At 37.5% G+C, this 57,671-nt stretch carries 53 protein-coding genes; 10 read left to right on the top strand and 43 right to left on the bottom strand.

The window, feature by feature from the left end; translation table 11 throughout:
* The first annotated feature begins 483 nt into the window (after positions 1–483).
* Positions 484–927: an RNA-binding protein gene (locus tag H4J76_RS09350; protein ID WP_070375587.1), complete on the top strand. Its 444-nt coding sequence runs from the start codon at positions 484–486 to the stop codon at positions 925–927.
* 60 nt (positions 928–987) lie between these two features.
* Here H4J76_RS09350 and H4J76_RS09355 read toward each other — a convergent pair whose 3' ends face one another.
* Positions 988–2,256, bottom strand: a complete 1,269-nt coding sequence (locus H4J76_RS09355; RefSeq protein ID WP_182230487.1) for a DUF5610 domain-containing protein — start codon at positions 2,254–2,256, stop codon at positions 988–990.
* Positions 2,257–2,503: 247 nt separating this feature from the next.
* Between H4J76_RS09355 and trmA the strand changes: the two genes are divergently transcribed.
* On the top strand, positions 2,504–3,601 hold the full coding sequence (trmA, locus tag H4J76_RS09360) for a tRNA (uridine(54)-C5)-methyltransferase TrmA (RefSeq protein WP_182230488.1): 1,098 nt from the start codon (positions 2,504–2,506) through the stop codon (positions 3,599–3,601).
* Between the two features lie 5 nt (positions 3,602–3,606).
* On the opposite strand, the gene fabR is transcribed toward trmA, so the two are convergent.
* Complete coding sequence (fabR, locus tag H4J76_RS09365) at positions 3,607–4,224, bottom strand: HTH-type transcriptional repressor FabR (RefSeq protein ID WP_070375583.1); 618 nt, start codon at positions 4,222–4,224, stop codon at positions 3,607–3,609.
* Positions 4,225–4,453: 229 nt separating this feature from the next.
* Between fabR and H4J76_RS09370 the strand changes: the two genes are divergently transcribed.
* The 3 genes from H4J76_RS09370 (at position 4,454) to H4J76_RS09380 (ending at position 7,658) form a co-directional block, all read left to right on the top strand.
* Positions 4,454–5,572, top strand: coding sequence for a fatty acid desaturase (locus tag H4J76_RS09370; protein ID WP_182221259.1), 1,119 nt, complete (start codon positions 4,454–4,456; stop codon positions 5,570–5,572).
* 88 nt (positions 5,573–5,660) lie between these two features.
* Complete coding sequence (gene sthA, locus H4J76_RS09375; protein ID WP_182175485.1) at positions 5,661–7,097, top strand: Si-specific NAD(P)(+) transhydrogenase; 1,437 nt, start codon at positions 5,661–5,663, stop codon at positions 7,095–7,097.
* Positions 7,098–7,130: 33 nt separating this feature from the next.
* Positions 7,131–7,658, top strand: a complete 528-nt coding sequence (locus H4J76_RS09380) for a histidine phosphatase family protein (RefSeq protein WP_182221260.1) — start codon at positions 7,131–7,133, stop codon at positions 7,656–7,658.
* A gap of 171 nt (positions 7,659–7,829) precedes the next feature.
* On the opposite strand, the gene H4J76_RS09385 is transcribed toward H4J76_RS09380, so the two are convergent.
* The 5 genes from H4J76_RS09385 to nagX all read right to left on the bottom strand — a co-directional run bounded on the left by H4J76_RS09385 (position 7,830) and on the right by nagX (position 14,600).
* Entirely contained in the window at positions 7,830–8,255 is a 426-nt protein-coding gene (locus tag H4J76_RS09385; RefSeq protein ID WP_182215515.1) for a hypothetical protein, read from the bottom strand.
* Between the two features lie 95 nt (positions 8,256–8,350).
* Positions 8,351–8,653, bottom strand: coding sequence for a hypothetical protein (locus H4J76_RS09390; RefSeq protein WP_182215516.1), 303 nt, complete (start codon positions 8,651–8,653; stop codon positions 8,351–8,353).
* Positions 8,654–8,827: 174 nt separating this feature from the next.
* Complete coding sequence (locus H4J76_RS09395) at positions 8,828–11,980, bottom strand: efflux RND transporter permease subunit (RefSeq protein ID WP_182230489.1); 3,153 nt, start codon at positions 11,978–11,980, stop codon at positions 8,828–8,830.
* Between the two features lie 3 nt (positions 11,981–11,983).
* Positions 11,984–13,183 (bottom strand): efflux RND transporter periplasmic adaptor subunit, encoded by a 1,200-nt coding sequence (locus tag H4J76_RS09400; RefSeq protein WP_182215519.1) that lies wholly within the window; start codon positions 13,181–13,183, stop codon positions 11,984–11,986.
* Between the two features lie 265 nt (positions 13,184–13,448).
* Positions 13,449–14,600 (bottom strand): transmembrane glucosamine N-acetyltransferase NagX, encoded by a 1,152-nt coding sequence (nagX, locus tag H4J76_RS09405; RefSeq protein ID WP_182230490.1) that lies wholly within the window; start codon positions 14,598–14,600, stop codon positions 13,449–13,451.
* Positions 14,601–14,789: 189 nt separating this feature from the next.
* Between nagX and H4J76_RS09410 the strand changes: the two genes are divergently transcribed.
* Both H4J76_RS09410 and H4J76_RS09415 read left to right on the top strand, forming a co-directional pair.
* Positions 14,790–15,242 carry a TerB family tellurite resistance protein gene (locus tag H4J76_RS09410; RefSeq protein WP_182230491.1) on the top strand — a complete coding sequence of 151 codons (453 nt, stop codon included), beginning with the start codon at positions 14,790–14,792 and terminating at the stop codon, positions 15,240–15,242.
* 70 nt (positions 15,243–15,312) lie between these two features.
* Positions 15,313–16,143, top strand: a complete 831-nt coding sequence (locus tag H4J76_RS09415) for a S1 RNA-binding domain-containing protein (protein ID WP_182215524.1) — start codon at positions 15,313–15,315, stop codon at positions 16,141–16,143.
* Between the two features lie 62 nt (positions 16,144–16,205).
* On the opposite strand, the gene H4J76_RS09420 is transcribed toward H4J76_RS09415, so the two are convergent.
* The 28 genes from H4J76_RS09420 to H4J76_RS09555 all read right to left on the bottom strand — a co-directional run bounded on the left by H4J76_RS09420 (position 16,206) and on the right by H4J76_RS09555 (position 46,085).
* A complete protein-coding gene (locus H4J76_RS09420; RefSeq protein WP_182230492.1) occupies positions 16,206–18,644 on the bottom strand; it encodes a TonB-dependent receptor in 2,439 nt (812 codons plus the stop codon).
* Positions 18,645–18,719: 75 nt separating this feature from the next.
* Entirely contained in the window at positions 18,720–18,971 is a 252-nt protein-coding gene (locus tag H4J76_RS09425) for a hypothetical protein (RefSeq protein ID WP_182221264.1), read from the bottom strand.
* A 257-nt stretch (positions 18,972–19,228) separates the two neighbouring features.
* Complete coding sequence (gene tldD / locus H4J76_RS09430) at positions 19,229–20,668, bottom strand: metalloprotease TldD (RefSeq protein WP_182175476.1); 1,440 nt, start codon at positions 20,666–20,668, stop codon at positions 19,229–19,231.
* 26 nt (positions 20,669–20,694) lie between these two features.
* Entirely contained in the window at positions 20,695–21,531 is an 837-nt protein-coding gene (locus tag H4J76_RS09435; protein WP_182230493.1) for a carbon-nitrogen hydrolase family protein, read from the bottom strand.
* Entirely contained in the window at positions 21,524–25,465 is a 3,942-nt protein-coding gene (locus tag H4J76_RS09440; RefSeq protein WP_182230494.1) for a YhdP family protein, read from the bottom strand. The genes H4J76_RS09435 and H4J76_RS09440 overlap by 8 nt, the downstream gene beginning before the upstream one ends.
* A 194-nt stretch (positions 25,466–25,659) precedes the next feature.
* Positions 25,660–27,126, bottom strand: a complete 1,467-nt coding sequence (gene rng, locus H4J76_RS09445) for a ribonuclease G (RefSeq protein ID WP_182175473.1) — start codon at positions 27,124–27,126, stop codon at positions 25,660–25,662.
* Positions 27,123–27,740, bottom strand: coding sequence for a nucleoside triphosphate pyrophosphatase (locus H4J76_RS09450; protein WP_182230495.1), 618 nt, complete (start codon positions 27,738–27,740; stop codon positions 27,123–27,125). The genes rng and H4J76_RS09450 overlap by 4 nt, the downstream gene beginning before the upstream one ends.
* 36 nt (positions 27,741–27,776) lie before the next feature.
* A complete protein-coding gene (gene mreD / locus H4J76_RS09455) occupies positions 27,777–28,256 on the bottom strand; it encodes a rod shape-determining protein MreD (RefSeq protein ID WP_070375567.1) in 480 nt (159 codons plus the stop codon).
* On the bottom strand, positions 28,243–29,163 hold the full coding sequence (gene mreC / locus H4J76_RS09460) for a rod shape-determining protein MreC (protein ID WP_070375566.1): 921 nt from the start codon (positions 29,161–29,163) through the stop codon (positions 28,243–28,245). The genes mreD and mreC overlap by 14 nt, the downstream gene beginning before the upstream one ends.
* 136 nt (positions 29,164–29,299) lie before the next feature.
* Positions 29,300–30,343 carry a rod shape-determining protein gene (locus tag H4J76_RS09465; RefSeq protein ID WP_070375565.1) on the bottom strand — a complete coding sequence of 348 codons (1,044 nt, stop codon included), beginning with the start codon at positions 30,341–30,343 and terminating at the stop codon, positions 29,300–29,302.
* Between the two features lie 713 nt (positions 30,344–31,056).
* On the bottom strand, positions 31,057–31,596 hold the full coding sequence (locus tag H4J76_RS09470) for a PEP-CTERM sorting domain-containing protein (protein ID WP_182230496.1): 540 nt from the start codon (positions 31,594–31,596) through the stop codon (positions 31,057–31,059).
* A gap of 182 nt (positions 31,597–31,778) precedes the next feature.
* Positions 31,779–32,249, bottom strand: coding sequence for a pilus assembly PilX N-terminal domain-containing protein (locus tag H4J76_RS09475; protein ID WP_182230497.1), 471 nt, complete (start codon positions 32,247–32,249; stop codon positions 31,779–31,781).
* Positions 32,239–33,075 (bottom strand): PilW family protein, encoded by an 837-nt coding sequence (locus H4J76_RS09480; RefSeq protein ID WP_182230498.1) that lies wholly within the window; start codon positions 33,073–33,075, stop codon positions 32,239–32,241. Before H4J76_RS09480 ends, H4J76_RS09475 begins: the two co-directional genes overlap by 11 nt.
* Complete coding sequence (locus tag H4J76_RS09485; RefSeq protein WP_182230499.1) at positions 33,075–33,674, bottom strand: prepilin-type N-terminal cleavage/methylation domain-containing protein; 600 nt, start codon at positions 33,672–33,674, stop codon at positions 33,075–33,077. The genes H4J76_RS09480 and H4J76_RS09485 overlap by 1 nt, the downstream gene beginning before the upstream one ends.
* On the bottom strand, positions 33,664–34,152 hold the full coding sequence (locus H4J76_RS20160) for a prepilin-type N-terminal cleavage/methylation domain-containing protein (protein WP_310734072.1): 489 nt from the start codon (positions 34,150–34,152) through the stop codon (positions 33,664–33,666). The genes H4J76_RS09485 and H4J76_RS20160 overlap by 11 nt, the downstream gene beginning before the upstream one ends.
* Positions 34,153–34,179: 27 nt before the next feature.
* Positions 34,180–34,668: a prepilin-type N-terminal cleavage/methylation domain-containing protein gene (locus H4J76_RS20165; protein WP_182230500.1), complete on the bottom strand. Its 489-nt coding sequence runs from the start codon at positions 34,666–34,668 to the stop codon at positions 34,180–34,182.
* A gap of 169 nt (positions 34,669–34,837) precedes the next feature.
* Positions 34,838–35,332 carry a type II secretion system protein gene (locus H4J76_RS20170; protein WP_182230501.1) on the bottom strand — a complete coding sequence of 165 codons (495 nt, stop codon included), beginning with the start codon at positions 35,330–35,332 and terminating at the stop codon, positions 34,838–34,840.
* A gap of 44 nt (positions 35,333–35,376) precedes the next feature.
* Positions 35,377–35,973, bottom strand: coding sequence for a type II secretion system protein (locus H4J76_RS09505; protein WP_182230502.1), 597 nt, complete (start codon positions 35,971–35,973; stop codon positions 35,377–35,379).
* A 139-nt stretch (positions 35,974–36,112) separates the two neighbouring features.
* The gene (locus H4J76_RS09510) at positions 36,113–36,646 is read right to left on the bottom strand and encodes a hypothetical protein (RefSeq protein ID WP_182215548.1); all 534 of its coding nucleotides are present in this window, start codon (positions 36,644–36,646) and stop codon (positions 36,113–36,115) included.
* A 139-nt stretch (positions 36,647–36,785) separates the two neighbouring features.
* Positions 36,786–38,021 (bottom strand): type II secretion system F family protein, encoded by a 1,236-nt coding sequence (locus H4J76_RS09515; RefSeq protein WP_182215549.1) that lies wholly within the window; start codon positions 38,019–38,021, stop codon positions 36,786–36,788.
* A gap of 14 nt (positions 38,022–38,035) precedes the next feature.
* Positions 38,036–39,751: a GspE/PulE family protein gene (locus H4J76_RS09520; RefSeq protein ID WP_182215551.1), complete on the bottom strand. Its 1,716-nt coding sequence runs from the start codon at positions 39,749–39,751 to the stop codon at positions 38,036–38,038.
* Positions 39,752–39,753: 2 nt separating this feature from the next.
* On the bottom strand, positions 39,754–40,908 hold the full coding sequence (locus H4J76_RS09525; RefSeq protein ID WP_182230503.1) for a lipopolysaccharide assembly protein LapB: 1,155 nt from the start codon (positions 40,906–40,908) through the stop codon (positions 39,754–39,756).
* Positions 40,905–41,813, bottom strand: a complete 909-nt coding sequence (locus tag H4J76_RS09530; protein WP_182215554.1) for an ExeA family protein — start codon at positions 41,811–41,813, stop codon at positions 40,905–40,907. Before H4J76_RS09530 ends, H4J76_RS09525 begins: the two co-directional genes overlap by 4 nt.
* A gap of 12 nt (positions 41,814–41,825) precedes the next feature.
* The gene (mshL, locus tag H4J76_RS09535) at positions 41,826–43,535 is read right to left on the bottom strand and encodes a pilus (MSHA type) biogenesis protein MshL (RefSeq protein WP_182230504.1); all 1,710 of its coding nucleotides are present in this window, start codon (positions 43,533–43,535) and stop codon (positions 41,826–41,828) included.
* A gap of 14 nt (positions 43,536–43,549) precedes the next feature.
* Positions 43,550–43,891 carry a hypothetical protein gene (locus tag H4J76_RS09540; protein ID WP_182215557.1) on the bottom strand — a complete coding sequence of 114 codons (342 nt, stop codon included), beginning with the start codon at positions 43,889–43,891 and terminating at the stop codon, positions 43,550–43,552.
* On the bottom strand, positions 43,884–44,582 hold the full coding sequence (locus tag H4J76_RS09545) for a hypothetical protein (RefSeq protein ID WP_182215559.1): 699 nt from the start codon (positions 44,580–44,582) through the stop codon (positions 43,884–43,886). The genes H4J76_RS09540 and H4J76_RS09545 overlap by 8 nt, the downstream gene beginning before the upstream one ends.
* Positions 44,575–45,180, bottom strand: a complete 606-nt coding sequence (locus H4J76_RS09550; protein ID WP_182230505.1) for a PilN domain-containing protein — start codon at positions 45,178–45,180, stop codon at positions 44,575–44,577. Before H4J76_RS09550 ends, H4J76_RS09545 begins: the two co-directional genes overlap by 8 nt.
* Complete coding sequence (locus tag H4J76_RS09555; protein WP_182230506.1) at positions 45,180–46,085, bottom strand: MSHA biogenesis protein MshI; 906 nt, start codon at positions 46,083–46,085, stop codon at positions 45,180–45,182. Before H4J76_RS09555 ends, H4J76_RS09550 begins: the two co-directional genes overlap by 1 nt.
* Before the next feature lie 115 nt (positions 46,086–46,200).
* Between H4J76_RS09555 and H4J76_RS09560 the strand changes: the two genes are divergently transcribed.
* Entirely contained in the window at positions 46,201–47,133 is a 933-nt protein-coding gene (locus H4J76_RS09560; protein ID WP_182230507.1) for a 1-aminocyclopropane-1-carboxylate deaminase/D-cysteine desulfhydrase, read from the top strand.
* A gap of 139 nt (positions 47,134–47,272) precedes the next feature.
* On the opposite strand, the gene rplI is transcribed toward H4J76_RS09560, so the two are convergent.
* The 7 genes from rplI to H4J76_RS09595 form a co-directional block, all read right to left on the bottom strand.
* Positions 47,273–47,725 (bottom strand): 50S ribosomal protein L9, encoded by a 453-nt coding sequence (rplI, locus tag H4J76_RS09565; protein ID WP_182175428.1) that lies wholly within the window; start codon positions 47,723–47,725, stop codon positions 47,273–47,275.
* 20 nt (positions 47,726–47,745) lie between these two features.
* Positions 47,746–47,973, bottom strand: coding sequence for a 30S ribosomal protein S18 (gene rpsR / locus H4J76_RS09570; protein ID WP_070375547.1), 228 nt, complete (start codon positions 47,971–47,973; stop codon positions 47,746–47,748).
* A 58-nt stretch (positions 47,974–48,031) separates the two neighbouring features.
* Positions 48,032–48,322: a primosomal replication protein N gene (priB, locus tag H4J76_RS09575; protein ID WP_083277989.1), complete on the bottom strand. Its 291-nt coding sequence runs from the start codon at positions 48,320–48,322 to the stop codon at positions 48,032–48,034.
* Between the two features lie 37 nt (positions 48,323–48,359).
* Positions 48,360–48,779, bottom strand: a complete 420-nt coding sequence (gene rpsF / locus H4J76_RS09580; protein WP_070375545.1) for a 30S ribosomal protein S6 — start codon at positions 48,777–48,779, stop codon at positions 48,360–48,362.
* 243 nt (positions 48,780–49,022) lie between these two features.
* Positions 49,023–49,775 carry a 23S rRNA (guanosine(2251)-2'-O)-methyltransferase RlmB gene (rlmB, locus tag H4J76_RS09585; protein ID WP_070375544.1) on the bottom strand — a complete coding sequence of 251 codons (753 nt, stop codon included), beginning with the start codon at positions 49,773–49,775 and terminating at the stop codon, positions 49,023–49,025.
* Between the two features lie 93 nt (positions 49,776–49,868).
* Positions 49,869–52,256 (bottom strand): ribonuclease R, encoded by a 2,388-nt coding sequence (gene rnr, locus H4J76_RS09590; protein ID WP_404842532.1) that lies wholly within the window; start codon positions 52,254–52,256, stop codon positions 49,869–49,871.
* A 292-nt stretch (positions 52,257–52,548) separates the two neighbouring features.
* Positions 52,549–53,166 (bottom strand): tetratricopeptide repeat protein, encoded by a 618-nt coding sequence (locus H4J76_RS09595; protein WP_182230508.1) that lies wholly within the window; start codon positions 53,164–53,166, stop codon positions 52,549–52,551.
* Positions 53,167–53,450: 284 nt separating this feature from the next.
* Here H4J76_RS09595 and H4J76_RS09600 point away from each other — a divergent pair, with 284 nt between their 5' ends.
* Complete coding sequence (locus H4J76_RS09600; RefSeq protein ID WP_182230509.1) at positions 53,451–54,473, top strand: DUF484 family protein; 1,023 nt, start codon at positions 53,451–53,453, stop codon at positions 54,471–54,473.
* Positions 54,474–54,487: 14 nt separating this feature from the next.
* A complete protein-coding gene (locus H4J76_RS09605; protein ID WP_182230510.1) occupies positions 54,488–55,678 on the top strand; it encodes an HD-GYP domain-containing protein in 1,191 nt (396 codons plus the stop codon).
* A 5-nt stretch (positions 55,679–55,683) separates the two neighbouring features.
* On the opposite strand, the gene H4J76_RS09610 is transcribed toward H4J76_RS09605, so the two are convergent.
* Complete coding sequence (locus H4J76_RS09610) at positions 55,684–57,306, bottom strand: methyl-accepting chemotaxis protein (RefSeq protein ID WP_182230511.1); 1,623 nt, start codon at positions 57,304–57,306, stop codon at positions 55,684–55,686.
* Positions 57,307–57,671 lie beyond the last annotated feature (365 nt).

Here is a 57,671-nt window from a genome sequence, read left to right on the forward strand (position 1 = left end):
CTTTTCGAAGATTCAAACCTTATCTATAAAACGTTAAGTTAACTACTTTACTCTAAAGTGATGTAGATAACTTATCAAAACGTTCGTTTGGGTTACCCCTTGGAACTGGAGCGCATTCTAGACATATTTTGAAAAGGATCAAGCACTATTTTCATCTTTATGTTTGTTTGCTGAAAATAAAAACAATGTGGGCAATATACTCTCTAATCGCTCAATAAACATCAGTGTTCTTATTCCACCTATATAATAATCCATTTAAAGTGGCTTATATAAGCACTAAAATAGTGCTTTTAATTAATATGCTTATTTAGTGTAGTAAACTTTTTATTTTTTGCTTAATATAAGTAAGGTGTTATTTGCATATAAATTACACTTATCTTTTTTACAACTTTGTACTTTGTACAATATTCAAGGCTGGGTAGCAGGTACATTGCAATTTAGTTTTTTAATTTAGAATTTAAAATAATAATTAGGTATTCATATATGAAGTCTCCTCAAGGGTTAACATTTATAGTCGCAGTAGTATTTGCTGTTATTGCTTACATTTTATCAACTGTTATTGGCAGCTCACCAGAAATTACTGCGATATTAGTTTTAGTAAGTACTTTTATTGCGCCACTTATAGGTTCATCAACTACTGCAGAAAGTGCTGATGAAGAAATAAAAACGTTATATGTAGGGAATCTACCTTACCGAGCAAATGAATCATCGATCAGAGAGTTATTCTCTGAACATGGTCAAGTTCATTCTGTTCGTTTAATGAAAGATAAACATACTGGAAAGCGTCGTGGTTTTGGTTTTGTTGAAATGTCAGCTGATGCGGCTGATGCGGCTGTTTCATCGCTTAATGATACTGAATTTCAGCAGCGTACTTTGAAAGTTCGTGAAGCTAAGGAACGTCCAGAAAAAAATCTCGAAGAAGAATAACCGTTCTTCTTGGTAAGTTATCCTAAATAAACCCACGTTAGCGTGGGTTTATTTTATCTATTAAAGCTTAATGTTGTCAGACTTAACCGTATCTATTACTTTATCGAACTTTTCTTTAGCGACTTTATCGTCACCAAACTCAGCTTTAAAGACTGCATCAAGTAACTGACCAAAAGCATCATCATTCTTAGACAATATTTTATCTGCTTGATCTTGTAGTTGGTTAAACTGATCTAAGAAGTCAATTAAAGGCCTTAGGTCTTTTCCGACACTAGGCGCTAATTTATCATCCAACTCTGCCACTGCTGTATACGCTTGGCTAACATAACTGGTTTTTGTTTGTTGCAAGTCCATACTAAAACTAGTTATCTGTTTATTATCGAAGCCAAGTTCAACTGCTTTTTCAAAAGCTTTATTAACATCGCCATTAAAGAAATCTTTTTGTAATGAATTTACGTCTTTAATTAATGCTTCGATTGCTGCTTTTTCATCATCATCAAGTTCACCCTCTACGCTATAAGAAAAGTTGATTTCATGATACTGACTACTGGTACTACTATAATTTGTCGATTCCCCTTGGCTACTCTCTTGATACTGGTAAGCTTCTTTACTGGCATATTCTTGTAATTCGCTAAATGATATTGAAACTACATCACCGTCAGTAGTGGTAATACTCAGCTCGCTACTTTTTGAATTGCTTGTGTATAATTCGCTATCAATTGCTGTAGAACTGATAATTGGCGTTAACTCTGATACCTTCTCATTTGATTTATTGGCTGAAGGAAACATTTGTTCATGGAGGTCATCAATTCCCTTGTTAATAAGCGTACGACTTTTTTCTATACCTTGGTTTAAGTCATCGTCAAGCATGGCGAGATCTTTTAAATCGCCTTTTGCTTGATCAATACCTAAATTCGCCCCAGCACGCCCCTGCTCAAACATCTCTTTCAACTTGTCCTCACTCGCTCCATTTGCTTGGGCAGCTAAGATACTCGCGCTAACAAAGTCCATAACATTACGAGCCACTGCTTCGAAATCAAAAAGGCTAGTTGATGGCTCGCTTTCAGTTAACGCTGTTTTACTGATATCACTCATCACTACGTTAGTTGCTTGTGGTGCATCGGTAATCTTTTGAAAATTTGCTGAAATCTGACTAGAAATTGATTGAGATATAATTTTCATAGTAATGGCAGCACGATGGTTTAATGCCAGTGTATTAACTGACTCTGCTGGCATTTCTCGTTTAACGACTTCATTATTTGCTGGTTCACTTTTACGACTTTGCCCTAAATAATTCGGCAACCTTGTCTGATTATCAATTTTATTCATTGTTACTCTCCAGTATCTAATTAAATTTTAATTAAACACAATCAAAGATCTAAAGATCCTTAAATTTAATATGGCTATTATATCGGCATTTTTTCGTAAAACTTTAGCAAGAAGTCAATCTCTTGTATGAAAATTATAGACAAATGACTAGACAAAGTAATCACAATCGCTAAACTCAGCGCCTCTTTAATACTCACTAGAGTTGGGTATAATATTGTTTAATTCTTTCTACGTTTAAGGCTTATATATGTTTAGTCACATTGCACCACAATTTTATGATAAACAACTTGATAACAAACAGGATGATATCGCTAAATTGTTTAGTGATTTTGACTTACCAAATTTTGATGTTTTTCGATCAGAGCCTTTAAACTATAGATTACGAGCAGAATTTAGAGTTTGGCATGACAATGATGACTTATTTTATATTATGTTTAATAGTGAAACGAAAGAAAAGTATCGCGTCGACACTTTTCCGGTTGCCAGTAAACTCATTAATCAAGCTATGAAAGCCTTGCTTGACGAAATTAAAGATAAACCGTCACTTCGTCATCGATTATTTCAAGTCGATTTTTTATCAACGCTCAGTGGCGAGCTTTTAATAAGCTTGTTGTATCACAGACAATTAGATGAAGAATGGCTAACTGAAGCGGCAACACTAAAATCAACCCTTTCAGCAATAGCCCCTGTTGATATTATTGGCCGTGCTAAAAAACAAAAATTTATCCTTGATAAAGATTATGTCACTGAGAAGTTAACTGTTGGCGATAAAACTTATATCTACGAGCAAGTAGAAAATAGTTTTACACAGCCTAATGGGCACGTTAATGAGCAAATGCTACTTTGGGCAAAGCAAGGCACACAAAATATCGGTGGTGACTTAATCGAACTCTATTGTGGTAATGGTAACTTTAGTATCGCACTCGCTGAAAACTTTGATCGGGTATTAGGTACTGAAATATCGAAGACATCAGTAAAATCTGCACAAAATAATATCACCGCAAACCAGTTAACCAATGTTGATATAATAAGAATGTCCAGTGAAGATTTTAGTCAAGCGATGAATGGTGAGCGAGTATTTCGTCGTCTAGAAGGTTTCGATCTTAAAAGCTATAATTACGATACAGTATTAGTTGATCCACCAAGAGCTGGCCTTGACCCTGACAGCGTTGAGTTAGTCAGCCGATTTGAACGTATTGTTTATATCTCATGTAATCCTGAGACATTAAAAGAAAACTTAGTTGAACTAATAAAGACACACAATATTGAAAAATTTGCGTTATTTGATCAGTTTCCATATACCCACCATGTTGAAACAGGTGTGATACTTTCACGTAAAAAGTAACGTTTTTACTTTTTTACTCCCCTATTGCTAAATTCAGCAGCTCCCCGTGCTATAAAGCGCAGCTGCTGAATGGTACGCATTGATATTTGTTGACGATCCTCTTTATCAACATCTAATGCATCAGAGCCAGCACTAAATACGATAGTCACCGCTGCATCGGCTTGTAAAAAAGCCACATCCGCATTCAATTTATTTGCTTGCTGTAAATAATCACATAATTCTAAGGTGAAATAACGCACTTCTCGATTTACCGCCGCTCGAAAAGCAGCTGACGTTCCAGAACGCTCTCGTAATAATAAGCGAAATATATTACCGTTACTTTCAATAAACTCCATAAAGGTAACGACAGATATTTGAATGACAGAACCACCTTTTTCAATTCGTTGGCGAGCTTGTCGCATTAATTGACGCAAAGTTAAACCCGCTTCATCGACCAGCGTCAAACCTAGTTCGTTCATATCAGAAAAATGTCGATAAAATGATGTTGGTGCTAAGCCAGCCTCTTTAGCGACTTCCCGTAAGCTCAAACTCGAAAAGCTACGTTCACTACTTAACTGCCCAAGAGCAGCATCAATTATTTGTCGACGTGTTTTTTCTTTTTGCTGTGCCCGAATCCCGCTCATTACTTAATTAACCTATACTTTAGCCTGTTTATATCATACTGAATTTTCATCTATTTACTAGAAACTTGATCACTAACATCTACATTTAAATCCAGTATTATTGATTGAAGATAAAAAGTTTAATAAAAATTACCTTGACTGAAAAGTGATCAAAGTTAAAATAGAGTACACGTGTACACTGAAAATATTTACTTAGTGTTCGTTTTTTTACTGATGGAATTCTTATTACATGAATAAACCTAAAATCGTTTGGCTAAATTTTAGTGTGTTTTTAATTACCTTTTTAGTTGCCGCAATTGGCGTCCCGTATCGAGCAATAACACACGGTTTTGATACCACTGAACTTGTAGTAGCACTATGCTGCTTTATTTATTGTGGTATGTCTATTACTGCTGGCTATCACCGATTATGGTCGCACAAAACCTATCAAGCACATGCTTCGCTGCGTTTCATTTTTGCACTAGGCGGAGCATTTGCCTTACAAAATAGTATATTACATTGGGCTTCTGATCATAGAGTTCATCATAAGCATGTCGATAATAATGACAAAGACCCCTATTCAGCTAAAAAAGGCTTTTGGTATTCACATATCGGTTGGATGCTTCGTGAGTATCAAGCGCATCGATATGCTAATTACGACAATACCCGTGATTTACAAAAAGACGCTATTGTAATGTGGCAGCACAGAAATTATTTGTTGCTGACAATATTAATGAACTTTGGTGTACCTATTTTATTTGGTTTATGGCACGGCGATATTATTAGTAGTTTACTTTTAGTCGGTTTCTTGCGTTTAGTGTTAAGCCATCACACTACTTTTTTCATTAATTCTTTGGCACATATCTGGGGTAAACAAACTTACACAGAAAGAAATACTGCACGAGATAATGGCTTTCTTGCTTTTTTAACTTTTGGTGAGGGCTATCATAACTATCATCATATTTTTGAAAATGATTATCGTAACGGCATTCGTTGGTGGCAGTTTGATCCAACTAAATGGTTGATTAAGGGTTGTGAGTTTTTGAAGCTTACCTCAAAACTACGGACTTACCCGGATGACAAAATTGAAAAAGCGCGCTTAGCTATGGTATTTAAACGTAGCCAGAAGAAGTTACTCTCTCATCCAAATGCGGAGCAAATGCGAGAAAAACTACAACAAGAATATGATTTACTCATTAGTAGAATTAATGACTACTATGATGTGCGTAAAAAATTACTTGCCAGTAGGCGCGATAAATTAATCGCCGACGTTGAGAGCTCTGAATTAGCAGCGCAATACCAAGAATTTAAGCAGCACTTGGCAGACCAGCAACAACATTTTCAACGCTTATTAACCCAACTGGCATAAACCCTCTAGATTAATAAGCTTTTACATGGTCAGATGTCTAAATTCCTGCTAAAATTTTTTTATCTTAGTAGGAATTTAAGGCAAGATTTTGGCAACTCAAAATAAAGCTAAAACGAAGAAGAAAACAAATAACGATTACGATTACGATGCAATAATTATAGGTACCGGACCAGGTGGCGAAGGTACGGCTATGGAGCTATCTAAAAAAGAAAAACGTGTTGCTATTGTTGAGCGATATAAAGACGTTGGCGGTGGTTGTACGCATTGGGGAACTATTCCTTCAAAAGCTTTACGTCAAAGTGTTAGCCGACTCATTGAGTATAACGCGAGCCCACTTTTTAGAGGCCATGAAAAAGCAAAACATTTAACGTTCCCAGCTATTCTTAAACATGCCTCTTCGGTTATTCGTAAACAAGTGCAGCTACGCAGTGGCTTTTATGATCGTAACCGCGTTGAACTGATTTCGGGTGAAGCGTCTTTTATTGATGCCCATACGCTTAGAATAGTGAATAACGAGGGCGCTATTGAACAAATTACGGCAAAGCAAATTGTTATTGCTACTGGTTCACATCCCTACCGACCTAAAGATATTGATTTTAACCATCCGCGAGTCTATGACTCAGATACCATCTTATCACTTAAGCATGATCCCCGTTCTATCATTATTTATGGTGCTGGTGTTATTGGTTCCGAATATGCCTCTATATTTAGAGGTTTAGGTGTAAAGGTAGATTTAATTAATACCCGAGATAGACTGCTTTCTTTTTTAGATGCAGAAATGTCTGATTCACTCAGCTACCACTTATGGAATAATGGTGTAGTGATCCGTCATGGCGAAGCGATTGCACGAGTTGAAGCATCCGACGACTCTGTGGTTGTTCATTTAGAATCAGGTAAAAAAATGCGCGCCGACTGTTTACTCTTTGCTAATGGGCGAACAGGTAATACAGCCGATTTAAAAGTTGAAAATGCAGGATTATCAGCAGATGGACGTGGGCAACTAAAAGTCAACGATCAATATCAAACCAGTGTCGACAATATATATGCGGTAGGTGATGTCATTGGTTACCCAAGCTTAGCCAGTGCAGCTTATGATCAAGGCCGGTTAGCAGCTTCAGCGATGATAGATCACCAAAGTACAGCAAAACTTATTGCTGATATTCCTACAGGTATCTACACGATTCCAGAAATAAGCTCTGTTGGTAAAACAGAACAAGAACTGACCGCGGCAAAAATTCCGTATGAGGTTGGTCGTGCCCAGTTCAAACATTTAGCAAGAGCACAAATATCAAATAGTTTAGTCGGTTCACTGAAGATACTTTTTCACAGCGAAACTAAAGAAATTTTAGGTATTCATTGTTTTGGTGAAAATGCAGCTGAAATCATTCATATTGGTCAAGCAATTATGCAACAAACCAATGGCGGTAATACCATTGAATACTTTGTTAATACCACGTTTAATTATCCAACGATGGCTGAGGCATTTCGTGTTGCTGCATTGAATGGTTTGAATCGTTTATTTTAACAGTGAATAAGCATGAATCGAAAAAGGTATGTTATGAATAAATTAATTTTACTGTTAATTTTTTTTATCAACATACCTTTTTTAATCGTTAATGCGACTGAAAACGCTTATGTACAAAAGGAAAGTAAAAGCTACAGCCTTTATTTAATTCGTCATGCTGAAAACAAAACTGAACAAGAAGATTCTGGATTAACACAATGCGGTACATATAGAGCAAAAGAACTTGCGCGTATTCTAGAGAATGCAGAAATAGAAAATATATACAGTACGCGCTATCAACGGACTATGGCAACGGCTACACCGCTAGCACAACAGCAACAACTTGCGATCAAAAATTATGCGCCCAATAAATTAGAGCAACTCGCCTGGCAATTGATCAAAGAACAAGAGAACACCGTAGTGTTTGGACACAGTAACACCACGGCACAATTGGCAGAATTACTAAGCCAAAGCTCAGTATCACCAATGACAGAACAAGAATATCGTGGTATCTATCAAATCATCATTTCAGGTGAAAATCGACACCTAACATTACTAATGCAACCTTCGCTCTGCAAGTAACACCGCTACATACCTTAATACAATTGGCAGAATGACTAAGCCAAAGCTTTGTATCAGTAATGACAGAACAAGAATATCGTGGTATCTATCAAATCATCATTTCAGGTGAAAATCGTCACCTAACATTAGTCATCTAACATTATTGATGCAACCTTCGCTCAGTAAGTAAAACTACTGCAGGTTCTTATTTTCAGGCGCTTTATTCGCTGCAGTAATTAATTCAATATCGGTAATTGAAAAAGGAGTTCCCCATTGCTGAATAGTCATCATACCCGTGATAGCTTTGCCTGTTACTTTGATAACAGCGCCATCTTTTTGGAATTCTTTTTCTAAATTCAGCGGTAACCAATGCTTACCTTCTTTAGAAATTAATCCAAAAAAGCCCCCTTCTAAATTCATATATTTAATTGTTGCGGTAAATGATATTTGCTCAGGTTCCGCTTTAGCAGACAAACTTTTTTTAGGCATTATTGATACCTCTGCGGCTGAAATAGCTTCGGTATTGGCTGTATCTCTGCTAGTCACTTCCTCAGCGGCTTGCTGACATGAGAATAAAAAGCTACAAGTGAAGACTAAACCGACTATTTTTTTAAACATATGACACACTCATTTGATGATTAATTTTAAGAAAAGTAAACAAAAAAGCAAACCCTAAAGTTTGCCTTAAAGTAAGCGACCAAGAGCTTAATCGTTTACTGATTAGCCTCTTTTTTAAGCGTCTTAATTTCTTCGCCAATTTTTTGTTTATTACCACAAATTGCTGGTTGTTTGTCATCACGATAGTAGCGAATGTCGATGCAGTCAACTTGATAACGACGTTCTAACTCAGTTCGTTTTATAGGTTTACCTTTGGCGTCTGCTATTTGGCGTTGCAGTGACTGGCACATTTGAATCTGTTCACTCGCGATGGTTATATCTTCGCAAGCATTTTCAGTTGTCGAACAACCCGTTATTGTCATGAGAGTAAGTGTTGAAAAAAGATAAATATATTTCATTATAATGAGTTCGCTTCATTTATTAATATTAGCATTAACACCATTATAGCCACCTATTATTATTAACGATAGCTTTTCTTGACCAGGCTAGCAGAGAGATATTGGTTAATAAATTTAATGAATCGCATAAAAAAGCCATTACAAAAGTAATGGCTTTGATAAAAATACTATCGATTAATTAACCGATAAATCACCTGTGTTTTCAGCAATAAGCGGTTGTTTCTTTTTACGCTTAAAGATCTTTTTCATATCTTCAATAATAAGATATAAACTTGGGATCAGTACCAGTGTAACTATAGTCGCAAATAATACCCCAAAGGCTAAAGATATCGCCATTGGAATTACGATTTGTGCTTGGGCACTTACCTCAAAGAAGATGATAGGCACTAAACCAATAAAGGTTGTTATTGACGTTAACATGATAGCTCTAAAACGTTTAGTGCCGGCATGTATTACCGCATCTTTTAGTTTGACGCCTGATTTCCTAGCATTATTAACATAATCAACCATGACTAAGGAGTCATTAACGACCACACCCGCAGCGGCTAATATCCCCATAACTGATAGTGCACTTAAGTCCATACCTAAAAGGAAGTGGCCAAAGACCGAACCAATAATACCAAAAGGAATAACGATCATAATCATCACTGCCTGAGAGTAAGACTTCAATGGTATAGCCAGTAATGAGAAAACAATCAACAATGAGATAATAAAGTCACGTTTTTGATTGTCCGCACCTTCCATTTCTTCTTGAATACTGCCCGACACTTCACTTTGAACTTTTGGAAATTTTCTTAATAGTTCAGGAATAAAGTTGTCTCTGATATCCTTAGCAACTTTGAATGGCTCAACTTGTTCAGCGTCAACACTTGCCCAGACGTTAATTGTCCGATTACCATTTTCACGGCGAATACTAGTCACCCCTTCTTGTAAGGTAATATTAGCCAATTCCGACAAAGGTAATTCCGCACCATTTGGCGCTTTGATCATCACATCATCAACATGTCCAACAGAGCTTCGTTGCTCAAGTGGATAACGGATCATCACTTTCACTTCTTCGCTGTCACGTAAAATGCGTTGTGCTTCTAAACCATAGAAACTGTAACTCACTTGTGAAGCAATTTCGGCTAAAGTTAATCCTAAACTATAAGCAAGCGGTTTCAATTCAAACTGAACTTCTTTGGCACTTGTTTGACGACTATCATTAACATCGCCAATACCTTTTAAAGAATTAAGTTTAGTTTTTAACTCTCTTGATGCGGCGAGTAGTTGTGCATCATCTTTACTTTCTAATCTAAAGGCAATATCACCGTCGTCTCGGCCAGAGCCAAATAAATTATCACCAATGGTAAACGATTTTACCCCAGGATAATTTGGTATAGCGGCACGCCATAAATCAGCCAGTTCGAAAGTATTCATCGGTCTCAATTCAGGTATCACTAATTTAACCATCAATTGACCACTGGTTCTGCTGCGTAATTCGACCTGCATATCAGAGATCATTGACTGACCGTATTGAGCTTCAATCTCTTTATCTATGGTATTAATTACACCTTGGATATTTAATAAGGTTTGTAAGGTTGCTTTCTCTGAGGCATCTACATTCATTTCAACATTAACACGAGGAAAGTCATGTGGGATCTTAGGTTGACCAACAAAGCGAACAAAACCACCACTAAATAAGCCAGCGCTGATTAACATTAAACTAATAAAAAACATTAGTACGGCATATCGATAGCTAATAAAAGTGATTAACGCGGGTCGATAGACATTATTAATGAAGGCTTTTAATTTGGTATCAATCGATAAACGTAGTCTATCGATTGGGTTCTTAGGATTAAATGCTTTGATCTTCATTTTAACCAAATGCGCCGGTAAAATGAGTTTTGACTCAATTAAAGAGAAAATTAAACACAAGATAACTACCGAGCCAATGGCTTTACCAAACGCGGCAGAAGGCCCTTCACCAAAAAGAAAAGGCAAGAATACCGCAATCGTTGTTAATACCCCAAAGGTTGCTGGCATAGCAACACGTTGAATACCGCGAATAACATTTTCAGTACTATGGCCATGTTGTTCAATTTCGTCATGAGCACTCTCCCCCATAACGATGGCGTCATCAACAACAATACCTAGCACCAAAATAAAGGCGAACAAGCTAATGACATTAATAGTGACATTAATAAATTCTAATGGCATCAGGAATAAAGTACCAAGAAAACATACGGGTAAGCCCATCATTACCCAAAAAGCCAAACGGACACGTAAGAATAACGCTAACATTAGAAAGACTAATATTGCACCACTTTTCATATTGTCGATCATCATGGTCAAACGGCCTTCAAGATAGTAGGTCATATCAACCCAAGTTTCTAACTTAACGCCTGCAGGAAGAACATTCGACTTTTCATCAACATACTTTTTAATAACATCGGCAACATCAGTAATACTTTGATTATTGGCAGCGCCAATAAAAATAGTGACTGAGTTTTCACCATTGAATTTTGAATACTGTAAGCCTTCAGTAAAACCATCAATAATAGTCGCCATTTGGCCCAACAAGACTTTAGTACCATCGGCTAAGGTAATAATAGGTATTTGCTCGAATTCGTAACCTCGATAAGCTTGGTTCTCAACGCGTAAATTAATGTAGCCATTCTCTGCACGAATTTGTCCAGCAGACATATTGCCAGAATAACCACGTACCGCTTGAGCAACATCTCTAAAAGTTAAGCCATATTCGCGTAACTTATCTTTACTAACTTCTATTGAAATTTCGTAGTCTAAGCCACTGTATAATTCTGCAATATTGACTAAAGGTAATTGTTGAATTTCATTATGGACTTTTCGTCCTAACTCTTTAAGCTCGCCATTAGTTAGGTCACCGTATAAACTAATATACATAACTTCTTGACGAAACTTTTGGCGTTCAACTTTAATACGCTCCATACCGTCAGGAAAGCTTGAAATAGAATCAATAGCTGATTTAACTTCTTCTAAAACAACTTGTGGGTCGTAATCGAGATCAACTTCAAACCAACCATTTGAAAAATTGCGGTTAGAATAAGTGATCACACGTTTTAAGCCTTGAACAGTCTCTAAAGCTTCTTCAACCTTAATGGTAATACCTTCCTCTACTTCCTGAGGGGCTGCCCCTGGATAAGGTGCGGTATAAGAAATCCAGTTAATGTTTATTTGTGGAAACATTTGTTTGTTGATGGTGCTAATCGTAAAAAAACCACCCACTAGAATAAATATCATCAACAAATTTGCCGCGACACTATTACGGGCGAACCAAGCAATTAAGCCTTTATTGGTATCATCCATCATCTAATCCTTAGTGCTTGCGATTTGTGTTTCAAGTGCATCTTGATTAATGACTTCACTTTTACTACCTTGCAAAGCTAATTTCATACCATCAACAGGGTAATCTAATGCTGAAACAATGAGCTGGTCACCTTCCTTCAAACCGTCAGTTACAATAACATTTGAGCCTTCTTGACGAGCGATAATGATGTCAGCATAGTGCAATGTAGAATCGGCATCTAAAATGGCAACGCGGTTATTACTAACGAGGTATCGAGGTAACAAAGCGGCACGATTAAGGCTAATACCAAAAATTTCTGCTTTAACATAAGAGCCAAAGCGAATAGGATTGTGTTTATTTACATTTTTTTGAGACTTCAAACCATAAGGGTCTTTAACTTCAGCCACTAAATAAGTCATACGGCTTTTATTGTCTACAACACCTTCACTGCGAGCAATTTTTGCGGACCATGTAATATTTTCACCCGCAAATGTTCCAAGTAAATTAACCTGGGCATTTTCCCCTTGTGAAGCTAAAAACTGCAGTTGATCATCGGCTACGGGTAAGCGAACTTCAGCTACCCCTGTTCCTAATAATTTACCCACTTTAGTGCCAGTACCGACAAAAGAGCCTAAACCAATCATACGACTTTCAATCATTGCATCATAAGGCGCTCTAATTTCGGTACGTTCTAGGTTACGTTTGGCGCGAAGTACAGAGGCTTGTGCTGATTTAACATTAGCAAGTTCTTGTGCTAGTTGCGGTTTACGCAAGCTCAATTCAGTAGGAGAAGTATCCGTAATGCGTTTCCATTCTTGTTCAGCTACCTGCCCTTGGGCACGCTCTTTTTCTAGCGAAGCACGTGCCGAGGCCATTGTTGCTTCAGCATCAATTAATGCAGCTTGGTAATCATTAGGGTCGATACGGGCGAGCAATTGGTTTTTTGCAACAAAACCACCACGTACAAAAACATCTGCCAGTTCAACTACTTCACCACTAATTTGAGCGACAAGTTCGGTTTCATACTTAGGCTGTACGACACCATATGATTTAACCGTTAAATTCATCGGTGCAACATGAACCTCTTCAACAGCAACGATGGGGGTATTATCAACTTCCGCTTTTTCTTCTGGTGGCGATTTCATGCTTGAAAAGCCAAAAAACAATAAAATGCCAATGATTAGAATGGCAATGGGTATAATAATTTGTTTTTTACGTGTCACGGTTATGTCCTCATAAATGTGATCTGAACTAATAATTTTTTTAATTGTCTATAGGATAGCTAATTAACAGTCTATACAATCAATTAAGTTGTAAATGCTTGTTACAAGATACGCGCCGAAATAACAAATTCAGTAAACAAAAACAAAAACACATTATTTTTCAATCAAAAACAATAAGTTAACAAGCCACTATTTATTTACTGATATAAAAAAAGACTGCCTTGAAAAAACAGTCCTCGACAATATTCGTCCTTTTAACCAATATTTATACTTTTATAAAAATATTTCTTCGATATAGCCAATACAGGACTAGCCATTGTAAAAGCACCATGCCAGCATAAAGAATAAAATCTTGCCAACCTGCAGGTACAGAGTTGATTAAGCCTCCGAAAATACTTTTCGAGGTATATTGCCAATCAACAATACTCGAACCTAAATAAATAATGATTGAATTCGTACCAATTACTGCGAAAAATTTAGCCCATAGGGTGAACTCTAATACATCAATCAGCCAATAAAATAGCGTCAGTAATAAGATACTGTAACCAATAGTGACCAAAGTGAATGAACTCGTCCATAATGTTTTGTTAATTGGGAAAAAAACGCCCCATAAATAACCGAGTAATAAAATAGAGGTCCCAATAACCAAAAGACCGGTTAATAGTGTCTTGGGCGTATAAATATTTTTTATCATGTAACGACCAATGAAGACACCTGCTAGTGCATTTACAATCGATGTTATATTTGATAACAACCCTTCTGGGTCGATGGCGAGCCCCTGATAAGTTGACCCCGGTAATAAATGTTGATCAAACCAAGCGTTCAATGCTCCATTCGCTGAAAAATCACCGCCACCATATCCACCTAATGTGACTAAGCTTAGTAGTAACCAATATCCTATTAAAATACCGCCTGCAACGAACCACTGTATTTTTTCACTGACGTACCAAACTAATAATGCTGCTACAAACCACGCAATACCAATACGCCCGAGTACGCTAACATAACGGATACTATCAAATGATGTGGGAATACCGCCGCCCCAACCATGGTTATATAAAATACCAAAACTAATCAAAAGCAATAAGCGCCTGATGCCATTATATAAAATCGATTTTGCTTGTTCTGGCTCATAGCTAGATAAGGGCTTTGCTGCGATACCTAGACTGACTCCTGATAGAAAAATAAATAAGGGAAAAATTAAATCATAAATACGAAACCCATGCCAAGCACTGTGTTCCATTTGCTGTGCAAGCACCGCAAGAATGGGCCAGCCTGTCGCTATAAATAATGCTGCAAACAAACCTTCAGCGCCTAAAATCCAAAACATATCGAAACCACGTAAAGCGTCAATTGACAATAGTCGTTTTTTATTTGGACTTGCTTTTACAACTGCAGAGGGATACTGACTTAACATTCTTTTACCTTATAAACTTTCAGTGCAACCTTGCCACCAAAGACAGCGCTGTCATCAGTTTGTTATCATAATATTACCAGCAAAAAATAGCAATCAGACACACTTTGTTATCAAATATAGCTATTATCTGCTTGTTTTCTTTATTGCTGAGCGTAACAATAAAGTGATTACTTTATTTAAGGAATAAACATGCTTACAAAAATCAGTTCTTTTTTTCAAAACCTGGCCGATGATTTAACAGACAATAACACTAAAAAAAATTCTGATGAGGTGACTATAGAGCTAGCCTGTGCGGTATTATTGTGTGAAGTGATGCGTGCTGATGGACACTTTGACCAAAAAGAACAAGCTAAACTGGCCGTGTTACTCGTTGAACAGTTTCACTTGAATGAAGAAGAAGTTAAGCAAATTATTGACCAAGCGCTGATTCAAAGTGAACAAGCGACTGATTTTTATCGATATACATCGAAAATAAATAAACATTTTTCTATCGAACAACGAATATCAATTGTTAAGCAGTTATGGAATATGGCTTATGCCGATGGTGAGCTGGCAAGTATTGAAGAGCATGTTATTCGCAAAATTGGCGATTTACTTCAGCTACGCCACACTGAATATATTCAAACCAAACCAAGAAAATAACATCATTCATTTTTGATATGCGTTATTATAGCCCTTAAGATTTTCATATTAATTTTCTTGGTAAATTCAAATGGCCGACATTGGTAAATATAATACCCTTTCTGTAGTTGCAGTCACCGAAAAAGGTGCTTATTTAAGTGCTGGAGAACTGGGTGAAGTATTACTACCGAACCGTTTTATTCCTGAAAACTGTAAAGTAGACGATAAACTCACTGTCTTCATTTATGTTGATTCAGCTGAACGCATTATTGCGACCACTGAAAAGCCGTTTGGCCAAGTAGATGAATTCGTTTCATTGAAAGTAAAACAGCTCAATAAAATGGGTGCATTCCTTGACTGGGGGTTACCTAAAGATTTATTAGTACCTTTTAATCAGCAGCATACACCAATGGAAGAAGGGAAATATTATCTAGTACGTATTTTTCTTGATACCACCACAGACCGAATTGCCGCTTCAAGTAAGCTCGACAAATATATTGATATTTGGCCTGCTGATTATCAAAAGTGGGACAAAGTTAAGTTAATGATTGGTGGAAAAACTGATCTGGGTTTCAAAGCGATTATCAACGATAAGCACTGGGGCTTACTTTACGACAATGAAATTTTTCAACCATTACGTGTTGGTAAAATTATTGACGGTTTTATTAAAAACATCCGTGAAGATGGTCGTATCGATTTATCACTTTCTCGTTCAGGTGAAGGGAAAGTTAATGACTTTGCCGATAAATTATTAGCGCACATTGCAGAAAATGATGGTTTTAGCCCATTACATGACAAAAGTTCGCCAGAACTTATTCAACGTATTCTTGGTGTTAGTAAAAAAACCTTTAAAGCTACCGTTGGAAACTTATTGAAGAAAGACAAAATCACGATTGAAAAGTCAGGTCTTAGATTAAAGTAAATCGTTAAACATACTTTGTAGATGAAGCCTTGGCCTCATCTACAAAGCTATTATTCTACTGCTTAAAAACTTCCTCTAATACCAACCGTAAACCCTCGTGCCGGTAATGGTGAAACACCTTTGAGAAATGACGTATGTACTCGTGCTTCTTCATCTGTAATATTATTCACTTTTAAAAATGCCACCATATCGTCGCCAACATTATTAATAAAGTAATTAAAGTTAGCATCTAGCATAGTATAGCCGTCTGTTTCACTTTCTAATGCCGCTGTGTCTGATTGTTTAAAGTAATGTGTTGCACTTAGCTCTGCTGAATACTTATCGGTCATATAATTTAATTGACCACCAACGCGCATTGGCGGGATCCTAGGTAGATTATCGTTGTTATTATTAGTAAGCTTTGCACGAATATAATCAGTAAATAGCGTCGCTTTAAGTGAAGGTGCTACCTGATAAAAAAACTCAGCTTCTACACCATACATCACCACATTATTTTGTTGGAATACATAAACGGGCAAACCGGCAGTTTCCTCCTCATGATTTTCTTCAATGGCTTCATCGTGACTATCATGGCCGCTTTCTGCAAATAGCCCAGTATTCGCTTGATAATAATAATCGTCAATATGATTATAAAAAGCACTGGCAACGAAACCAAAGTCGCCTTCAAATTTTCTCCAAGTAAGATCTAGATTATAAGCTGTCTCTAACTCAACATTTTGATCAGACAAGTCTACATGTAATTCATGGTCTTCTTCATGTACCTCAAACAATGCCCCAACTTCATAAGTATTCGTGCCGATATGAGCACCATTCGAAAACAATTCACTCGCTGAAGGTGCTCGCTGAGAAAACGCAGCAGAAAATCCTAAATTATAACCCGTTGAATATTCCCATACAGCACCTAAAGACGCACTTATAGGCGTAAAGCTCTGTTTATTAAAATGCGACTCTTCTTCATGGCTGCCTAGTTCATCGCTATGTTCATCGTGTGATTCAACTTCACTATTTGCACTCAAGGTTACATGTTCGGCACGTATACCTAATTGCCATAAAACATCGTCTATGTGTTTCTCTTCAAGCCAAGCAATGGCAATTGATTCTGTGTTTGAAGGAGGCGTGAATGCTTCTTCTCCAATCGCATTAAAATCATTTTCTTTATAATGCAATGTCCATGCACCTTTCCAACCGTTAACGGCTTGATGATAAAGATCAAAGCGTGTTTCTAACATCTCATTATTAAATTGAGTACCGACTTCACCTCCTTCAATTTCTTGATGTTGGTAATCTGTGTAAGCAGCTTTACTCATCACACGATTAATAAAACTGTCTTCAAAACTAATTTCACTCAATAGTTGATATCTGTCTTGTACTAAATCACCAAAAACAGCGCCTTCTTCACTGATTTCAGTTCCTGTTTCTTCATGTTCTTCTTCACCGTGTTCTGAATGCCCAGGAATACCGTAAGTTCTTTCCATTCGGCCATACGAAAAGCCAATATATCCTGCGTCAAACAAATAACTTGAACCCAGGGTAAAACCTGATGACTTCGAGGCACTGTTCTCTAGAATACCTTTAATTTCTTCGCCTTCATGTTCATCATGACCTTCTTCATGTTCATCATGGTCTTCTGCAGTCGCATAGCCTGGGATCTTATAATCATTAGATTCACGCCAAAACGCATCAAGATGAACGGCTAAACTTTTGTACCCTGTATTTACATTGAGTGTTGCTTCACTTTCATCTGCAACATCATTATGCTTAAGTAAATAATCGACCTGATTATCAATATTTGTAGGTACTCGATTATCAACGACATTCACCACACCACCTATCGCACCACTACCATAAAAAAGCGTTGACGGCCCACGAAGTACTTCTACCTGTTGGGCAGTAACAGCTTCGGCTGCAACCGCGTGGTCTGGTCCTACACGAGATGCATCCCCTACGTCTAAACCATTTTGTGTGATTAACACTCTTGGTCCATCCATACCACGAATAATAGGACTACTTGCAACTGGGCCAAAATAACTTGAATGTACACCCACTTCATTTTTCAGTGTTTCACCTAAAGTAGATGCTTGCTTTAAACGCAGCTCGTCACCAGAAATAACATTTACTGGCAAGGCCGACTCAATACTCGATGAATGCAAAGGCGTCGCATAAACATCGACCACTTCCATGACTGTAGCGCTCAGTGAAATTGTCACCTCGGTAATGTCTTGATCGGTAATGGTGAAATACTCGTTGATATGACTAAAGTTTTTAGCACTAACATGAAGTTCTACTTTACCAACACCAATGTCACTAAAAGTAAATTGGCCTTTTTCGTCAGTAACTGCTTTATATTTAGTATTAACCAAAGAAACTTTAGCTTTCGCAATCCTGTTGCCATCGGCATCAAATACTACGCCTGAAAATTTTTGAGCATGGCTGGCAGCGCCGACCATTAATAATGATAAGGCACACAAAGGTGCAATTTTATTGATATAAATTGATTTCATTTTTTTTCCAATAGATAGATCTAAAGAAGATTAGCGATTAAGCTAATTTCCTAAAATTTTTATTTTTGAACTGTGTTAATTTTTATCTATTGAACAGGGGGGGGCACGTAACTGTGGTATCAAATAAAATGGCGTGTAACGATTAACTATAATTAACGTTTGCGTGGATTGTTGATAATTACTGACGTTAACCAGTTTTAAGGTGATATTATTCTTTGGCGTGTCAATGTTATGCTGACACAGTTTACACTGCTGTAATTCAACATTATCAGGTATCAATTCACCATGCGAACTATGACTAAGCGTGGCGCACAGAAATGCAGACATGATCAATAAACTTATTATTGATTGCCGACTCTGTGAAAAAAACTGTGTAAATAAAAAGTGATTACTACGCATATGTTGTTACATTATAACAATTAGAACTATTTTTCAATCCCTGTTAATAAAAATAGCGATTGTTATTACTTTTATAATGTTTTGCCAAAATATTCCTCTTAATAGCTAGCGCAAAAAAAAAGTCATCAGCCATTTATTTCTAAATAGCGGATGACTTTCTTAAAAGTAATTTATTCAGAAATGAACTACTGAGTGCCACCAATTGTCATTTCATTGATTTTCAAAGTAGGTTGGCCAACACCTACCGGAATACTTTGTCCATCTTTTCCACAAACACCAACGCCAGCATCAAGTTTCAGGTCGTTACCGACCATGCTGACATTTTTCATCGCTTCAGGACCACTACCAATTAACGTAGCGCCTTTTATTGGCGAAGTAATTTCACCGTTTTCAATAAGGTAAGCTTCAGAGCTGGTGAAAACAAATTTTCCAGAGGTAATATCAACTTGACCACCAGCAAAATGTGGCGCGTAAATGCCTTTTTTCACTGACTTAATAATATCTTTTGGATCATGTTCACCCGCAAGCATATAAGTATTAGTCATTCTAGGCATAGGTAAATGTGCATAAGATTCACGGCGACCATTACCGGTAGGTGCTACACCCATCAGCTTAGCGTTATGCTTATCTTGCATATAACCTTTCAAAATACCTTTTTCAATCAGTACATTGTATTGTCCTGGCGTTCCTTCATCATCTATTGAAATTGAACCACGACGATTAGGGATTGTGCCATCATCAACAATAGTGCATAAATCAGAAGTCACCTTTTGACCAATTTTACCTGAAAATGCTGACGAACCTTTACGGTTAAAATCACCTTCTAAACCATGACCAACGGCTTCATGCAATAGCACGCCCGGCCAACCTGAACCAAGTACAACAGGTAACATGCCAGCTGGAGATTCTATTGCCACCACATTGACTAAAGCTTGACGAACCGCTTCTTCGGCATAAGCTAAATAACGTGCTTTACCATTTTCAAGTTCAAAGAAATAACTATAATCAGTTCGAGCACCACCGCCAGCACTGCCACGTTCACGTTTACCATTATCTTCAACTAATACTGAGCAATTTAAGCGAACCAGTGGTCGTATATCAGTAGCAAAAGTACCATCGCTAGCAGCCACTAATATTTTTTCATAAACACCTGACAAACTAACAATAACCTGCTGAACACGCTTATCAACTGAACGAGCATGGGCTTCGATTTCATGCATTAAGGTGATTTTTTGCTCTTGCGCTAGACTGCCTAACGGATCAGTGGCTTGATAAACTGATTTCACTGTTTGATTTTTAAAAGCAAGTACTCGACCATTTTGGTCGGCATTTGCAATACCTTTAGCGGCATCAGCTGCTTTTTTTAACGCGAGAGGAGAAATATCATCAGAGTAAGCAAAACCAGTTTTTTCGCCTGATATTGCTCGCACACCAACACCACGTTCAATATTATATGAACCTTCTTTGACAATGCCATCTTCTAGCATCCATGACTCATGACAGCTCGACTGAAAGTATAAGTCGGCTAAATCAATGTTTCGTTGATATATATTGTTTAACGTTTGATCTAAAAGATCTCGGTCAATTTGGCTATCGGCTAAAAGTTCACGTTCAACACTATTCATATTTTTCACTTATCGTATTAATTTATTTAATTTGGGCGTTTTAATGTGCTTTCAAATTGATTATGTTCAGTAACAGGCATTGCTGCTCTTACTCTGTCTAGTTCGTCACGGGAAAATTCAACACTAATACTACCAATACCTTGCTCTATACAGCTAAGTATTTCTCCCCAAGGACTGATAATCATACTGTGTCCCCATGTTTCTCTACCATTAAAATGCGTACCATGTTGGCCTGCAGCTACAATATACACTTGATTTTCAATGGCACGTGCTTGTAATAATGTTTGCCAATGTGCTTGACCAGTTACTGTAGTAAAGGCACTTGGTACCGTAATAACATCAGCACCTAACAAGCGAAGTTGGCGATAAAGTTCAGGAAATCTCAAGTCATAACAAATTGTTAAGCCAATATTTACATTTTCAGCTTGCCAACAACAAATTTTATCACCCGCTTGAGTATAGCGAGATTCACGATAACTTTTTTCGTTATCTTCAACATTAGCATCGAATAAATGAATTTTATCGTACTGTATTAACTCATGACCTTGCGCTGAAAAAATACAACTACTGTTAGTAAACTTATCTTCAATTTTGGCTGAGGTTGCTAGTGGAATACTACCAGCAACCAAAAGCACCTGATATTTTTTGGCTAACGTTGCCAGCTTATCTTTTAATGATCGTTTAGATACCGCTAATTGCTCGGCGTCTTTTCCTCCAAAGAACAAACAACACTCAGGTAAAACGACAATATGTTCATCATTCGAAGTAACTGGCGATAATCGAGCTAATTCAGCCTCAATACTCACTAGGTTTTCTTCAACATTGGGTACAGAGCATAGTTGTATTGCCGTAAGTCTAACCATCTAGGTTTATTTCCTTGTGATCTTTTATACCCTCTGTTTTATTTGCTGGTGTAACAGGAGTGATATTGTTCTGATCAGGAATGATATCAATAACTTCAGGAGGTGTTGAACGGCCAACTTTTATATTTTGGGTTTTTTTATCGACGACTTTTACTACGGGTAAGTCAATTGGCCCGGTAACTTCAATTTTATATTCTGAAACAACTTGCGAGGTAATAACGCCATCAAGAGCCAAAGCACCAATAAAGGTCAATGGGTTTAATGTCGCTATCCAGGCAATTGCAGGTAAGCTTGAGGTTAAATTGGGCTTATAAGACATTTTATAATCGAGTACTTGGTCGTTTAAGTTGGTATTACCTTTTATAGATAAGTCGCCTGCCGCACCTTTCATGAAAGTGTTATCGGTATAAACAACGCCATTTTTGACCTCAAAATCTCCTTTAATGGAATCATAGAACATACCATCACTAAAAATATCTCGAAAATCAAACTTCAATTTACGAACTAAGGACTGTAAACTGAGTAGTGAAAATGCTCGGGCTTGATCAGGTACTTCAGCTAAATATCCGTCTGAAAGTTTAACTTGGCTTGTACCGTTAAAGCTTCCTATCGCAAAATCTAATGGGCTACCTGTCCAGTTAAAATTATAGTACATGTCCAATTCACTATCTTTTATCGTTGAAGGATAACCTAATTTCTCGACTTCTTGATCAACATTTTTCGCTTTCAATTTGCCTATAATAGTGGTTTGAGATTCATCGGCATTATGTTGCCAACTGGCATCAAAACTTAATTGTGTTTTACCCCGTGTAGCCGTAAATTTTTTAATGGTTAACGTATCGACAGCAGACCGTTCAATAGAAAAATCAACTTCACCAAAATCAAATTTTCCATAGCTACAACTCGAACATTTCCCACGAATAGGCGGAATATTAGCGAAAATAACATCGTTACTTATCGGTTCTGCTGATGGTTCCTCAACAAGGTTTTCATTAACAAGTTCATCATCTGCCGTTAAATGAATAAAATCAGCATTAAGCTCTATCCCTTGTTGATGCCAATCAGGATAAAACTTAGCTTTGGTACGTGTTTCTTTGGCTTGCAATTCAAGTAACCACCATTGCTCTTCATCGTTAAGATTAAAAGAGACGTCAGTTAATTCTTGTCCTAACACATTAAGCTTTTCAACCTTGCCCCTAATACGTTTAGGCGCACTTAACAGGGCAACATTATCTGCAGCTGTATTTACCGATGCTTGTTCTATGCCATCAAGAATATCAAAAATTAACGGTTGCCACTCGGTTACTGAGGCGGTAGATAAGTTTGTCGTGATATGAAAGCCTTCCGTTGGTAATAACATATGTTCATTACCTAAGACTAAATGTGCTTTAGTAAATTGCACTTTACTATGATTTAACTCACCATAAAAATTTAGCTCATCACCGATTTGTGCGTAAAGTACTGATGAATTTTCCTCTCCAGAAACTTTTACCGCAACATTAAGTACATCATCGGCTATTTTTTTATAAGGCGCAGGTAATGAAAGTGCTATCTTTTCTAAAGTAGAGTCCAGTAAGAGTTCATAACTAAAACTACCTTGGTGGTGCATCTTTAGCGTTAAATCACCTTGCCACGCTAACAGACCCTGACCATATTTTTCAAGTAATTCTGGCAGCTCTTTTTTCCAAGCGGTTTCTGGCCACTGCGCTTGTAGGTTAATCAATGTTTGGTAATATTTACGGTTAGTATCCTGGGCTTCTACTTTCAGTACTAAGGGCATTTCTCGCCAATTTAATGTCAGTCCTTGCGTCTTTATTACATCATTTTCGTAGCTCAATTCACCATTCACTTCCGTAAAGTTCATGGCAGGTGTTTGCAATGCTATTTTATTATTCTTGAACTCAACCTTGCCACTTGCCACAGCACTATCAAGATCATTTAAAGGTAAATTTAGTGCAAAGCTACCTGAAATGTTTTCTGATACTTGTAGCTGGTTTAGTGTCTCTCCAACCGTGTCGGCCAACGGACTATTGTTCATTAAGTCACTTACTGCATTGGCTTGGGTATCTTTAAAATTCGCGGCAACCGTTAATATTTGTTGGCCAGCTAAATCATCAATAGCAACCTTAACACCGGTAACGTCTATGCCAGTAAGCTCGCCACCTCGACCCGTAATTAGCATGCTGTTGTTAGTGAAATTTAAGTTTGCATCAAAATCATTAATCACCGGCCAACTTGGATCAAACTGAAATTTACTCTTGACCAATTCTGCATTAACAACAAAAATACCGCTATTATCTTCAAATGGGAATTTATCGAGTGGCCCATTAAAAAGCACTTGCGCTTGTGCGAATTCTCCGTCAATGATGGCTAAGTTTAAGTAATCTACCAGCTCCTGTCCCATCAATAGATGTGGGTAAAAATAGTTTGCGAGCTTAGCGTCACCTTGATGCACATTAGCGAGTAATGCCATCGTGATTGTTTCATCTTCTAGCGCTTTAATTTCTACATCGGCGGTAGCATTAAGTTGTTCTGATATCATTTCGATTTGCTGAACTTTCACTAATAGTTCAGCATGATTAAAGTCGACATTAACTTGTGCAGCAATCGATTGGTATGGAATGGGATAAAGAAAGTGTTGGTCAAAATCTAGCTCTCCATTTTGAGCTAACAACTTAACCTGCAAGTTTTTTTGAGTGAAGGTAAGTTCACCACTGACATTTTCAACGCCGGGGATCCCTTGACTAAACGAAGAGGTAACATCCGAAAATTGCGCTACGGCTTTAATATCATCGTCATTATTGAGCAAGTAAACGTCGGTTATCTGTCCAACCGGAGCAAGATCATTTAATAATGTTTCACTTTCTGGGTGGCCAGAAAAAAGTGGATAAAGGTCAGCTAAACCAAACAGCTCTAATGAAGAAATATACGTAAGTAGGCCATTGGCCGTTCTTCTCGTGTTGATGGTTAAAGGCTGCCAAGCCTTATTGTTGGTGTAGAACTGTAATGGTGTGGTTGTAGTGCTTATATTTTTAGCATCGTCAAAATTTTCAACCAAGATATTACCTTCGTCGATACGAATACTGTGTAATTCATCTTTAAAAAGCCAGCTCACTTCATTATCGCCTAATGCGATTTGTAATCTGTTGGCTTTGCCTTTGTTTAAGGTATACCAAGCACTAAAATTAACCGATGAATAAGTTTTGTCATTTTCGATAGCAAAAACAGTATCTAGCCACGGAGTTACATTAAGCTTATTCGCTTCAAAGTATAGTTGACCACTTAAATCACGAAGGTCTTGTCCAGATGCATCAAGATTAAATTTAATATTATTAGATGTTAACCCGTCAATAAGCATACTACCCGTAGCTCGATGATGATTACCGTTATTGACCCAAGCAAGTTGGTCGACCAAAAAAGTTCGCGTTTTTGACTCATCTTGTATGGTGATATTACTGTTTATTAATGAAAAGCGATTAATTTGCTGAAACAATACATCGCTGATGGTAGCAATAACCGAACTATCTTCCGCGTTTTGATCTTTTGACGTTAATAATGCTTTATCAAAAAAAACTTGTACACCTGCTAAAGTTATATCTTGAGAAATCAATTTTTGATGGCGTAAGCTTCCCCAGAAATCAACAGTCAATTCCATGCGAGACACAAATATATTAGCGGTTTGAGTATCTAGTACATTGACTTTTTCAACAACTATCGTCGGCCCGTCAACCTCCCACTCCATGCTCAACGAACCTATGCTTACATTGCTGTCATAAGTTTCATTGAGATAATATTGTAAGTCTTGATGAAAATTATGTGCGTAGGGCAAAGATAAACGAAACGCACTGATCAGTACCGCAAAAAGCACCAACAAAATTGCCAATACTTTATACAGTCGATTTAACCAACGATTCGAAAAAGCTGAAATACTCATAAAATGAATTTACTACACACTTAATTATCTTAATTTTTAACTTACGGTGATTGATTTATTTACCGTCAAATCAGGTTTTGAAGCCAATATACTAAATTGCCTACACGGATGTAGGTACTTAGGTTTAGTCTGGAACTATAAACCTAAGTTTAAGTAACAATAAGACCCTATTGGCCTTTATCGATAGTTTTTAATTACATCATAATCACATCAAACTGCTCTTGATTATACATGGTTTCTGTCTGAACTTTAATTTGCTTACCGATGAAAACTTCTAACTCAGCAAGGTGATGATATTCATCATTAATTAGTGATTCACTTACTGCAGAAGAAGCATAAACAGTAAATTTATCTGAATCATAGGCGCGATTTACTCGTACTATTTCACGCAAAATTTCAAAACAAACGGTTTCAACAGTTTTTAAATGCCCTCGACCTGAACACACTGAACATTCGCCACATAATATATGTTCTAAACTCTCTCGGGTACGTTTACGGGTCATTTCTACTAAGCCGAGCTTAGAAAACTTACTAATACTGTATTTAACATTATCTTTCGCCATCGCTACATCTAAACTGTGTAACACACGTTTTTGGTGCTCGGCACTGTTCATGTCAATAAAATCGACAATAATGATGCCACCTAGATTTCTCAGTCTCAACTGTCGAGCAATGACTTGTGTGGCTTCTGAATTAGTATTAAAAATAGTTTCTTCTAGATTACGATGGCCGACAAATCCACCGGTATTTATATCAATCGTGGTCATCGCTTCGGTTTGATCAATAATTAAGTAACCACCCGACTTCAATTCAATTCTTCTATGCAACGCTCTTTGTATCTCATTTTCGACATCAAACAAGTCAAAGATTGGTCGCTCCCCTGGGTAATTTTCTAAAAAAGGGGTTAAATTAGGGACAAATTCTTCGGTAAATTCCCGCAACTGCTCAAAAGTCAGTTTTGAATCGATACGAATTCGTTCAAGATCAATACCAACAAAATCACGGAGTACACGAAATGCTAATGAAAGATCTTGATAGATAGGCGCTTTCATTTGCTTTCTTTTTTTACGGTCTTGCACTTTTTTCCAGACACGACGTAAAAATTCAGCATCATGTTTTAATTCTTTTTCATCAGCACCTTCAGCAGCCGTTCGAACAATAAAGCCGTGTTCCTCACTACAATATGGCGTAATAATATCTTTGAGACGATTGCGCTCTTTTGAAGATTCAATACGTTGTGATATGCCCGCATGATTAGCATTTGGCATTAACACCAAATATCGAGCGGCTACGGTAATATCTGTGGTTAAGCGCGCTCCTTTGGTGCCCAGTGGATCTTTAATGACCTGAACCACAATTTGCTGGCCTTCATGCACTAACGCTCTAATGTCAGGTACGTGGTCAGCGGGCAAATCGTCATTACTAATAATGAGTTTAGTGTTGATGTCTGAAGCATGTAAGAACGCGGCTTTTTCTAAATTAATATCAATAAAGGCTGCTTGCATACCCGGTAAAACCCGAATAACTTTACCTAGATAAATATTGCCAACCAAACCACGACGAGATTCACGTTCAACATGAACTTCTTGCAATACGCCATTTTCTATTAGCGCAACTCGAGTTTCACTTGGGGTTACATTAATCAGTAATTCACCGCTCATAAAATTTCTCCGTCGCTGAGGGGGCTTGCTTGGTCTTGAACAGGGGTAGGTAAACCTAACTCAGCCAATAATTTTGCTGTTTCATATAAAGGTAAACCGACTACAGCAGAATAACTACCTTTAATTTGTGTCACAAATTGTCCACCAATACCTTGAATACCGTACGAGCCTGCTTTATCTTGAGGTTCACCGGTATGCCAGTAGCGCTTAATTTCTTCAACAGACAATTTTTTAAAGGTAACATCCGTAGAAATAACCGCGGATAATATTTGTTTGTTTTTTACAACGGCAATGGCGGTCAGTACTTGGTGAGTGTTGTTTGATAACATTAGCAGTTGTTGACAGCATGCTGCAATATTCTCCGGTTTACCAAGAATATGATTGTCGAAAATAACGCTAGTATCAGAACCGAGCACGACACTGCCTACTACTTGATTTTTTGAGACTACCGTCGCTTTTTCAATCGCCAAACGTAACACATAATCGCTTGGTGATTCATTGTCGATGATGCTTTCATCGATATCAGCAGAAATAGTTTGAAATTGATAACCCAGTTGGCTAAGTAATTCTTTTCTTCGTGGTGACTGTGACGCTAAAATTAAAACAGGCTTCATAGAAAAATTACTCAGTTAACGGGTCAATAACAGGGGTTAAGTAATACGAAAGTGACGACGTACTTTTCTTAATAATAAAAACGCCCAAGGCCACAGTACAATCGTTGTGATCACCGGATATAAATAACTAGGTAGGAACACGGCATCAGTTAAAAACCGTTGCATCCAAAAAACAATTAAATGATATAACGCCGATAAAACACCAACAATGAGTGATTGTTGCCAAACAGAGAAATTTCTAATTTTTTGAAAGTTGCCCGCGATAATATAAACAGCAAGGGCCATCGCCATCGTGTGCACACCGAGAATAGACCCCAGTAAAACATCAAGTAATAAGCCAACAAAACCAGCGGTTATAACATTAACACGCGCGGGTAAGGCTAAGCACCAGTATACTAATACCACTAACACCCAGTCTGGACGAAAAACATCAATACTCTGGGGTAATGGCATAATGCTGGCGATTAAAGCGATAACCGTAGTAAAAATAATAATCAAAAGGTTACGTATCGACATTATTTAGTCCTGTGTTATCTTCACTTTTTTTATTATCAGGTACGTTTGGTGTTACTACTTTTTGCGAAGGCGCAAAAATCTCTGATGCTTTTTCAGGCCACAGCAATAATAAATAGCGTAATCGATCAATTTTAGCGACCGGCTGACTTTGTACTAAAGCAAAGGCATTTGCATCATTCTGTGAAACTTTGGTCACTCGTGCAACAGGATACCCTTCAGGGTACTTATCACCAAGACCTGAAGTTACTAATAAATCACCCGTGCGAACATCCGTACTGTGTTGCACAAAATTATGGGTTAATCTGTCTATTTGTCCTGTTCCTGAAGCGACTAAACGCACACCATTTCGACTAACTCTAACAGGTACGGCGTGAGTGACATCAGTAATTAAAATAACCCGACTACTATTAATACCCACATGTAATACTTGCCCAACAATACCTTCATCGTCAATAACAGGTTGACCTTCAAAGACACCATCATCACTGCCACGGTTAATAACGACTTGCTGACTATACGGATCAGAGTCGACTGATATTATTTCAGCGACCATTTTCTTTACTTCACCACGTATCGGCGACGCCAGTAATAAACGCAACCGCTTATTTTCTTTCTTGATAATTTCAAGTTCTAATAGTTGTTGATGAAAACGCAATTCTTCAACTTTATATTGCTGGTTATCACTGAGTAGTTGTCGCCGCGTAACAATATTTTCGGCAGCCCAAGTCATGACTTGCTTAGGAGTCGTCGCTAAATACTGTAAGGGGCTGACCAGAGACTGTAAATAACCTCGAATATTTTCAAAGCTATTCATTTTGTGATCGAAAAAAATTAAAGACACAGAACAAAACAGCACCAACAAGAGTCGGTGCTGAGGGGAAGGGCCATGTTTAAATATTGGATTCATATAAACCTAAAATTTATTTAGGGAATGGTCATCGTTAAGCTACATAGGTAAATTTAAGTAATAGATACAAGATGACATCAGTCAATAAGTACTTCTACCCGCTAAATTTACCCTACAACGACAGACGGAAGGTTACTTATTCATAAGAGAATAAATCGCCGCCGTGCATATCAATCATCTCAAGCGCTTTACCACCACCAAGAGCCACACACGTAAGTGGATCATCAGCAACGACAACAGGAATGCCAGTTTCTTCCATTAATAAACGATCCAAGTCACGTAATAATGCGCCACCACCAGTAAGTACCATACCACGTTCTGAAATGTCAGAGGCTAGTTCTGGTGGCGCTTGCTCTAAAGCAACCATAATAGCACTAACAATGCCGGTTAGTGGTTCTTGTAGTGCTTCTAATATTTCATTGCTGTTCAACGTAAAACTACGAGGAACACCTTCAGCTAAGTTACGGCCACGTACTTCAATTTCTAATACTTCTTCACCTGGGTAGGCTGAACCAATTTCATGTTTAATACGCTCAGCGGTTGCTTCGCCAATTAAACTACCAAAGTTACGACGTACGTAATTGATAATGGCATCGTCAAACTTATCGCCACCGATACGTACAGAAGAAGAATAAACCACACCGTTCAATGAAATAATACCGACTTCAGTGGTACCACCACCAATATCAACTACCATCGAACCTGTAGCTTCTGAAACTGGCATACCTGCACCAATAGCCGCAGCCATTGGTTCGTCAATAAGATAAACTTCACGGGCGCCAGCACCAAGTGCAGACTCACGAATAGCGCGACGTTCAACTTGAGTAGAACCGCAAGGAACACAAACAAGTACACGAGGACTTGGGCGTAAAAAATTATTACTGTGAACTTGTTTAATAAAGTATTGCAGCATTTTTTCAGTAACAAAAAAGTTAGCGATAACACCATCTTTCATTGGGCGAATAGCTTCAATATTACCTGGCGTTCTGCCCAGCATTTGTTTTGCAGCAGAACCTACTGCGGCTACACTTTTTGAACCACCAGAGCGGTCTTGGCGAATAGCAACTACCGAAGGCTCATTCAAAACGATGCCTTGGTCTTTTACATAAATAAGAGTGTTCGCCGTTCCTAAATCTATTGATAAATCATTAGAAAACATGCCGCGTAATTTTTTAAACATAAGATCTAAATATCCTAAAGTGTTATAAAAAGAGAATTAATCTCTTTTATTCTCAACAAAGCATTGAGTTAATCAATGAGCATTTTGTCAAGTTTGTTAATAATATATTATATGGGCTAATCATACCTGAGTGTTTCAAATTTGTGTTGTTTGAATGATAAAAAACATCACTTTTTTAGCATATTTTTAATGACTAAGCCAAAATTGAGGGAATTGTTAATCAATAATGTATTAAATCCCTCATTCTTGTTAAAAAGTCATAGTAACATTTTCTCGATTTGGACAAAATGTTACAATTGCACAATTACGTTTATCGGTTGTGTTACTTACTTTTGCGGTGCAGTTACACTTTCGCCAATCTTTAGTCTTGTATTCAACACCAATAGTTCCCTAATTATTACCATAAAATGACAAAAATATTTTTACACTCGCCGCGAATTAAAAATCAATCTTTTTGGATAACCTATTTAATAAATTTCAGCATTTTACCACGAGATTACCATGCTAATTAATCATATTTATCGGTGAATAAAATTTCATGATGACTAATGAATAAAGATGAATGTTCGGCTTAAAAGCCAACTGTTTTTTATCGGCACATCTTTTCAAATAAATTTAGCGAGCCTAATATAGGTCCTATATAATTATTTTAAGGCAATAAAAAGCCCCGTATTGACGAGGCTGTTTTTAATTTTATTTACTGCGTATTCAAATTATTTAATCGCGCGTTTTCTCAAAGATAAAGCGATTAACGCAATAGCAAAAATCATAATGGTTGATGGTTCAGGTACCGGTAATATTGGCCTGCTGGCAATATTACGTACATAAAACGTATCATTTTCTTCATAAACATAACCATCTGCACCTTTAATACCAACTTTAACAGTAAAGTCTCCAGTATCAACATGTACGAAGTGTGAATTCCAGTAGGCAACTGATTGAATTATTTCCCCATTGCGTTGAAAATCACCCAATGTAAGTTCAGTGAACAATTGCTTTATATCGTTATCAATAATAGCCATCCAACCAAGGTGTACTGTCGGGTCCTCAAATATATTATCTACCCATTCATCGGTAGTTGGGTCAATACCAGAAAAGTTAGTTGTACTAATCGGTGCAGCCCAAGTCCAATCATAACCTTTATAAGTAATATAAGTGTCATTAGCCAAATCAGTTTTAATATAGCCAGCAAAAGAAATACTAGAAAAGAGCAAAAGAAATGGCACAATTAATTTAAACGCAAATTTTATCATTATAAAACCTCAATTAATGAAAAACGACACAGTACAACACACATCAATTTGCATATTGCATGCCAACAAAAAATAAACGCTTAAAAACAACAGGATAAGCTATATATAAATTAATTAAAAAAGTAAACTGTAAAAAAAACTAACACTTTATCTACAACAGCACATAAAGCTTATTAATAAGTCTATAAACTACGAGCTTCTACTTCGATGATTCTTGAAGTGACTTCACCATCAATGTCACACTGCCCAACACTTGTAATAGTATAGTATCGAACACCATCGTGAAGAAAGTCATTACATTCGATTGGATTTATAATATAACAGCCTTGTAAGCCCGAGGTATTATCGATTGTCGGCGGTACATGGCTTACATCATTACATGCTTGCTCAGTGCTACTCATTAAACCAACAGGAAATAACTGTGCTAACTGCCACTGAACACCTGTTTGTGCTGCCGTATAAGCACGAGTTCCTAATACTTCAAACGTAACATTTTGTTGACTTGATGCTAAAATCTTAACTAAGGCTGCACCAAGAAGCGACATAACAACAATAATAAAAATAGCGATGACTAATGAGCTACCTTGATATTTTTTCAGACTTGTCCAGCTACAAAATGATGAAGATACTCGGTTTTGTTTATTATGGAACATTTGGCACCTGTATTTCGTTACTAAAAATTATATTTTCCAAATTTATAAAAAAATCTAACTTGATCAAAACCAAACCATTTCGTCGTAATGTGACGTCTACAACTCTAAAAGGTAATACAGTCTTTTCAAGATGCTCAGCCATTAAACTCCAATTATCTTCAATTCCGTTGTTGCTGCGAATCGGAGTGTTGTCAGTGGCAGAGTTTGCATAGTTTTTATATCGATATAAGTTACCACTTTCAAGACAATAAGCAATTGCCGTCTCTATAAAGTAAAGACGATTAGTTGGCGAATCGGCACCAAATAATACAAATGTATCTAACGTTAAAATAACTTCGGGGGTGCTATCATTAAGTTCACTTTTGCTTAACAAAGGAGAAAGTGAATCAAAGTCAGCGATCACTCCATTGGTGTTGTTATATATATCATCAGCGTTAAGTGCATATATTGAAATTTGTCTACTGTCGTCAACTAAAGCACTGGTAAAAGGTGCCAATGTTATTTTATTAGATGGTTGCTCAGGCGCTACAGGAATATCTAAATAGATCGCACTTTGAGCAATAGGCGTAAACTCCAAACATTGTTTATCAACACCACTTACAACACGAACACTGTTGGGTAGTGCATTTCTCACTTCACGATTCAACCTTTCAACAACAAATCGAGCTGTTGAGATTAACTCTTCGCGATCAACGGAGTCAGTATAACTTTGTGTACCGAAGCGAATAAAACTGGTTATGCTGACAGCGACAATACCTAAAATCACCATGACCGCAACTAATTCAACTAAAGTAAAGCCCTTCTGTTTAAATGGAGACCTAGACATTAGAAGTTAGCCTTATAAGCTGCAAACACAAAATCAAAATTTTGGGGGGTGGTAATAGTAACTGTAATAAGTTTTGCTGTGTAATTAGAGGTATTTAAATTACCGTTTGAGATACCATCGTAATCACCATCATTAATAACAGTTACACTAAGTTGGTAACCTATATAAATATCTTCCGAGGACTCGCCCAGTGAGTTTTGGATAACAATTAATCCGTTATAATCATCAACATCATCATATGATTCACGTTGATCAGACTCTTCATTTTCTAATAGATTAGAGCAGGTGTTTTCGCCATCTTCCTCTTTAATATCTCCGTCATTATTAATGTCATCACCACAACGGTAAAAGCCTCCAGACATATCTGATTTTTCATCAAACGCCTTACCTAAGATTTCATTAATCATCGACTGTCCCAATTCAACAGCTCTAATTTGGTGGACTTGCTCCGCACTTTGATTGGCTAATGGATAAATCAATGTCGTAAAAATAGAAAAGGATATCGATAATACGACGATACCTATAATAGTTTCAACTAGAGTAAAGCCTTGTTGTAATGACGAAACTGATTTTATTGTTTCTTTTGGCTTAGAGTGCATGAATGTAGCCCTCTGACTCAATACGCACTTTCAATAACTGCTCACCAGAAATTGTAATATCACAAGGTTGATTACAACCTTGTGGTCGTCCCATATCGTCAAAAGAAAAATTAAGCCCTGAAGGACTAAAGGTTATATTGTCGTTAATATCGATTTCAACTAAAGTGGCTCTTTTTTTGGTTTGATCAACAAATATTGGGGGTGTATCACAAGTTGCCTTGCCAAGTTTATTTGAAGTGACAATAAGTTGATGACAAGGATCGTTAACTTGTTGCATGGAACGAGTTTGAATTAAACGAAGTTTAGTAATAACCTCGCTACGGTATGTATATTCAGAAAAGCCATTTGATGTGAAAAATTTAGGTACTGCAGTTGCTAAAAGAATACCTAAAATAATAATAACAATGACTAATTCAATGAGAGTGAAGCCACGATTAAACTTTCTCAGAATATTTGCACTCGATTTATTATAAGTCAATAGTAGCTCCTCACCTTGCCTTATACTTTAAATACACTTATTAATAATATATTGCGGTGGAGTGTTAGCATCGGCTGCCCTTATATAGTAAGTGATGCATGGGTCCGATGTTCTTGTTGGTGCGGTGATTTCATCGCGGTATATGGCAACAACTCTTCCTGTGGTTCCACCAAGTGCTCTATATTTAAAATTATCACCTATACTAAGTATACGTTGCCACTCACCAACATTTGCTACCGGATAACCATAATTAAGAGATAATTCACCATCATTATTGAGACCTCCGCCATCATCAATATTAACAGTTCCTGTCGCCTCATTATGATTTCCTTTTACCAAAGACTTGCTGTGAATAAGTGCTGCAGAACTTTGCATCGCAGCTCTCACGCCTTCTAATGTTGCAGTTTGAGCATCAGCTTTAAGATCGATGAATTTTGGTGCTACTGTTGCGGCTAAAACACCGAGAATAACAATAACAACCACAAGCTCGATTAAGGTAAACCCTTTTGAGTTCATGATATTTGACCTTTACTATTTTTATAACTCTTTCTAAAAAAGTTTACCTTATGGATTGAGTACTGACCATTACTCATTAATTATCTGATCAATTTTAGCGAGTGTCGAAAGGTTGAATCGTTAAAACAAAAAAGGAGAGTAAATACTCTCCTTTTTGTTAAACTAAAACTTATGTGCAACCAGCACTACTCAATGTAACGGTTATTACAGGACGTGTATTATTATCAGCTGCATTTGCATAAGACAACTGACAGTTAGCGGGAACTGATGCAGCTGAATGCTGAAAGATAGCAGGACTCGCGGCTGTTCCTGTTATCTCTGTGTCTAGTTCTAATAGTTCAGCAACACCAAAACCATTAGTTGTAGTACCATCAGCATCCCCAGCACCTGCCGCAGAAGGATAACCATCTTCTAAGGCATAAAATACTGTTCCAATTGAAAATTCACCTGTGGCAGCTGTTTGGGCAGTGACTAACGCTTTTGAATGCGCTAAATCGATTGCACTGTTAAGACTACCTTGGACTCCACGCATTACTGATTCTTTCGCATCTCCAGTCAAATCAATAAACTTAGGTGCTGCCGTTGCCGCTAAAATACCTAAAATAACGATAACGATAACTAATTCAATTAACGTAAAACCGGCTTGCTTTTGTAATTTTTTCATAATTTACCTTTTAATTTAATTTTAAATTCTTATCTATCTAACGATTAGTTTATTACTGCAATATTAATCTCTACACGACTAGTCGCAGGATAATAGGTAAAATTGTTGCCTATATTTGCTACACCCGGGTCAACAAAAGCACCCGTTGTTGCGTCTTTATTCAATGTTTCTGTTAAATAATAAATACAATGTGAGTCAGCGACATCACCTGTTTCAGCAACAATATAATTTGTTGTACTGTCTGAGTTAGTAAATGTTTCTAGTGTTGGAGGTTGTTGAAAAATATTATCCCAAATTTCTTTACAGTTCGCTGCGTCGAAGCCACCACCTAATGTTGCCCCATCGGTTAAACCCGTTACATAACCAGGACGTACACCTGCTGCTTCAGTGGTTAATGTTAGACTCACACCATCATAAACTGTGGTGTTATTTGTGCCAGTAGTCGTGCGCCCTTCAGCTTCCCACTGAGCTCTAGCTAGAGAAATACCCGTTGCAAAACCACCTGCCATACCTTCGATATTGGCTTGTTTAGCTTGATCAGTTAAATCAATAAATTTAGGAATGGCCGTTACCGCTAAGAAACCTAAAATAACCACAACAATGACTAATTCAATGAGTGTAAAACCTGCTTGTTTTTTCATCACAACCTCTTCTATCGTTTTGCTAGCGCTTTGACTAGTGTTATAAATTGATTCTAACAACGATTTACTAATAAAGTCACTTACTTAGTGTACTTTTATAGCATTATTAACGTATATAAAACAAATTCAATGTTTTTTATTAATGTATTTTTATTTCAGTAACCTTACCGTTGCTTGGGTGATATTCAAAATATTCACCCGAAGGTAAGCTATATTGGCAAAGATATTTTTGTTGCTGCCCCACTTGATTAGTTTTTATATTGACTATTACTGCTGAAATAGGCTGTTTTATATAAATCATAGGTGTTGCTAACACTTGTTGCCATATTTTCTGACACTCGTTTTCATTACTTAGGTTATTTACAGTTGCTATATCAACCCAACCCAATTTGTTTACGGCAATGCGATTATTTTCGCGATCGCCATTGACTGCTGTTGCTTCTTTGATCAAGACCCAGTTGGGTTTATTATCCATAAACCATTGCGCATGAATACCTATAACTCGTGCGGAAAATGTATTGGCAACAGAATCAAAACCTACACGGGATAAATGCTGCTCTTGTTTAAAAAAATAATAGAGGAATGTCGACATAAGTAAGCCAATCATAGCGAGTATGATCAGATTTTCAGCTAACGACTTACCCTTTTTAGCACTTACCTGTTGTAATGTCATATTATAACTAATTTAGTCCATAAAAATTATTAGGCTATAAATACCTCAACGATTAAATCAACCAGCTAAATTGATCTACGTTTCAAGTCATAGGCTCATTACATTGATAATAATCAAACGTAACAATTAAAGACAAACACTATTTACCTTTAAAGGCCGACATCATGTCCCACATTGGAGTAAATATACCCAATGCAAGCACCAATACCATAGCGGCAACAATAGCGATCATTATCGGCTCAATACGAGCCGTTAACGTACTCAGTTCGTAATCAACCTCGCGTTCATAGTAATCACCAACTTCTTCTAGAAGCTCGTCTACTCGACCGGTTTCTTCACCAACAGCCACCATTTGTAAAACGAGAGGCGTAAATAACTTACTGGCATTGGCTGAGCGCAATAAACTATCTCCACTTTCAATACCACCGCGCATGGCTAAAATTTTATCTCGCATATAAGTGTTATCTACGGCGTCTGCAACTAAGGTCAATCCTGTTGTTAAAGGAACACCGGCTTTAAGTACAATGGCAAATGTATGGGAAAATCGTGACAGAATAGACCGTTCAATCACCCCTCCGACAACCGGTAATTTTGTTTTTAGTCGGTCCCATAAATACATACCACGTTCAGTTTTTAAATAATTTTTTAGGCCAAAGAAGCCAAATACACTTCCTACAAGCAGATGAGGCCAGTAGTTTAAAAAGAAATTCGAACTGGCAATTAGCATTTTTGTAGTCACGGGTAAGTCAGCGCCTAATTTTGCAAACATATTTGCAAATGTAGGGACAACAAAAATATTCAAAATGACCATAGCAATCACAATGGCGCCGAGGACAAAACTTGGATAACGTAAGGCGGTTTTTATTCGTTTACGGGTGTCTTGCTCTCGTTCAAGATAATTGGCCAGCTTTAAGAACGAACCATCTAGCTGTCCGGTATTCTCGCCAACATGGACTAACGAAACAAATAGAGGTGAGAAAAGCTTAGGGTATTTACTTAAAGCGGTTGAAAGGGTGTAGCCCCCTTCTAATTGACTACCAATATCAGTTAAAGCAACTTTTAATTTATCAGATGTACTTGATTCTGCCATACCGTTGATCGCGCGTAATATTGGCACACCCGAACGAACAAGTGCATACATTTGTCGACAAAAGACAATGAGTTCATCCAGTGATATAACAGAAAAGCCCAGTAAATCACCAATATCTATATTTGCTATATCTGTTGAACTGCTATCTTTTGATTTATTAATAGCAACGGGAATAATGCCTTGACGTGACAATTGCTCAGCAACCGTATTAGCGTTTGTTGCTTCTATTGTCCCTTTAACTTGTGAGCCGCTAGCATTTCTGCCTACGTAACTAAATATAGCCATAAGTAAGTCTACTCTTAACCCTGAACGTCAATACTATCAACTAAACGAAGTACTTCTTCTGCGCTAATAATACCCTGTTTAGCATAATTAAATGCCGCTTGTGCTATCGGTGTGAAAGTAGGATTAGCTTTTGCTAATTCAGTGAATGCTTCAGCATCATCACGTTTTAAAGCCGCCATCATCGAATCATTCATTTCTAATAATTCGAATACACCTATACGTCCTTTATAACCTGTATACTGGCATGACTGACAGCCACGACCTTTTTTATAATTGGCTGTTGTGGCTTCATCACCAGCAAGATGAGTAAGCCACATCATTTCTTGACTGTCTGGCGAATGGTCTTCAAGGCAATATTCACAGACCTTGCGCACTAAACGTTGTGCAATCACCGCGCGTAATGAACTACCAACAAGAAAACCCGCTGCGCCCATATCAATTAATCGTAAGGCACTGGTAATGGCATCATTGGTATGCAGTGTTGATAGCACTAAGTGACCTGTTAATGCGCCACGCAAACCAATTTCGACCGTTTCTTGATCTCGCATTTCGCCAACCATAATAATATCGGGATCTTGACGAAGTGCAGTACGTAACACGGTTGAAAAATTTAAATTGATTTTTGGTGCTACTTGCACCTGATTTATCCGAGGTAGACGATATTCTACTGGGTCTTCCACGGTAATAATTTTTTTACTCGCTTGGTTAAGTTCGGTTAACGCGCCATATAAAGTTGTTGTTTTACCACTACCTGTTGGCCCTGTAACTAGCACCATACCATGTGGCCGGGTAATTTGGTGACGAACACGGGCGACTAAGTCGGCAGGCATTCCAATTTTATCAAGAGACAGCAAACCTGCAGACTGGTCAAGTAATCGCATAACGACCGATTCACCGTACTGTACTGGCATAGTAGACATACGCACATCAATATTATGGCCTTTAATTTGAAGATTAAAACGGCCATCTTGTGGTAAACGTTTTTCTGAAATATCTAAGCCAGCCATTAGTTTCAATCGTAAAACCATAGCTGAGGCAATTTTATTTTCTTTTAATATATTTTCTTGTAATACTCCATCTATTCGCTGACGAATGCGCAATAGATTTTCATCTGGCTCAATATGGATATCAGAGGCACGCATCTGCACCGCATCTTCAAAGACCGATTGTAATAATTTACCAACCGTTGCATCACCGCTGTCATCTGAAAATGTTGATGATAAATCGAAATCAGTGGTTTGTTCATACTCTTCTTCTAACTGACTGGCGAATGATTCAATATCTGCTGTGCGTCGATACAAGCCATCAAATGCTTGATAAAGCTGTGATTCCATGACTACAGCAAGGTTTATTTTTTTCGGAGCAAGCATTCTTTCAAGCTGGTCTAGACCACTTAAATCAGCAGGGTCGCTCATCCCTAGCAAGACACTTTCACCTTGATCTTCAATGATTAACGCGCGTAAACGACGTGCATGAACTTCTGGTAATAATGACGCGACTTCATTGGGAATACGACGTTGGCTAATATCTAAGAAAGGAACATTAAGCTGTTGCGCTAAGAACTCTTGTAATTGACGCTCGCCGATGTGGCCAAGTTCAATTAAGGTATCACCTAGTTTTCGTCCTGTCGCTTTCTGGCTATTCAGTGCCTGCATTAATTGTTCATTAGTAATGATATGCTCGTGTACTAATAAATCGCCTAGGCGCATTTTTAATTTAGGTGCTGCCATAATTATTCTCCCAACTCGATAATACGCTGACGGGCAAAATTCTCAGCGCTTGCAGATAACCCTGTTTTAGTTAATGCGTTTTGATACGCTGTACTTGCTTGCTTAAATTCACTATTACTGTCCAAAGCTACGCCTAAGCCTAACCACCATCGCCCCGAAGTAGGTTCGATATTAACTAAAATTTGGTAGGCTTGTGCAGAAAATGTGAATTCCTTAAGTTGCTGCGCTGTTGTTGCGCGTAAACTCTGATATTCGACATTAATAACATCATTGACATTCGGCATATTATTTAAAGTGGCGAATGCTTGTTGTAGTCTGTTTTGCTGTAAATAAATTCGAGCTTGCATCACCCGAAATTCGCTATCATCAGGGGATAAGTTAATGCCTTGAGAAAGTAAGTTTAACGCAGCAGCATAAGATTGACGGCCAAACCATAAAGCCGCTAAATGTTTTCTCGCTGTTTTATGTGTTGGCAGAACTAATAATACATCTTCGAACATAGTTTCTGCTTTAGAAATATCATTGTTGGCAAGCGCTTGCTCAGCACGTTTTAATTTTTGCTCAGCAAGTTGATAAGGCGTTAGTGCTTTTCGAGATATTGTTAATGTTGATTTTTTCGCTACTGGCGCTAAAGAGTCAATTGACGCTTGTTGAATATTTGAGTCATTCACTAAGCCACTATTTTTTGTCTCTGGTGCATCAATCTTACTGGGCGCTTCTTCGGTTGTAATATTCTGAGACAGAGTTTCAGCTAAATTAGCTTGGTTTAAGTCAACTTGAATTAGCTGTTCTCTTTTCAAATTATTATTCAAACTAGCCTGTTTAGATGCTACAACGCTATTTTGGGTCATGTTTACTGGTTCAGTGCTGTTCGGTGGTTGCGCTAAGTGTTCACTTATTACGACTTGATCTTGCTCGGCTTTTTTCCCAACTCGATTGATTTCTGAAGAATTAGACATTTTTAATGTTTGGTTTTCAACATACATTTGCCAAACAAAAATACCGCAAATGTTTAATAAAATAATGACCAGTAAACTGATAAAAACAGTTTTTTTATTTAAGGACGCTGAAGAAACAGGTACGGTAAAATCACTCGAACCTTGTTGTTCAGCTTTACGCTGATCTAAATCTTTTAACATCTGGTTAATTACGCTCAAGCTATCACTCCATAATTTTTTAAAACATAGACGATTAAGATGGCTGAAATGATCAGACCCGTAATACTTAAATAGCCTTTAACATTGCTCGCTTGAGTTGTTGCTTCGGTATCTTCTATCGCTACAGATAAATGCTTGTTCGTTATCTGATATTGACCTTGGCCATAACTTAACATCAACATTTTATGACATAACACATTAACTAAACGTGGGATCCCTAAACTAACTTTCGCCACCTTCTTCGATATGGCGGCACTAAATAAAGAAGCACCTTTATAGCCAGCAACTTGCATACGATGTTGAATATAACGTTGAACTTCTGGCGCTGTCATCGCACGTAATTTATAAGAAAAAGTGATACGTTGCTTTAACTGCCTAAATCTTTTCGTCGCTAAGCGCTCATCTAATTCTGGTTGTGCGAACAGCACAACTTGCAAAAGTTTACGTGTTTCAGTTTCCAAATTAGTAAATAAGCGTAAAGCCTCAAGGCTTTCTTCTGGTAAAGCTTGTGCTTCATCAAGTATAAGCACTACCGAATGACCGGCTAAATGAAGTTCTAATAATCGCTGTTGAATACGTTGAGTAAGCAATTGCACTGACATTCGCTGTGCTTGTTTGATACCTAATTCAACCGCCACCGCTCGTCGTAATTCATCAGGTTTTAAATAAGGGTTAGGAATATAAGCGGTTACAAAATGTTCAGGTATTTCATTAAGCAGTTTACGGCAAAGTAGGGTTTTACCCGTACCGACTTCACCGATAACTTTTATAAAGCCTTCACCTGTTTTTAGCGCGGTTAGTAAGACAGCTAACGCCTCGTTATGCGGCTCTAACCCTACATAAAATGCAGTATTTGGTGTTAATGTAAACGGAAGTTCCGTTAAACCAAAGTGGTAAAGGTACATAGATTTTAGCTATTATTCATTGTCGCTAGAATCATCAGACCTACCTTTTTCACTTTGAGAAAAATCATTTTCCTCAGGAAACCATTGTTTCAATAATGAGCGAGCATCTTGTAATTGATTTTTCCAAGTATCCTGGCCAATAACAATCGGCTTTAACATGATCACCAGTTCTTTTTTCTGGGTAGTTTCACTTTTACTTTTAAATAACTCTCCCATAAATGGAATATCGCCCAAAAAAGGTGTTTTTGAATCTAACATCACTTTACGTGTTTCTATTAACCCACCAATCACCACTATTTCACCTGATTTAGCACGAATAATAGTATCGGACTCACGTACGCTACTTTGTGCAAGTGGTAAAATTATTTCTTCACTGCCAAGTTTAATAACTTTAGTCTGCTCATCAGTTGAAGTAACTGAAGGATGAACATGAAGAATAACCTCACCATTACCATCTATTTGAGGGGTAACATCCAAAGCAATCCCTGAGAAAAAAGGGGTTAGGTTAATTTCAGGTGTAGTAGTAGTTGACGTACCGGTAGTCGTCGTACTTGAAACCTCAGTAACATAATATTCATCACCACCGACTTTAATTACCGCTTTTTGATTATTGGTAGCGGTAATTCTTGGGCTTGACAATACTTGAACATTTCCTTGGGTAGAGAGTAAATCTATAACGCCTGAAAAATCGTTATTGTTAATGGTAAGGTTACTTGTGCCACCAATAGTATTTGAAATAACATTGCCAGCGATGGAGCCAGACGTTGAAAAAGCTAAGTTAGTGCTACCAATACTGCCTAAAATTTGATCCCATTTAACACCTTGCTGATAATCATCGTTGAGCGTAACTTCCATAATCTTAGCTTCAATAATGACTTGGCGACGTAAATGAGTTTCTGTATCGTTAATAAAACTCTTAATGACTTTTATTTCATCTGGAAAAGCGCGAACAGTCACTAAGCCTGCTTGCGGAGAAACAAAAACTGAACGGCCTTCTTCAGAACCTACCAATACCGTTAGCGTTTCTTTTAATTCAGCCCAGAAGTCAGATGTGGTCTCAGTATAAATATTAATACCGCTACTTCCTTGCTGACTATTTTGGTTGTTTCCACCACCTGAATTACCAGAATTGTTTGAATTACCGTTTGAACTGTTATTTGAGTTATTACCACTACCTTGGTCATTTTCTGACACGCCACCAGAATTAATACTAGTACTCGACATGCCTGAGCGTTTAACAAACAAATAATTTAGTGGAATAGTTTCAGTGCGAATACCGGCTGGGTAAACTTGTACTATTTTGCCACTACGTCTAATTTCATAGCCATAAACCTCTTCAACAACATCAAGCACTTCATTAAGCGTACTGCTTTTCAAGTTCAAGGTAATCGTACCGCTTACGTCGGGATGTACAACAACGCTGTACGCTGACTCGTCGACTAAGGCTGCGAAAAACTCTTGTGCGCTAACATCGCTAGCGGCAATTTCTAAGCGTTTTTCTGCCAATAAACCCTCTCGAGCTTGGCTAACATTACGTTGCATTAATTCTTGCTGAATAGCATTTGGCACTTGTTGCAATGCTTTAGGCGCAGGCTTACTCGATTCTTCAATCGCTTTGTCTAGTGCATTAATCATTTCAGTTGGTTTATCTGGCGCCGTTTGACAACCAAACAAAGTTAACAGTAAGGTGAAACAATAAAATTTTCTTTGAGTGTTTTTCATTTGATCATATCTTTTCATTTTGATTTAACCACGACACTAGAAAAAACACTGAGCTTTAAGCGTTTTTCTGCTGAACGTAAGACCACGCTGGTATTGTTCACAGCTACTAATTCATACTGGCGAATAAAATCACCTATTTTTAACACTTGGCCATTAATAACAGCTGTGTGTACTTCTACACCATGAATAATACTTTCTAATATTAATTCTGCTTTCGGTGTCGTTTGAGCTTTGCTCATTGATGAAAAATCAGTACCTGAAAGCGGTTTAGTTGGGTCAACATCTTGAGCGTTAACCACAATAGAAGTCAGCAAAATTATAAAAAAAATACTGTTGAAAGTTAAGATTTTAAACACCTATAAACTCCCGTTTAGTACTTAAGCTGTACATTTCTATTTCTAACTCACTCACTGGGTATTCTTTTAGCTGGTAAGTAAACTCTTGCCAAAAAAACTTCCAAGATAATGCTTCCAGCTGTGTTAAGTAGTCACGTAATTGAAAGTAACTACCGCTGAGTTTAATTTTTATCGCATGACGATAAAGTATCAATTCTGGCTGGTCAGAGCTAACGACAGCCGTTTTAGTGCCATCACCGGTAACCGCAGTCGCTGTACTAGCGATGTTCATCGGCTGTGCAGCAATAACTTGAAATGATTGTAAAGAAACACCTTTCTGGGTTTTTAATAACTGCATTAACGCGTAACGCATTTGAACAGGGTCTATTAAGTCTGAGGTAAGTTTTAATAAATTTACATCAACCTTATTTAATTTATCTTTATATTGTGAGATTTGCTTATTTAATGATTCGTTAGGATCTTTTGACAAGCCTTCTTCAAAAATTAATATAGAAGCTTTCGCTGTTCGATTGTCGTTGTTCACTTGTATAATTTGCTTATCAAGCTTAACAATCTTTAGCGCGTTATCATCAATAAAGAAGTTATGAATAATAAATATAATGGCAACTAACCCAGTTAATAACACCATATATTGTTCACGAGGAGTAATCGTTAAATATTTTTCACTATACGCTTGCCATTGTTTATTCATCGGCGCCTCCGGTCTTTGATTTAGAACTAACTAAAAATTCGGTAAGCTTTTGCTCATTTTCGTTAAGAGAAAAATTAATAAATGATTTACCTGATAAAAACTTTGATGTTTCAAATTTAGCTAACCATGCGGGTACCGCTTCTGGCGTTCGCGCCACACCAGAAAACGTTAAATCTTGATAAGTAATATTAACATGCTGCAAACTAATGTCTTTATGATGCATTAAAGACAGTTCTGTCATCGATGAGGCAAAACCTGCCACCGAAGTATGAGTGCGGTCAGTTAATTCATTCAATAGCACACTTTTATTTTTCAAAACAATTTTCAACATGGCTAGTTCTTCAAGCACTTTCACGTCTGCTCTGTTCGCTTTGAGCTTATCTTCTAGTTGAGCAAGTTGGTTATCTTGATTAGTTTTGATTTGAGAAAGCGCTACGTACTTAGCGGTCAATTCAGTTACTTGATAATGGTTAAAAAAAGTCCAAGACAGCATAAAGACGAGCACTAAAGACCAAAGCATAACAACGCGGGGTAAAGTCACCAGCACTTGTTTAGGCAATAAGTCTTGTTGTAGTAAATTAATTGAATTTTTTGCCATTATTTTATTGGCTCCATATTATTCAATTTTGTTGCTCCTAAGCTCACCGCAAACTCTCGTGCATGGTTAAAACCTTCAGGCATGGTGAATAAGTTCACAGCAACATTGGTGTTTTCAGCCAATTTACGTGCAAGCAACGCCTCATTAGCCATCGGCACAATAACTTCAATACTGCGTATAGGTGCTTGTTTTAATTGACGCTCAAAATAATCAGTTGAACGTTGAATTTCAAGGTTTAAATTATCAACAATACCAAATGATAACTCTTCTTCTGTTTTGGTTGCAATTTGAGCAAAGCCACGTAAACGACGAGAGAAAAATACTTTGCCTTGCTTAACGATCAGTAAAATTATTTCTTCGTTAGGTTGCTGACATACCATTAAACAGGCATCATCTTTCACTGGCAGTAAACTGGCAAAGGCGAATTCTTCTGTAGTAATCGACTTCAATATTAGCCCATCTTGATTGAGTGGACCAATCAAGGTTAATAATTCTTTTTTGGAAGCACAAACAACGTTTATTTTTTCATTGCCGCCAGAAAGTGTTGGACCGTCAAAATAATCGAGTACCATATCTTCTGGAGAATGGTTAACGAGATCTTTAATCTGCCATTTTAAAGCGGCGTTTAATTCATTATCAGGAATATTGGGTTTGTCGACTTGCAATATTTGGGTTTGTGATGAAGCCAGCACGAGATGACATTGCCCTTGCAATTGATACTTTTCTTTTTGAATTTTAATCTGTTGGGGATGTTCTGCCAATGACGAGTTAATTTGTTGAAACTGAGATTCCCCCTGTTCTGGACAGAAAAAAAAGGCAAAAGAATGCTGATGTAAACTTACACCTAACAAGTCTTTGGACTCAACTTTGGAGAAAAAATTATTTATTTTTTTAATAAGTGACATTTATCAATATTATTATTTATAGTCAGATGTCTATAAATCATTATCCCCTATTCCATTAAAGGCGCAAGTTTTTTATCGAGTAGTTATATTTAAGTAAAGAATAACATTACCTTTTATGAAAACAGAATCTCCTTTACAGAAAATCAGCCACCCTTTATTTGAGAGGCATCAACTCTCTGTTTCGATCAAACGGGACGACATTATTCATCCAATAATATCTGGCAACAAATGGCGTAAATTAAAATTAAACTTACACCACGCGCAAGCACATAACTATATCGGTGTGATAAGTTTTGGAGGCAGTTTTTCTAATCATATTCACGCCCTCGCCTTTGCTTGCCATCAGCAGGGGTTAAAAAGCATTGGTATTATTCGGGGTGAAAAGGAATATGCGAGTAACTTCACCCTCTCGATGGCGCAGCGATGGGGTATGGAACTGCACTTTGTTGACAGAAAATCCTATCGACTTCGTGAAAACAAGGAGTACTTAGCTCAATTACAACTCACATACCCTGACTATTTCATAGTGCCTGAAGGCGGCAGTAACACCTTAGCATTAGGTGGCGTTGGCGAAGTAATAGCTGAATTAAATCAACAATGTGAATTTGATACTTTAATAACACCTGTGGGTAGTGGTGGTACATTAGCCGGACTTATAAAAGCAGATAATAATCAGCATAATATTTTAGGGATTGCCGTATTAAAGCAAGACGGTTACTTAACAGAACAGGTAAATAGCCTGCTCGGTGATAATCTACATTTCAATAATTGGCAAATAATGCCAGAATTTCATCGTGGCGGTTATGCTAAATTTAGTAAAGAAGATGCGGAAAAAATATTAAGCTTCAGCCAACAAACAGGTTTTATTTTTGAACCTGTATATTCAGGAAAAATGATTCTAGCGTTATTAGACTTAATAAATCAGCAGTATTTTCCTAAAGGACATCGCCTGGTCTTATTACATACTGGTGGATTACAAGGTATTGGCGGTTTAATTGAACGAGGTTTACTTAATGCTAACGACTGGTGTATGCCTACTTTTGAATGATATTTTAGAGGGGGGAATTATTTTACAGTGGTAATTTTCAGGTGAAAATATTTATAGTATCGATAATAATAGGCAAAAAAATACCGCTATTCTTAAAAAGAAATAACGGTATTTTATCAACGTAATTTAGCGAACTAAATTAAGCTTCAGCGATAACAACAACTTTAATGTTAGTATCAACATCGTTGTGTAAGTGAATTGCGATTTCGAATTCACCCGTTTCACGGATTGTACCTAAAGGCATACGTACTTGAGCTTTCGCTACTTCAACGCCTGCTTCAGTAATTGCATCAGCAATATCTTTAGTACCGATAGAACCGAATAATTTGCCTTCTTCACCCGCAGATGATGCGATAGTGATTTCAGCCAATTCAACGATTTTAGCAGCTTTAGCTTCAGCAGCTTTTAAAGTTGCTGCTAATGCTGTTTCAATTTCAGCACGACGTGCTTCAAAATGTTCAACGTTAGCTTCAGATGCAAAAACTGCTTTACCTTGCGGTAATAAGAAATTACGTGCATAACCAGATTTAACTGATACCTTGTCACCAAGGCCGCCTAATTTGGCGATTTTATCAAGAAGTATTACTTCCATTTTCAAAACCCCTTTTTAGGTTACTTATGTAAATCAGTATATGGTAATAAAGCTAAGTAACGAGCACGCTTGATCGCACGACCAAGTTGACGTTGATATTTAGCGGCAGTACCAGTAATACGGCTAGGAACGATTTTACCACTTTCAGTGATATAGTTTTTCAGTGTAGCAATATCTTTATAATCGATAGAGGTAGCACCTTCCGCTGTGAAGCGGCAGAACTTACGACGTCTAAAAAAACGAGACATGGATTTCTCCTAAATATGGTGTCTTTATTGGGTAGATCAACCAACCAAAAAAACCACCTTAATTAATCATTTCAATATGTTGAGCATGTAAGACAAGAAGTGGGTTACCATTTCTTGATTCATGACGGTTTATAAAACCAGTCACTTTGAGCTTACTGCCCGCAATTAAATCACGAGTTAAGTTTTGTGACAGCTCACCTGTTGCGACAACCTGTATTCGGACAAATGCTTGTCGGTTCATGCCAGCTTCATTTTGTATGGACTTATGGTCCATTGAAAACTGACAATGCTGAATACCTGCAGGGCTTGTTGATTTTTTCGGTGGTTTTACCACTTCACCTACCAACACAAGGCAATTCTCATAAAGAGAGTTTGTCACGAGTTACTTATTCGCTCGCAGCTTCTTCTGTAGTTTCAGTAGCAACTGGTGCTTCTGTAACAGCTGGAGCATCTTTCTTAACTTCGCGGCGATCGTCGCGACGTTCTTCTTTAGCAGCAGCCATTGCTGACGCTTCTGTTACTGCGTCTTTAGTACGCATGATCATGTTACGAATAACAACATCATTGTAACGGAAAGCTGTTTCAAGCTCATCAATAACTGCTTGTGGCGCTTCAATGTTTAATAAAACATAGTGTGCTTTGTGCAATTTATTGATTGGGTATGCTAATTGGCGACGGCCCCAGTCTTCAAGACGGTGGACTTTGCCTTCAGCAGCATTGATCAAGTCTGTATAGCGCTGGATCATGCCAGGTACTTGTTCACTCTGATCAGGGTGAACCATAAATACGATTTCGTAATGACGCATTACGAGCTCCTTACGGTTGTAGCCTCATTAGCTGGCTCAGCCAAACACCAGAAAGAGGCAAGGAACAAAAAGTTCGGGCTGAATTAAGGTCGCGAAGTGTAGTAAATATAAGCAGCGAAGGCAAGATAAATATAAGGATACAGGGCAATAAACAAAAAAATCACCAAGAAAATGACTTCTTTGATGATTTTATTGGGATTTAAAGCTGTGGAGCAACTTAACTAGCATTAATGTAGGTAAGCATTAACGGCGTTGGCGTACTATTTCAAACAAACAAATGCCGGTAGCAACAGAAACATTTAAACTTGAAACACTGCCAGCCATAGGTAATTTCACTAATTGATCACAGTTTTCACGGGTTAATCGACGCATACCTTTACCTTCTGCGCCCATCACTAATGCCATTGGGCCAGCTAATTTCTCATCGTATAAACAATGATCTGTTTCTCCTGCTGTACCAATAATCCAAACACCATTGTCTTGCAACTGTTTCATCGTACGTACTAAATTTGTCACTTGTACCAATGGCACGGTTTCAGCCGCACCAACAGCAACCTTACGCACTGTTGCTGTTAGGCGGGCCGCATTATCTTTTGGAACAATAATAGCCTGTACACCAGCCGCATCTGCATTTCTAAGACACGCACCAAGATTATGAGGATCAGTGACACCATCAAGAATTAATAAAAAGGGTGTTTCATCTTTTTGTTTGGCTTGGGCTAGAATATCAACGAGATCATTTTCGGTGTACGTTTTTCCTTGAGTAATACGTGCTAAGACGCCTTGATGCTGTTCACCATCACTTTTTTCATCAAGGACCTTACGGCTAACAAGCTGGGTGGATATGTCATACTTTTTTGATAAATTAATGATCGTCATTAACCGTTCATCTTCACGACCTTTTAATAAAAAAAGCTCAATAAAGCGTTCTGGAGCACGTTTAATTAATTCATTAACAGCATGAATACCAAATACTAATTCGTCTTGTTTTGCCATGTTATTCTCTTTTCAACTTCTTCTTTAATTACTCTATATCGAGCTTCATTACGTATCGGTCGAACGTTAATCGTTACGACTTTTTAACCGATATTACTCAGCCGTTTTACGAGCATTTTTACCTGGACGTTTTTTTCGTGCGGTACGCTTTTTAGCTTTTGATTTTTCTGTTTTCTTGTCTTTTGGCTTTTTAGGCGCTCCTTTCTCGCTAGTTCCCTTGGGCCTATTAAAGCCTTGATCGGCGTTTTTTCTCAGCCCTGTACTTTTAGCTTTCGATTTACCATCAGGTTTACCACTACTTTTCGGGGCTTGTTCACCCGACAAAACGAGATCTATTTTTTTCTCATCCAAGTTTACTGCGGCAACATTAACTTCTAAAACATCACCAATACGATATTTAGTGCCCGAACGTTCACCGCTCAAACACATGCGAACATCATCAAAGTGATAATAGTCATGCCCTAAAGAGGTTATATGAATTAAGCCTTCGATATGTAAATCGGTTAAGCGTACAAATAGACCAAAATTAGTCACGGTTGAAATAACACCGGTGAAAGTATCACCAACGTGATCTTGCATAAATTCACATTTCAACCAATCAGCAACATCACGAGTCGCATCATCAGCACGACGTTCGGTCATTGAACAATGCTCTCCTAGTTCAATAACTTCTTCAGGTGAGTATTGGTAAAATCCGGCGTTCGCTTCATTACTTTCGTTAGCGCTTTGTGCTTGCTTTGCCAGAATCGCTTTAATCACTCGATGAATAACCAAATCTGGATAACGACGAATTGGCGAAGTAAAATGACTATAAGACTCGAGTGCTAAACCAAAATGTCCTAAATTTTCACTTTGATAAACGGCTTGGCGCATAGAGCGCAGCAACATGGTTTGGATCAACTCTTGATCTGGACGACCTTGAACATGATTTAAAATATTAGCGTAATCAGCAGGTTCAGGTTGCTCTCGCGTTGGCAAGGATATGCCGAGTTCAGTTAAATAACTGACAAAGTTTTTATACTTATCTTCACTCGGTTTGTCATGGACACGGAATAAACCGGGCATTTGGTGTTTTTCTACAAATTTTGCCGTTGCCACATTCGCTAAAACCATACATTCTTCAATGATTTTATGCGCATCGTTACGAATAAGCGGCACAATCGATTCTATTTTACGATCACTATTAAACAAAAATAGAGACTCGGAGGTTTCAAAAGCAATGGCACCACGATTAGTTCGCGAGGTCTTTAATGCTAAATACATTTGATATAAATTTTCTAAATCGCCGACTAATGGCTGATATTGTTCGCGCAACGCTGCCTTTTCGGTTGCGTCTTCACCCGATAAAATTGCTGCGACTTTGCTATAAGTAAAGCGAGCATGTGAGCGCATAACGGCTGAGTAGAACTTACTACCCGACAACTCACCTGACGCACTGATAGTCATTTCACAAACCATACATAAACGGTCAACATCAGGGTTTAATGAACATAAGCCGTTAGATAGTTTCTCCGGTAACATAGGAATAACTTGGCTCGGAAAATAGACCGAATTACCACGAGATATAGCTTCATCATCAAGCGCTGTACCATTACGTACGTAGTAACTTACGTCCGCTATAGCCACCCATAAACGCCAGCCACCCGATTCTTCAGGCTGACAGTAAACAGCATCATCAAAATCTCTAGCGTCTTCGCCATCTATAGTGACTAGCGGTAAGTCACGTAAGTCAACTCGTGAAATTTTTGCTTCGTCTTCGACTTCGTCTGCTATTGTTGCAACTTCTTCAATAACGCTAGCCGACCATTCATGTGGTAAATCATGCTCACGTAGAGCAATGTCAATTTCCATGCCTGGTGCTAAATGATCACCTAAGACTTCAATCACTTCACCTACGGCATTATTGCGTTTTGATGGACGGTGCAAAACATTGACCACCACCATTTGTCCGTGGCGCGCACCAAGCTTGCTTTCGGGTTCAATCAAAATATCTTGTTTAATACGCGCATCGTCTGGAACAATATAAGCGATACCATGTTCAACATAGAAGCGGCCAACAATGCCAGCTTTACGCGGTTCGATGACTTCAATTATTTTAATTTCTTGTCGGCCTTTGCGATCGGTACGATCCACTAAAATAGCGCTAACAATATCACCATGGAATACCCGTTGCATTTCGTGAGATGAAATATAAAAGTCTTTGCCTGGCTTCTCACCTTTAGCAATATCAGGTATAAAAAAGCCAAAACCATCACGATGACCGGTAACTTTACCGGTGATCAAACTATTTTTCGCAGGAATGACATATTGTTTAAGTTTATTAAAAACAAGCTGACCTGCATTTTCCATAGCACGCAAACGTCGTTTTACGCCAACATGATGAGTTTCATCATGATAATTCAAAGCTTTGCATATCGCTTTAAAATTAAGTGGCACAGCAGAGTTTTCTATTACTGATAATAGTAATTCTCGACTCGCCACTGGATTGTCGTATTTTTGTGCTTCGCGTTTTTGATGAGGATCTTTCAGGGGATAAACTCGATTAATGTGTTAATGCAGCAATTATATACCTATACCCGTTACCAATCAAAGCGTTGGTTTTCAGTGGTAATTAAAAACGATGCCGATAGGCATTAATTTTATCGAATGATGATGCTATTTTAAAATTTAATAACGCAATAAAGTCGTTTAGGCTCATGTTAATCAAGGGGTTGATTAGCTAAAGCTATTAAGCGAGTAATGCGATAAAAAATGTCATCGCATGAAAAACAGCTTAAAATTTACCTTCTTTGGCTGAATTAACAACATGCTCTGGCATTTTAACTGCCAACGCTGATAATATTTTTGCAATTTGCTGATGAATTTTTTTATCATCGGTAACCGAGTGATGAAGTTGTGTATATAACTCTGGGTAGTCTAATGGACTGCCATAGCCTTGTGCATAAATATCGGCTAAACGGATTTGTGCTTTTAAATTATTTACTGCCGCGGCTTCTCTGAGATAAAACATTGCTTTTTCTACATCAACCTGCATAAATTTACCAGTATGGTAGTAACGCCCGAGTTGTTCAAGTGCCTCAGGCAAAGCTTGGTCTGCAGCATTTTTCATAAAATGAAGTCCAAGCGGTACATCTTTTTTAACACAGACACCATACGCTAGCATATCCCCCCAAAGAAATTGGTACGAAGGGTATTCTGATTTAGTGGCTCGTGCTTCAATGTCTTGTACAAGCTGACATTCGTCGAGCACAACTTGCCCTAAATGTTTATTCTCTTTAATCAAACCCAACAGCTGGTTATCTGTATAAATTTGCACGGCTTCAAGTTTTTGACCATAGCTGGTATTACTTATAAAAAATAACAACGCTAAAATTACTAATAAAAATCGCATAAATGACAATCCAAAAATTCAAATAAATATATAAGCATTAACTTATTATCGGCTGAACATAAAAAAGGTTAAGTAATGAAGACTGACATTTTTTTGTTGCCAACAGCCTCTTTTATCAACTATTAAAGGTTAAGCAATATTAATACCATTATCTTAACTACCTTAGCGTTTAAAAGTAATGTTTTAGTCAATATCGCGATTAACAAAGGGGATTTGACTAAGCCCTTGCACAATAGCTCTGAAAAGAACACAATTAAAACGGTTTCATAAAACAAGAAATGATTATGTCAGAATTAGAAATTGAGCAACTAATCGCCAACTCAAAAGCTAATGAAAACATTGCACTAAAGCTATTTGAAATAGAAAAAGAAGTACTTGAAAGTAAATCTTGTGAAGAACTTATCCAACGTTTGTTGAACTCAATACAACAAAAATTTGATATCACTTCAATTACTTTACTTTTGGTTGAACCAACACCGATTAGCTATTTATTCAACGAACAATTGCAATCAAATTGGCAACAGCGACATAGTAACAAAATATCTTTAGAGCAGTTAAAAGCTTTTCATCATGACAGTAAACCTTTCCTAACGAATGATTTAGATAATTTACCTGCTGTTATACCTACTGAATTACTCATAGAAGCACAATCTATTGCGCTTATTCCCTTAATACTAGAAGGGCAACTTTTTGGCAGCCTATTGTTTTCTGATAGAGATAAAAGTCGCTTTAGTAATATACTTGGCACCTTTCATTTAGAGCAACTCGCTACTAAAGTAAGTTTGTGCTTATCCAATGTACTCATTCGAGAGCAACTTGAATACATGGCACATTATGATCGCTTAACCGGTGTTGCCAACCGTCGTTTAATGGAAATGTTTATTGCTGAGGAGTTAGTACGACAGCAAAGGTATGGCGTTCCCTTTTCACTATTATTTGTTGATTGTAATGATTTCAAACAAGTTAATGACCGATACGGTCATGATTGTGGTGATAGAGTACTAACTTATATAGCAACAAATTTACAAGGATTAATAAGAGAGAATGACCGCTGTTTTCGTTTCGCAGGCGATGAATTTGTTGTGGTATTGGCAAGCCAAAAACACCAAGAAGCGGAACTAGCAGCAATACGTTTAAGCGAGTTTTTTATCAAAAACCCTATGCATTACCAACAAGCCGTTGTACCCGTTACAATAACCTGTGGGGTAGCAGCAAGTGATGGAAAACGTTCGATGGACGAACTGCTAAAAGAGGCTGATACCCATTTATATCAACTAAAGAATAATAGAAAACAGCTGTTAGTTTAACGAGTAAATTATGTATGATTGTTGAAATTGAAATTTCAGGATTATTAAAAGGGCATTATGTGGTTGATATTGCCAAACAACGAGGCGCTTACAGCTTAACAACCCCTGGCCATATAAAAAATATCAAGGTTATAGGTAATTTGCGTAGCAGGGGCGTCGAAAGTTTATTAATTGATACCAGCAAAACACTGACCTTCGATGCCGATAATAATATAGTTGGTCGTATAAAAGAGACTCCCTTACCCGCAAGTAATAAATCACCCATTATCTTAGAGATAAGCAAAGCGAAAAAACTTTTTAATCAATCAAAAGAGATTCAACGGCAAGTATTTTCAGATGCTCAACAAGGAAGAAATATAAACCTAACACCCGTTATTGAAATAACGAATAAAACCATTGATACCGTATTTAAAAATGCGGATGCCTTAGCCTGTGTTATCAATATCAGGAAAAAAGATGAGTACTTACTTGAGCACTCAGTATCGGTTTCTGTATTAATGACGATTTTTGCGCGTTTTTTAAAAATAGATAAAAAAATAGTTCAGTTACTTTCAGTTGGTGCTTTTTTACATGATGTCGGTAAAATTAATATTCCAGACAGCATTTTAAATAAACCGGGTAAGTTAACAGAAGCTGAATTTACCATAATGAAAAGCCACGTAGACCACTCGATAAAAATAATAGAGTCGACACCGGGTATTTCCGAATTGAGTCTTGAAGTTGCTGCCCTCCACCATGAGAAGCTCGACGGCACTGGTTACCCTTATAACATCCCTAAAGAAAAAATCACGAAATATGGTCGGATGATTGCCATTTGTGACATTTTTGATGCCCTAACCGCCAACCGTTGTTATAAAGAGGGTTATAGCCATATAAAAGCATTTAGTATTTTACGAAGTTTGGCGAAAAAAGAGCATTTGGATCAGCGTTTAGTCGACTTATTTATCAAGTGTATGGGTATTTATCCTGTTGGCTCATTAGTGGAATTGAGTTCCAATAAACTGGCTATTGTCGAAAGCAGAAATGACGGCGACCCAATCAACCCTAATGTGCGTTCATTCTATAATTCTTTAGATGGCCGTTACGTAATGGCTGAAGATATAAACTTATCCGACAATGAAGACTTTATTGTTAGAGGGGTAAGAGCCGATGACTTTGATCTAGATATGAACAAAATCATCGAATTTCTTTTAATGGAAGGGTAAAGGTCTTAAACCTTAAACTTCGATGTTGCTTTCTGTAATTGAATGGCATTTTTATCAACTAAATGAGCCACATTACCAATTTCTTCGATCGCTGTTTGAGTCGCTCCAAAACTGTTATACATTTGCTCTATATTGTTAACAACGGTCTCAGCAACGCAAGATTGTTCTTCTGTTGCCGTAGCAATTTGGCTGTTCATTGAACTGATATGACCGATTTGTTCTTTTATATTTGTTAAAGATTTATCAACTGCAAGTGATATTTCCTCATTGGTATTTGCTTTTTCTCGCGCTAATCCCATAGTACTTACCGATTGGTCAGCCGCTGAAATGAGCTTATCTAGTAAACCACGAATCTCAGTAGTCGATAACGCTGTTCTTGAAGCTAAACTTCTAACTTCATCAGCAACTACAGCAAAGCCTCGGCCTTGCTCGCCCGCTCGGGCCGCTTCAATTGCAGCATTTAACGCTAATAAATTTGTCTGTTCAGCGATTCCATTAATAACATCAAGAATTTTATTCATGTTCTGTGAGTCTTTAGCGAGCCTATCAACCACATCAGCTGCATTACCAATTTCGTGGACTAATTCACCTGAGATAAGTAAAGAACGCTGAACATTCTCCATGCCTCTATTAACTTCTGCTTCTCCAGAACCTGCAGCATTTGCCGCTTCTGCGGCAGACTTAGCAATATCAGTAACACTAAATTGCATTTCAACCATAGATTGTTTTGTTATTTCGGCTACTTCTGCTTGGCTTTGTACATTAGCATCAACATCACGTACCTTTTCAGCCAATTGCTCAGCACTTTTAGTCAGGGGTGGCACAACATCAATGACATCTGAAACAATACCTCTTAGCAACTGAGTAAAAGCATTAAAGTTCTTAACAACACTGCCTAATTCATCCTGACTCATGACTTCAATCTGGTTGGTCAAATCACCATCACCTTCTGCCAGTTCTTTTAAAGAAGCATCTATATTTAATACTGAATGACTAATTGAACGTGCGATGACGATACTCAACAGTGACATCATAACCAAAAGTAAAATACCCACTAAAATACTTAAATCTCTTGAGTCACTAGAGTTAGCCACAGTTTCTTCAACCAAGGTATTAAATACTTTAGCCGCCTTTTCTTTTTCCTGGGCTAAGCTGTCAGTAACCTTTTGGTAAATATCTGCTTTATTATCAATACTGGTCTTTGTTGAGGCCAATTGAAAATCGATTTCTTCCTTGATAAATCCTACTGAAATCTTTCGCGCGATATCATTATACTCGTTACTTAATGAGACTAAAGTAGAAGTATCGGAAAATGAGGGTTCAAGTGAATCAATACGCGTTAAATTACCAGTTAATACCGTAACTAACTCACTAGCTTGATCAACTAACTCTTCATCACCAAAAGAGACACTCTGGTTGTAGAGCTCATCTACACGTTGCCAAGTACTGACATTTTCACTGGTTAAGTTAACCAAATGAATCGTAGTATTTTGAATTTTTTGTAATAATATTTGGTTTTTAGAGATGGCAGTAATGTTAATAAGTAAATTAATAACAAAGCTCAAAATTGCAATCGCTAGTATTGCTAATATTTTATGAAATATAGGTAATTCTTTAAAAAACTTCATATTTATCCTAATCGTAAATGACGTACGATGCACCGTACATTGTTAAAATACTCAAATAATAAGCCCTTCGGGCCTTCAAAAATTTTTAACTACTTTTACATTAGCATTTTCTTAAGTTGAGCTTAAATGAAACTCAATGACTAGACTCCGTTCTACACAATGCTCTAAATCTGCTAGAAGTGCTTATCAAGCATACACTCCACAAGAAAGTCTGTTGTTATTCAATCGCTAGGCTAAGTTCAACTTATTATAAATCATAAGATGATTAGCTGGATACGTTTTTAGTAATTTCATGATAAATGGCTGTAGCCACCTATTACTTTACCAGCATTAACGTGAGTAAACACCAAAGATTAATTCACCAG

It is taken from the genome of Colwellia sp. BRX9-1 (assembly GCF_014077195.1).
GTDB lineage: Bacteria > Pseudomonadota > Gammaproteobacteria > Enterobacterales > Alteromonadaceae > Colwellia_A.

What these genes read in the sequence shown, in the direction of transcription:
- H4J76_RS09350 (WP_070375587.1), top strand. Translation starts at nt 484, where the DNA reads ATGAAGTCTCCTCAAGGGTTAACATTTATAGTCGCAGTAGTATTTGCT.
- H4J76_RS09355 (WP_182230487.1), bottom strand. Translation starts at nt 2,256, where the DNA reads ATGAATAAAATTGATAATCAGACAAGGTTGCCGAATTATTTAGGGCAA.
- trmA (WP_182230488.1), top strand. Translation starts at nt 2,504, where the DNA reads ATGTTTAGTCACATTGCACCACAATTTTATGATAAACAACTTGATAAC.
- fabR (WP_070375583.1), bottom strand. Translation starts at nt 4,224, where the DNA reads ATGAGCGGGATTCGGGCACAGCAAAAAGAAAAAACACGTCGACAAATA.
- H4J76_RS09370 (WP_182221259.1), top strand. Translation starts at nt 4,454, where the DNA reads ATGAATAAACCTAAAATCGTTTGGCTAAATTTTAGTGTGTTTTTAATT.
- H4J76_RS09380 (WP_182221260.1), top strand. Translation starts at nt 7,131, where the DNA reads ATGAATAAATTAATTTTACTGTTAATTTTTTTTATCAACATACCTTTT.
- H4J76_RS09385 (WP_182215515.1), bottom strand. Translation starts at nt 8,255, where the DNA reads ATGTTTAAAAAAATAGTCGGTTTAGTCTTCACTTGTAGCTTTTTATTC.
- H4J76_RS09390 (WP_182215516.1), bottom strand. Translation starts at nt 8,653, where the DNA reads ATGAAATATATTTATCTTTTTTCAACACTTACTCTCATGACAATAACG.
- H4J76_RS09395 (WP_182230489.1), bottom strand. Translation starts at nt 11,980, where the DNA reads ATGGATGATACCAATAAAGGCTTAATTGCTTGGTTCGCCCGTAATAGT.
- nagX (WP_182230490.1), bottom strand. Translation starts at nt 14,600, where the DNA reads ATGTTAAGTCAGTATCCCTCTGCAGTTGTAAAAGCAAGTCCAAATAAA.
- H4J76_RS09410 (WP_182230491.1), top strand. Translation starts at nt 14,790, where the DNA reads ATGCTTACAAAAATCAGTTCTTTTTTTCAAAACCTGGCCGATGATTTA.
- H4J76_RS09415 (WP_182215524.1), top strand. Translation starts at nt 15,313, where the DNA reads ATGGCCGACATTGGTAAATATAATACCCTTTCTGTAGTTGCAGTCACC.
- H4J76_RS09420 (WP_182230492.1), bottom strand. Translation starts at nt 18,644, where the DNA reads ATGAAATCAATTTATATCAATAAAATTGCACCTTTGTGTGCCTTATCA.
- H4J76_RS09425 (WP_182221264.1), bottom strand. Translation starts at nt 18,971, where the DNA reads ATGTCTGCATTTCTGTGCGCCACGCTTAGTCATAGTTCGCATGGTGAA.
- tldD (WP_182175476.1), bottom strand. Translation starts at nt 20,668, where the DNA reads ATGAATAGTGTTGAACGTGAACTTTTAGCCGATAGCCAAATTGACCGA.
- H4J76_RS09435 (WP_182230493.1), bottom strand. Translation starts at nt 21,531, where the DNA reads ATGGTTAGACTTACGGCAATACAACTATGCTCTGTACCCAATGTTGAA.
- H4J76_RS09440 (WP_182230494.1), bottom strand. Translation starts at nt 25,465, where the DNA reads ATGAGTATTTCAGCTTTTTCGAATCGTTGGTTAAATCGACTGTATAAA.
- rng (WP_182175473.1), bottom strand. Translation starts at nt 27,126, where the DNA reads ATGAGCGGTGAATTACTGATTAATGTAACCCCAAGTGAAACTCGAGTT.
- H4J76_RS09450 (WP_182230495.1), bottom strand. Translation starts at nt 27,740, where the DNA reads ATGAAGCCTGTTTTAATTTTAGCGTCACAGTCACCACGAAGAAAAGAA.
- mreD (WP_070375567.1), bottom strand. Translation starts at nt 28,256, where the DNA reads ATGTCGATACGTAACCTTTTGATTATTATTTTTACTACGGTTATCGCT.
- mreC (WP_070375566.1), bottom strand. Translation starts at nt 29,163, where the DNA reads ATGAATCCAATATTTAAACATGGCCCTTCCCCTCAGCACCGACTCTTG.
- H4J76_RS09465 (WP_070375565.1), bottom strand. Translation starts at nt 30,343, where the DNA reads ATGTTTAAAAAATTACGCGGCATGTTTTCTAATGATTTATCAATAGAT.
- H4J76_RS09470 (WP_182230496.1), bottom strand. Translation starts at nt 31,596, where the DNA reads ATGATAAAATTTGCGTTTAAATTAATTGTGCCATTTCTTTTGCTCTTT.
- H4J76_RS09475 (WP_182230497.1), bottom strand. Translation starts at nt 32,249, where the DNA reads ATGTTCCATAATAAACAAAACCGAGTATCTTCATCATTTTGTAGCTGG.
- H4J76_RS09480 (WP_182230498.1), bottom strand. Translation starts at nt 33,075, where the DNA reads ATGTCTAGGTCTCCATTTAAACAGAAGGGCTTTACTTTAGTTGAATTA.
- H4J76_RS09485 (WP_182230499.1), bottom strand. Translation starts at nt 33,674, where the DNA reads ATGCACTCTAAGCCAAAAGAAACAATAAAATCAGTTTCGTCATTACAA.
- H4J76_RS20165 (WP_182230500.1), bottom strand. Translation starts at nt 34,668, where the DNA reads ATGAACTCAAAAGGGTTTACCTTAATCGAGCTTGTGGTTGTTATTGTT.
- H4J76_RS20170 (WP_182230501.1), bottom strand. Translation starts at nt 35,332, where the DNA reads ATGAAAAAATTACAAAAGCAAGCCGGTTTTACGTTAATTGAATTAGTT.
- H4J76_RS09505 (WP_182230502.1), bottom strand. Translation starts at nt 35,973, where the DNA reads ATGAAAAAACAAGCAGGTTTTACACTCATTGAATTAGTCATTGTTGTG.
- H4J76_RS09510 (WP_182215548.1), bottom strand. Translation starts at nt 36,646, where the DNA reads ATGACATTACAACAGGTAAGTGCTAAAAAGGGTAAGTCGTTAGCTGAA.
- H4J76_RS09515 (WP_182215549.1), bottom strand. Translation starts at nt 38,021, where the DNA reads ATGGCTATATTTAGTTACGTAGGCAGAAATGCTAGCGGCTCACAAGTT.
- H4J76_RS09520 (WP_182215551.1), bottom strand. Translation starts at nt 39,751, where the DNA reads ATGGCAGCACCTAAATTAAAAATGCGCCTAGGCGATTTATTAGTACAC.
- H4J76_RS09530 (WP_182215554.1), bottom strand. Translation starts at nt 41,813, where the DNA reads ATGTACCTTTACCACTTTGGTTTAACGGAACTTCCGTTTACATTAACA.
- mshL (WP_182230504.1), bottom strand. Translation starts at nt 43,535, where the DNA reads ATGAAAAACACTCAAAGAAAATTTTATTGTTTCACCTTACTGTTAACT.
- H4J76_RS09545 (WP_182215559.1), bottom strand. Translation starts at nt 44,582, where the DNA reads ATGAATAAACAATGGCAAGCGTATAGTGAAAAATATTTAACGATTACT.
- H4J76_RS09550 (WP_182230505.1), bottom strand. Translation starts at nt 45,180, where the DNA reads ATGGCAAAAAATTCAATTAATTTACTACAACAAGACTTATTGCCTAAA.
- H4J76_RS09555 (WP_182230506.1), bottom strand. Translation starts at nt 46,085, where the DNA reads ATGTCACTTATTAAAAAAATAAATAATTTTTTCTCCAAAGTTGAGTCC.
- H4J76_RS09560 (WP_182230507.1), top strand. Translation starts at nt 46,201, where the DNA reads ATGAAAACAGAATCTCCTTTACAGAAAATCAGCCACCCTTTATTTGAG.
- rplI (WP_182175428.1), bottom strand. Translation starts at nt 47,725, where the DNA reads ATGGAAGTAATACTTCTTGATAAAATCGCCAAATTAGGCGGCCTTGGT.
- rpsR (WP_070375547.1), bottom strand. Translation starts at nt 47,973, where the DNA reads ATGTCTCGTTTTTTTAGACGTCGTAAGTTCTGCCGCTTCACAGCGGAA.
- rpsF (WP_070375545.1), bottom strand. Translation starts at nt 48,779, where the DNA reads ATGCGTCATTACGAAATCGTATTTATGGTTCACCCTGATCAGAGTGAA.
- rlmB (WP_070375544.1), bottom strand. Translation starts at nt 49,775, where the DNA reads ATGGCAAAACAAGACGAATTAGTATTTGGTATTCATGCTGTTAATGAA.
- H4J76_RS09595 (WP_182230508.1), bottom strand. Translation starts at nt 53,166, where the DNA reads ATGCGATTTTTATTAGTAATTTTAGCGTTGTTATTTTTTATAAGTAAT.
- H4J76_RS09600 (WP_182230509.1), top strand. Translation starts at nt 53,451, where the DNA reads ATGTCAGAATTAGAAATTGAGCAACTAATCGCCAACTCAAAAGCTAAT.
- H4J76_RS09605 (WP_182230510.1), top strand. Translation starts at nt 54,488, where the DNA reads ATGATTGTTGAAATTGAAATTTCAGGATTATTAAAAGGGCATTATGTG.
- H4J76_RS09610 (WP_182230511.1), bottom strand. Translation starts at nt 57,306, where the DNA reads ATGAAGTTTTTTAAAGAATTACCTATATTTCATAAAATATTAGCAATA.